Raw genomic sequence first — 55,524 nt, forward strand, 5'->3', positions numbered from 1 at the left:
GCGGGGCCGGGCCTGTGGGGGTGGGGTGCGCGGCCGGGGGCGCCGGCGGGGGAGTGGAGGGCCGGGGGGAGGCGGCCGGGTGCTTCGGGTCGTCCGGGGGCGGCCCCATCCGCGCCAGGGCCTCCCGGGCGGGCGCCTGTACGGGGCGGGGGGCTGCCGCCGTGCCCGCCGCCGGGCGGGGGGCGACGGGGGCCGGGCCATGCACGGTCACGCAGGCGGTGAGGGCCGAGACGGCCACGGTGACCCAGAGCGCTGCGGTGGTCGTCGGTCGATGCACTCGGGCCACTTTGCTGGCCGGGCCGCCGCCTTGGCACCGGGTAACCACGGGTGGTCCACTCGCAGGAGTGATCCCGTCGCCCGCAGGGAGGACGCGGACGTACCGAGGGTGACGCTCACTCGCCGGTGCGGCCGTCGATCCGTTCGCGCAGCAGGTCGGCGTGGCCGTTGTGGCGGGCGTACTCCTCGATCATGTGGGTGTAGATCCAGCGGAGGCTGTAGCGCCGCTCGTCGGTGGGGCGGCGCCTGCCCAGCGAGAGGTCGTCCAGCTCGAAGCGGGCCGCGTTGCTCCGGGCGGTCTCGATCTCGGCCTGCCAGGCGGCGTACGCGTCCTTCCAGGTGTCCGCCCCGGTGAGGTGGAGGTCGCCGTCCGGGTCCTCGTCGGTCCAGTAGATGTACCCCTGGTCGTCGGCGGCCAGCACCTTGCGGAACCAGGACCGCTCCACGTCGGCCATGTGCCGCACCAGGCCCATCAGCGACAGATCGGACGGCGGCACGGACGCGGTGCGCAGCTGCTCGTCGGTCAGGTCCTCGCACTTCCAGGCGAGGGTCCGGCGGTGGTACTCCAGCCAGCCCTCCAGCATGGCGCGTTCACCGGCGTCCAGGGCGGGGGAGGGGCGGTCGGCGGGGGCGGGAGCCTCGACGCGGGTCTGGCTTTCGGCGGAGGCCTGGCTCTCAGCAGTCATGATCGGCATCCTCGCAGCCGGTCCGCGACGGCGACAGCGGATTTACGGGGTCCTCTCGCGGGCCTCAGCCGCGCAGCATCCCCGCCAGCAACTCCCGCAGATCCGCCCGGACTTCCTCAAGGCCCGGCACCTCGCGGCTGAACGAGCCCGCCGTGCACGCGAACATCAGGCCGTCCATCCAGGCCAGCAGCGACAGCACATGCCGGGCCGGGTCGGGCGAGCCCGCGGCGGTGAGCAGCGCGGCCAGCTGGTCCTTGAAGACGGCGCCCGTCGCGTCGTAGAAGGCGCGCAGCTCGGGGCGGCGGGTGGCCTCCAGGGCGAGTTCGTAGCGGGCGACCAGCAGGTCGCGGCCCTCGGTGAGCAGACGGTGGACCGCCAGCGCGAGGCTGTCGGCCAGGGCCCGCGCGCCACCGGCCGGGTCCGGCAGCTCGCCCTCCGCCAGCACCGCCGCCTCGCGCTCGGCGTGCCGCCGTACGGCGAGTTCCAGGAGCGCCTGGCGGGTGCGCGCCACGTTCGACGTGGAGCCCTGCGGCAGGCCGGCCGCCTCGTCCACGGCCCGGTGGGTCAGCCCGCGCATCCCGCGCTCGGCGAGCAGGGCGATGGCGGTGTCGGCGACCAGGGCGGCGCGGTTCGGGGTGCTGACGGGCATGGGGTCGACCCTACCGGCGCCCCGCCGTGCTACTACGGGTGTAGTAAGGTCGGCCACGCACTACAGATGTAGTCGAACGTCGAACGGAGGAGTCATGGCGGAACGCACGCGCGCACTCGTCGTCGGCGGCGGGATCGGCGGTCTCGCCGCCGCGGCCGCCCTGCACCGGCGCGGCTGGGAGGTCACCGTCCTGGAGCGGGCCCCCTCGCTGGAGCCGGTCGGCGCCGCCCTCTCGGTCGCGCCCAACGGCCTGCGCGCCCTCGACGTCCTCGGCATCGGGGACGAGATCCGCGACCTGGCCGCCTGGCAGGGCGACGGCGGGCTGCGCGCGCCGAGCGGACGGTGGCTGTCCCGGTCCGACGCCGAGGCGATGGCCGCGCGGTTCGGCGGTCCGCTGGTCCTGCTGCCGCGCACCACGCTGGTCGACCGCCTGGCCGCGTTGCTGCCGTCCGGCGCGGTCCGAACGGGCGCCCCCGCCCGCCTCGTCGACCCCGGCGCAAGCGGCAGGCCCGCCCGAGTGGCCGTCGGGGACGAGGAGTTGGAGGCCGAGCTGGTCGTCGGTGCCGACGGCGTCAACTCCCGTGTCCGGCAAGCCCTGTTCCCCGAGCACCCCGGCGCCGAGTACACCGGCTTCACCACCTGGCGCCTGCTGATCCCGCTGCCCGGCGCGGAGTTCGCCTCCCACGAGACCTGGGGCCGGGGTTGTCTCTGGGGCACCCACCCGCTCAAGGACGGCCGGGTCTACGCGTACGCGGCCGCAGCGGCCCCACCCGGACGACACGCCCTGGACAATGAACTCAGCCACCTCCGGCGGGAGTTCGGAACCTGGCACCAGCCGGTCCCCGACGTGCTCGCCGCCGCCCGCCCCGAGGACGTGCTCCGGCACGACGTGCACCACATCGCCCGGCCCCTGCCCGCGTACCACCTCGGCCGCACCGCCCTCCTCGGCGACGCCGCGCACGCCATGCCGCCCATGCTGGGCCAGGGCGCCAACCAGGCCGTCGAGGACGCCGTGGTGCTCGCCCACCACGCCGCCCACCACACCCCCGGCCACGCCCCCGGCCTGGCCGCCCGCCACGCCCCCGACCTGGCCGCCTACACCGCCGCCCGGCTCCCGCGCACCACGGACATCGCCCGCCGTTCCGTCCAGGCGGCCCGGCTCAACCTGGCCGACGGCCGCATCACCTGCGCCCTGCGGGACAACACACTCGCCCTCGCCTCCAAGGCCGTCCCCACCCTGCTGCTGCGCGGCTTCGACACCGTCGCGGCCTGGCGGCCGCCGTATCCTTCCGCAGAGGAACACACGGAGTACCGCCACTAGGAGAGCATGTGAAGGTCGGCTGCATCGGACTCGGGGACATCGCGCGGAAGGCCTACCTTCCGGTGCTCGGCACGCTGCCCGGGATCGACCTCCACCTCCAGACCCGCACCCCCGCCACCCTGAAGGCCGTGGCGGACTCGCTGCACCTGCCCGAGGAGCGGCGGCACGAGAGCCTGGACTCCCTCCTGGACGCGGGTCTCGACGCCGCCTTCGTGCACGCGCCCACCGCCGTCCACCCCGAGATCGTCACCCGGCTCCTCGAAGCGGGCGTCCCCACCTACGTGGACAAGCCCCTCGCCTACGAACTCGCCGACGCCGAGCGGCTGGTGGCGCTCGCCGAGGAGCGGGGCGTGTCCCTGTTCGTCGGCTTCAACCGCCGGTACGCCCCCGCGTACGCGCAGTGTCTGGAGCACCCGCGCGAGCTGATCGTCCTCCAGAAGAACCGGGTCGGGCTGCCCGAGGAGCCCCGCTCGATGGTCCTGGACGACTTCATCCACGTCATCGACACCCTGCGCTTCCTCGTCCCGGGCCCGGTCGACGACATTACCGTGCGCTCCCGCTCCGTGGACGGGCTGCTGCACCACGTCGTCCTCCAGCTCGCCGGCGACGGCTTCACCGCGCTCGGCATCATGAACCGGCTCAGCGGCTCCGCCGAAGAGGTCCTGGAAGTCTCCGGGCAGGACACCAAGCGCCAGGTCGTCAACCTCGCCGAGGTCATCGACCACAAGGGCCAGCCGACCCTGCGCCGGCGCGGCGACTGGGTTCCGGTCTCCCGGCAGCGCGGCATCGAGCAGGCGGTCCTCACCTTCCTCGACGCCGTCCGTGCGGGCGAGCCGCTCAGCGCCAGGGACGCGCTGGCCACCCACGAGCTGTGCGAGCGGGTCGTACGAGCGGTTCAGGACCCGTCCGGCGCGGCCTGAGCGCCCGTACGCCCTCCGCCGCGCCCAGCGAGGCCAGCACCAGGAGCGCGCCGCGCACCGCCCAGTCGCCGTGGCGGACGTACGGGGTGACACCGCGCGCGAGCGGTACGTCGTAGACGCGGGCGGTGTCCGCGTCCGTGCCGAGCCAGGGGCCGAGGCGCCGGCCGTCCGGGCCGTAGACGGCGCTCACCCCGGTCAAGGTGGCGTGCACCATCGGGCGGCCGGTCTCGGCGGCGCGCAGCGCGGCCAGCGAGGCGTGCTGCTCCGGGGCCCAGCTGCCCTGGAAGGTCGAGGTGGAGGACTGGCCGAGCAGCACGCCCGCGCCGTCGTCCGCGAGGTGGCGGCTCATGTCCGGGAACGCCGTCTCGAAGCACACCAGCGGGCCGATCCGCAGCCCGTACCCGGCGTCCATCACGACCTGCTCGGTGCCCCGGTGCCGGTCCTCGCCGGCCGCCTTGCCCACGGAGGTGGCCCAGCCGAGGAGGGAGCGGGCCGGTATGTACTCCCCGAAGGGGACCAGCCGCATCTTGTCGTACCGCTCGCCGGTCGGGCCGTCCGGGCCTATGAGGACGGAACTCTTGTACACGCCCGGCCGGTCGGAGCGGCGCGCGTCCACGTTCACCAGGACGTCGGCGCCGGTCAGCCGGGACAGCGCGGCCAGCCGGCGGGCCAGGTCCGGGCGGGCGGCGAGATCGTGGCCGACGCTGCTCTCGCCCCACACCACCAGGTCCACGTCCTGCCCGGCCAGCCGCCGGGTCAGCCGCTCCTCGCGGTCGAAACGGTCGTCCACACTGCGCGGACCGTCCACGACACCGGGCTGTACGACGGCGATCCGGGCCGTCCCCTCCGTCGCCGGACGCGGCGCCCACGCCCAGGCGGCCGAGGTCGCGGCGGCGGTGGCCAGCAGCGAGGCGGCGGCGGGCAGCCGGGCCGCGCGCACCGCGATCAGCGCCGCGACCGCCACGTTCACGGCCACCACCAGCCAGCTCAGCAGCCACACCCCGCCCACGGAGGCGAGCCGCAGCGCGGGCTCCACCTCCCACTGACTCGCCCCGAGCATCCCCCACGGCCCGCCGAGCCCCTGCCACGACCTGACCAGCTCCACCACCAGCCACGCCGACGGCAGCACGGCCATGGCAGCCGCGCAGCGCCCCGGCGACGGCATCCCGCCCAGCAGCCTGCGCACGAGCCACCCCCAGGGCGCCCACAGGGCACCGAGCAGCGCGGCGATCAGGAAGATGAACACGTGCAGGCTCGGCAGCAGCCAGTTGTGCACCGCGAGCAGGAATCCGAACCCGCCGCACCAGCCGTCGTACGCCGCTCTGCGCGCGCTCGGCGCCGAGCGGGCCAGGAGGATCCACGGCACGAGACCGACGTAGGCCAGCCACCACCAGGCGGGCGCCGGAAACGCGAGCACGGGCAGCGCCCCCGCCGCCACGGCGACACCGGAGCGCCGCCACGGCCCCTCGATCCATCGCCCGCCGTCCCACGCACCGCTCATCCGGAGTCTCCCCACTCCTTCGGCCTGCTTCCAGTGTGCGCCGCGTGGGCGATCTACGACAGGGGCCCCCAGGGTCCGCCTCGGCGGGGGATGCCGATGCCGTCCAGGTACCGGTGCATGGCCTCGACGGGAAGAGCGGGGTTGCGGAGGGCGTGGCAGGCGGTCTCCGGATCCTGGACGCTCCGGAGGAGGAGGTCCACCGGCAGCGCGGGGTGCGCGGCCGCCATGCCGCGCACGTGCTCGTCGGGGTCGTTGAGCAACCGGGCCACTGTGCCGGCGGGTGCTTCGGGGTCGAGTCCCACCAGCCGTCGTCTGCCCGGGTCCGGGTCGTCGGCGAAGCGCTGTGCGTTGCCCGCGCGCGGGAAGTTCGGGTGTTTCAGGAGACCGCCCTTGGTGATGACCTCGCAGTCCAGGTAGGTCTGGAGCACCACCTCGCCGCCGACGGCCGGCTGGTTCTCGCACAGCAGGAGCCGTACGGCGTGGTCGTCGTCCCCGGACAGCAGGTCGATGGCATCGGCGGGCAGGTGCCTGCCGCAGGCGGCGCTGCGCCGCAGCAGGATGTTGGACGACCTGGCGCATCGGCGCAGGACGTCGGGATCGGCGCAGAGGCGGACCCATTCGACGGGGTACAGCCGGTCGGACGGCTCGATGGTGATGTCGATGGCAGCCCGTTCGGCCTCCGTGAGTTCGGGCCGTACCGATACCGCCAGCCGTACGCTGTGCGCGTCGTCGTTCGCCAGCGTTCTGACGAGGTCGATCGGAACGTTGAGGTTGGCCGCCAGGGACCTCCGGTCCGCCTCTTCCGCGCTCGCCGCGAGCCGTTCGGCGGTTGCCGCGCTCATGGCGCCGTACTCGATCACCTCGCGCCTGGTGAGGCTGCTGATTTCCGCGCCGAGGAGGAGGTCCGTGCGGGCGGCGTCGTCGCGGCAGGCCGCCAACTGGGCCGCCCGGCGTACGGTGTCGTACGGGTCGTCGAGCAGCTGGTTTCGCACGTCCTCGGAGAGCAGGGACCACTGGCCGCAGGCCGCTCGGCGTAGGTCCGATTCGGGGTGGGCGGCCAGTTCCGCGACCAGGCCGGGAGCCGTCAGGCGGCAGAAGGCCGCGCCGCGGCGGACCCCCGGCTCCGGATCGGCGAGCAGGCGCCGCTGGGCGGACAGGGGCAGGGGCGCCACGGAGACGCGGAACCCCTGGGGTCCGACGGCCAGAGCCTGGCGGACCCGCGGATCGGCGTCGTCCACGAGCCGGGCGCGTTGTCCCGGTGTCGCCGACGGGTTCTGGGCGAGACTCGTCCGCAGCCAGTCATGGGGATGCGCGACGATCGCATCCACCACCTCGTCCGGCAGAGCGCGCCAGGCGAGCGCGTACCAGGCCGCTTTGGCTTCCTCGGCCAGCATCCTGATCAGGACGTCGGGCGGCGCGGCGGGATTTCCCGCGAGTGCGGGGAGGGTCTCGTGGTGATCGTGTGTGCCCCGCATGTGCCCTCCCCGTCAGCCCGTCGGCGTCGCGGGCCTGCGGATTGTGTACGTGAGGGGGGTGGGGCGTCAAGGCCGGTGATCATGTGGTGGGCAGGACAGTACCGAGGGAAGATCACTACTCTGCAGGGGTGCTGTCCTACGACGAACTGACCTCGGCGGAGCGCGAGTTGTGGGATGCGTTTCCCGAGGGGTGCCGGGTCGATCTGCGTACGGGTGCGGACGAATCCGGCGCGGGCGATGCCCTCGCGGACGATTCCGTCGAGGGCGCTCACTGGCAGCCCGAACGCACGGTGCGTGCCGCTGTCGTGGCGATGCTGCTCCTCGGCGCGAACGGTGACCAGGCCGGGACCGTTGCCGCGCTGCGGCTCACCGGGGCCCGGATCACCGGCCGTCTCGATCTGTCCGGGGCGGAGGTCTGTCACACGGTCTCGCTGCGGTACTGCCGGCTGGACGAGGCCGTGAGCCTGCGCGGGGCCACGACCCGGACCGTCGAGCTCACCGACAGCTGGACACCCGGGATCGACGCCGAACTGGCCCGCGTAGAAGGGGACTTGGACCTGCGGAGGTCCACCGTCGAAGGCGGCATGCTCACCGTCGTCGGCGCCCATGTGGCAGGCAACCTCCTCCTCACGGAGGCCAGGATCGCGAGCGCCGGAGAGTGGGCCGTGCTCGCCGGCGGTCTGTCCGTGGAGGGCGGCCTCTTCGGCCGGCGGCTCACCACGCGGGGCGGGCTACGGCTGCCCGGCGCACAGCTTCGCAACGGCCTGTACCTGCCGGCCGCGCGGCTGGAGAACGCCGGTGGCGTCGCGCTCGCCGCGGGTGCCGTGACCGCCTCCGCCGTGGACTGCTCCGAGGGCTTCACCGCCGAGGGGGAGGTCCGGTTCCGCAGGACCCGGACAGAAGGTCCGCTGACTCTCGCCGGAGCGCGTCTGAACGGCACCGGCATCGCCCTCGACTGTGTCGCGATGCAGGTGGGAGAGCTCGACTACACGCCCGCCGCACCACCCGAGGGAACGGTGGACCTCCGCTCCGCTCGTGCCGCCTGGTGCCGGGACCGCGACGAGTGCTGGCCGGAGAAGGTGCTGCTCGACGGGTTCACGTACGACGCCCTCCGCTTCGAGGACAGCGCGGACGCCGGAGACGAGGGCGCCACTTCCGCCAGGGACGCTGTCGCCACTCCCGCCAGTGACGATGTGGCCCGCCGACTGGCCTGGCTCCGCAGGAACCCCGGCTACGCCCCGCAGCCGTACGAGCAGTTGGCGGCGTGGTACCGCCGGATCGGCCACGACGACCACGCCCGTCGCGTCCTGCTGGCCAAACAGCGCCACCGGCGCCGGACACTGCCCCTGCCCCAGCGGGCGTGGGGACACCTGCTCGACCTCACCGTCGGCTACGGCTACCGCCCCTGGCTCGCCGGTGTCTGGCTGCTCGTCCTGACCCTGCTGGGCACGGAGTCCTTCGCGACGCGCTCCCCGACTCCGAGCAACCCCGGTGAGGGAGCGCCCTTCCACCCGCTCGTCTACACGCTCGACCTCCTGATCCCCATCGGCGGCCTGGGGCAGCGCACGGCCTGGTACTGGCCGGACGGCGCCCTCCAGTGGCTGGCGTATCTGCTCATCGCCATGGGATGGGTGCTGACAACCGCCGTGGTCGCGGGAGTTACGCGGACCCTCCAGAAGAGCTAGGCCCTGGCCCCCGCCGGGTTCGTGTCCTCGCCGAGGTAGGTGCCGTGTCCCTCGGTGACGAGCGGGCCGTCGAAGAGCAGTACCTCGTTGACCAGACCGCCCTTCTGGTTGCGGTAGTTGATGACCAGGGAGTCCACTCCGACGTAGCTGCCGACCACCTCGAACCGCAGGCCGGGGATGCGCCGCAGCCCCTCCTCCCAGTAGGCGCGCAGCGCGTCCTTGCCACGGATGACACCGTCACCGCCGAGGAGTTGCGCGGCCACCGGGGACCGGAACGTCACGTCGTCGGCGAAGTGGGCCAGCAGGGTGTCCAGGTCGTGCGCGTTCCACGCCGTCACCCAGGAGTCGACGAACGTCCGCGCGGTCACGTGATCCATGGGGCGCATTATGTCGTCGCGCCCAGGCCGGGGGCGGCCGTTCGGCCCGGGACGCGGGATGACCCGGTCCGGGGGGAATTCCGTACCGCTCTCCTGTGCGAGCTGGCTAGGATCCGCGGCATGGCGACAAGACTCGTGCAGATCAACATGAAGGCCCACGACGACTCCGCGCTCGGCCGGTTCTGGGCGGAGGCACTCGGCTGGGGCGTCGACAGCGAGGGTCCCGGCGTCACCAACCTCGAACCCGTGGGTTTCTCCTACCCGGACCCCGCGGCCGTCTGCATCGACATCATCGCCCGCCCGGAACCCAAGACGGTGAAGAACCGGGTGCACCTCGATCTGGCCACCACCTCGGCCGCCCACCAGAAGGAACTGGTCGAGCGCCTGACGAAGCTCGGCGCGACGCTTGCCGACGTGGGCCAGGGTGACGTCCCCTGGACGGTCATGGCCGACCCGGAGGGCAACGAGTTCTGCGTCCTGGAGCCCCGCCCGGTCTACCAGGACACCGGGCCGATCGCCGCGGTGGTGGTCGACTGCGCCGACCCACGGGAGATGGCCCGGTTCTGGGACGAGGCGACGGACTGGACGCTGCACGAGGTCGCCGACGACCACGCGACCCTGCGGTCCGCCCAAGGCGTCGGCCCCTACCTGGAGTTCGTCCGCACCCCCGACACCAAGAGCGGATGGAACCGCGTCCACCTCGACGTCAGCCCCTACCCCGGCGACGACCGGAAAGCGGAAGAAGCCAGACTGCGCGCCCTGGGTGCCACCGACCCCGGCATCGACCAGTCCGCGATCTCCTGGACGGTTCTGGCCGACCCGGAGGGCAACGAGTTCTGCCTGCTGAGCCCTCGCTGACCTGGAGCAGCGGCGCCGGAGATCAAGTCCGGCGCTCAGCCTGCCGATTCGGCCGCGTGGGGGCTCAGCACACCGGTGCTGACCAGCACAATCAGCGCCACGCCGAGGGCGATGCGGTACCAGACGAACGGCATGAAGCTCTTGTTGGAGATCCACTTCATGAACCATGCGATTACCGCATATCCCGAGCCGAACGCGATCACCGTCGCGAACAGGGTCGGTCCCCACGACACGTCCCCGCTCTCGCCCAGTGAGTGCTTGACCTCGAAGACGCCGGAGGCGAGGACCGCGGGGATGGCGAGCAGGAAGGAGTAGCGGGCGGCGGCCTCGCGGCGGTAGCCCATGAAGAGGCCGCCGCTGATGGTCGCGCCGGAACGGGAGACGCCCGGGATGAGGGCGCACGCCTGGCAGAGGCCGAAGATCAGGCCGTCGCGGACGCTCAGGTTCTCCAGGGACTTGCGCTGCTTGGGGGTGCGGTGGCGGGCGCCGGACTCGTCGCGGGCCGCGAGCCGGTCGGCGACGCCTATCAGCACGCCGACGACGATCAGCATCGTCGCCGTGATCCGCAGATCACGGAACGGCCCCTCGATCTGGTCCTTCAGCGTCAGCCCGAGCACACCGATCGGGATCGAGCCGACGATCACCAGCCAGCCCATCCGCGCGTCGTGCGTCCCCCGCGCCGCCTTGTCGAACAGCGAGCGGAACCACGCCGTCACGATCCGCCCGATGTCCTTGCGGAAGTAGATCAGCACCGCCGCCTCCGTGCCGATCTGGGTGATGGCCGTGAAGGCCGCGCCGGGGTCCTTCCAGCCCGAGAAGGCCGCGGTCAGCCGCAGATGGGCGCTGGAGGACACGGGCAGGAACTCGGTGAGCCCCTGGACGAGTCCGAGGACGAGGGATTCGAACCAAGACATGGCGGCAGGAGGTCCAAGCGCTCGGAAAGACGGGCGTGATCATGTGACGGGGGCAGCGTAGCGGGCCCCGATGGCAAAGTAATCATCGGGGGTTGGTCATGGGATGGTCATCCAGGCCGCTCGTCCGTCGTGGATCGAGTAGAGCGTCCTGCCGCGTCAACTGGCGTTCAGCTGATGCCTCTTGCGCCACGCCACCCACGTCCCGGCCAGTGCCGGTACGGCGATGCAGGCCATCGCGATCAGGAAGGCCGGCGAGGTCGGCGCCGAGGCGCGGGCGCCCGCGACGGCGTACGCGGCCGTGTTCGGGACCGAGCCCAGCGCCGTGGCCAGCAGGAACGGCGTGAGCCGCATCCGGGAGACGGCGGCGCAGTAGTTCGCCGCCCAGAACGGCACGCCCGGGAAGAGCCGCGCCGCCAGCATCGAGCGGAACCCGTGCCGGCTCAACTGTCCGTCCGCCGCCCGCAGCCAGCGCCCCCGCAGCAGCGGGCGCAGCGCGTCCTGGCCGAGGGCCCGGCCCAGGACGAAGGCCAGCCCCGCGCCGAACACCGTGCCCGCGAGCGCCGAGGTCAGCCCCAGCGGGGAGCCGAACAGCGCGCCCGCGGCCAGGTTCAGCAGGGGGCGCGGTACGAACGCCACCGTGCACAGGCCGTACCCCACCGCGAACACCGTCGCCGCCGCCAACCCGCCTATCCCCGGCGGAAGTTGCCGCGTCAGCAGTTGCTGGGGCGCGAAGGCCAGCACGCATGCGGCGCCGGCCGCGAGGAGGAGCAGCAGCAACGACAGGCGCGCGTACGGCGACAGCAGGACGGCGACTCCGCGCGCGGCGAATCCAGGGCGGGCGCGGGCCGGTTCGGAGACGACGAGCGCCGATCCGGAGAGGGCGAGCGCCCGTTCGCAGACGATGAGCGTCGATTCCGTTCCGGCTGGCGCCTGTTCGGAGACGGCGGGCGCCGGTTCAGGGACGGTGGCCCGGGGAGTGGCCATGGCGGTGCCCCCAGAGCGGTTGGTGGCGGCGGGCATCCGGTGACCCTAACCGACGCAGGGGTGTGATCGGTGTACGGAGACCGGCCGCCGGTGGTACCCCGGCCGCGGAAAACCGTTCGACGTGGGGCGACACGTCCGCGATGATCTGTGTCATGTTCCGGTACGCCTTCCTTCTCGCAGCATCCGCAGTCGCGGACGCACCGAAGGCTGCCGCCCCGTTCCTCGTGGCCGCTGTCGACGGCGCCCGAAGCTGACCCTCTCCGGATCGTCCGGCGGACCCCGCAGGGGGAGGGTCGGAGCGTCACCGGGGTCCCCGCGCGTTCGCGCGCCTCACGCATCACCAGCACGAGGACTTCCCATGCCCAAGACGGCATACGTGCGCACCAAGCCGCACCTCAACATCGGCACCATGGGCCACGTCGACCACGGCAAGACCACCCTGACCGCCGCCATCACCAAGGTGCTGGCCGAGCGCGGCACCGGCACCTTCGTGCCGTTCGACCGCATCGACCGGGCCCCGGAGGAGGCCGCGCGCGGCATCACCATCAACATCGCGCACGTCGAGTACGAGACCGACACCCGGCACTACGCCCACGTGGACATGCCGGGCCACGCGGACTACGTCAAGAACATGATCACCGGCGCCGCTCAGCTGGACGGCGCGATCCTCGTCGTCTCCGCGCTCGACGGGATCATGCCGCAGACCGCCGAACACGTGCTGCTCGCCCGGCAAGTGGGCGTCGACCACCTGGTGGTGGCGATGAACAAGGCCGACGTGGGCGACGAGGAGCTGGCCGACCTGGTCGAGCTGGAGGTCCGCGAGCTGCTCACCGCGCAGGGCTACGAGGGTGACGCCGTACCCGTCGTACGCGTCTCCGGGCTCAAGGCCCTGGAGGGCGACCCGCGTTGGACGGCCTCCATCGAGGCGCTGCTCGACGCGGTGGACACCTACGTGCCGATGCCCGAGCGGTACCTGGACGCGCCGTTCCTGCTTCCGGTGGAGAACGTGCTCACCATCACCGGGCGCGGCACCGTCGTCACGGGTGCCGTCGAGCGCGGGACCGTGCGGGTGGGGGACCGGGTGGAGGTGCTCGGCGCGGACGTGGAGAGCGTCGTCACCGGCCTGGAGACCTTCGGCAAGCCGATGGACGAGGCGCAGGCCGGGGACAATGTCGCGCTGCTGCTGCGCGGGGTGCCCCGGGACGCGGTCCGGCGCGGGCACGTGGTGGCGGCGCCGGGCAGCGTGACGCCCGGCCGGCGGTTCACGGCCCGGGTGTACGTCCTCTCGGCGCGCGAGGGTGGCCGTACGACCCCGGTCACGAGCGGCTACCGGCCGCAGTTCTACATCCGCACCGCCGACGTGGTCGGGGACGTCGATCTGGGCGAGACGGCGGTGGCCCGGCCCGGTGACACGGTGGAGATGACCGTGGAGCTGGGCCGCGAGGTCCCGCTGGAGCCGGGGCTCGGCTTCGCCGTCCGCGAGGGCGGGCGGACGGTCGGCGCCGGGACGGTGACCTCGGTGGAGTGAGCGCGGAGTGACCGCGTCGTGCGCGGGGACGGGCCGCCGCCCCCGCGCACACGGGTACGGCTTCGGCCGGGGGACAATGGTCCCGTGACCGAAGCCATCCCCGTGACCAGGACCGTCGACCACGGCACCGCCAAACTGATGCCCGACGTCGACCGGGAGCGGGCCTGGCTGCTCACCGTGGACGGGGCGCCCCAGTCGTACGTCGACCTGGACGACCCCGCGCACCTGGAGTTCGAGTACGCGCGACGGCTCGGGCACGCCCTCGACGTGGCCGGCGCGGAGGGCCGCCCGCTGGACGTGCTGCACCTCGGCGGCGGCGCGCTCACCCTGCCCCGGTACGTGTCCGTCACCCGCCCCGGCTCCCGGCAGGACGTCGTGGAGGCCGACCGGGGTCTGGCGGAGCTGGTCGCCGAGCACCTTCCGCTGCCGCCGGGCGCGGGGATCGCGGTGCACACCGCCGACGCCCGCACCTGGCTGGAGGGTGCCCCGGACGACAGCGCGGACGTCCTGGTCGCGGACGTCTTCGGCGGCTCCCGTGTCCCCGCCCACCTCACCTCGCTCGGCTACGCGGCCGAGGCCGAGCGGGTGCTGCGGCCCGGCGGTGTCTATCTGGCGAACCTCGCGGACGGAACGCCCTTCACCTTCCTCCGCTCCCAACTGGCCACCTTCGGCGCCCTGTTCGAGGAGCTGGCCCTGATTGCCGAGCCGGGTGTCCTGCGCGGCAGGCGGTTCGGCAACGCCGTACTCCTCGCCTCGCACCGCCCCCTGGACCTGCCCGCCCTGGCCCGCCGCACGGCAGCCGACGTCTTCCCGGCCCGCGTCGAACACGGCCCCGCGCTCCGGAAGTTCACCGGCACCGCACGCCCGGTCGCCGACGGCGAGGCCGTACCGTCCCCCGAGCCGCCGGACGGCGCGTTCGGCATCGGCTGACGCGCGGGCGGGGCGGCAGCGCACCTCGGTGGTTCAGGCCGTGTACGGGCGGACGCGCTTGGCGTCCCGCAAGGCGTGGGCCCACCAGGCCAGTTGGTCGAGCATCGACTTGACCGCGCCGTCGGCCGCCGGGTCGGTCGCGTTGCCGTCGGAGTCGAACTTGTCGCCGTAGTTGTGGAAGCTGACGGTGTTGCGGAGGGTGACCGCGTGCAACTCCGCCAGTACGACGCGGAGTTGTTCGACCGCGCGCAGACCGCCCGAGAGTCCGCCGTAGGACACGAACCCGACCGGCTTGGCGTGCCACTGCTGGTTGTGCCAGTCGATGGCGTTCTTCAGGGGCGCCGGGAAACTGTGGTTGTACTCCGGCGTGACGATCACGAAGGCGTCGGCCGCTTCGAGCCTCGGCGACACCCGCGCGAGCAGCTCCGCGGTGCCTTCGGCCGGCGCCCCGCCGAAGGACGGGAAGACCGTGGGCAGCGGGGTCTCGGCCAGGTCGACGAGATCGACGGTCATGTCCTCGCGCTCGGCGATGCGACCGAGCAGCCAGCCGGCCACGACCGGCCCGAACCGCCCGTCCCTGGTACTGCCCACGATGACCGCGACCCGCAGGCGGCTCTCCGTCGTTTCACCCATCGGCCGCCCCCCGAGCTTCTTGAGCTGATGCTCGATCACGTCTACGGCGAGCTGGCCCTTCCCGGTGATGTGGCGGGCTGGCGCGCGGTCATGCGGGCCGTCGCCCTGCGCAAGCGGGCCATGATGCTGAAGCACCCCTGGATGGTGCGGACACCGGTGCTCACGCTGACCCCCCATCAGCTGGCCGTGCCGGAGCAGGTGCTGGCCGCGCTCGACGGGCTGGGGATGGACGAGGACACGAAGATGGCCGTCTTCCGTACCGTCACCGCCTACGTGGACGGCGCCGTCGCCGCCGAGATCGACCTGTCCCGGCTGATGCGGGACCGCGGCTGGTCGGACACGCACGAGACCCGGGTGGGACTGGCGCCCCAGATGACATGGCTGATGAACACCGGTCGCTACCCAGCCTATCAGGGCTATCTGCGTGCGGCCACCCGTAAGGACGATCCCCGGTGGGAGTTCGAAACCGGGCTGGACTGCGTCCTCGACGGCATCGCCGCGCGCATGGGGATCTGAATCAGACCGCCTGGCGGTCGACGGCCTTCACCCCGGCCGGGCGGCGGGTCAGGGTGCGGACCTCCGGGACGAGGAGGACCAGGGCGGTGACGAGGACGATCAGGGCCGAGCTGCCCCACAGGGCGGCGGTCAGGCCGACGGCCGATTCGGCGGGACCCGCCAGGGCCGTGGCCAGCGGCATCAGGGCGACCGAGCCGAACCAGTCGTAGGCCGAGACGCGGGAGAGCTTGTCCTCGGGGATCTCCTGGTGCAGGGCGGTCATCCAGGAGACGCCGAACACCTCCACCGTCGCACCGGCGAAGAACATGACCGCGTACAGGACGCCGACCGGCACCGGGACGGCCAGTGCGGCCGACGGCAGCGCGAGCGGGAAGACGCACAGCGTGCCGGTGAACAGCAGCCGCCGGGGTTTCCAGCGGGTCATCAGCAGGGCGCCCACCGCCGTGCCCCCGCCGAAGGCGCCGAGCGCCAGGCCCCAGGGTCCCGCCCCGCCCAGGCTGTCCCGGGCGACGAGCGGGCCGTAGACCGCGTCGGCCGCGCCGACCACCGCGTTGGCGAGGGAGAACTGCGCGACCACGCCCCACAGCCAGGGCCGGCCGGAGAACTCCCGCCAGCCCTCCCGGAGATCGGCCAGCAGACCGCCGCCCCGGGCCCGGTCCGGGATGTGGCTCACGTCGAGGAACGCGCGCAGTGCCCCGGCGACCGCGAAGGCCGCCGCGTCCAGCGCCAGCACCCAGCCGGGGCCGACCGCGGCCACGAGCGCGCCGCCGAGTGCGGCACCGCCGAGCGCCGCGCCCTGGGTGGCCATGCGGAAGAGGGCGAACGCCCGCCCCGCGTGCTCGGCCTCCACCGAGGACATCAGCATCCCCTCGGCGGCCGGGCCGAAGAACGCCTGCCCGGTGCCGCCGAGCGCGGTGAGCAGCATCATCTGCCACAGCCGGGCCTCCCCGGTGAGGACGAGCAGCGCGAACGCGCCCTGGGAGAGGAAGTTGAGGACGTTGGCGGCGACCATCACCCGGTGCCGGGGCAGCCGGTCCGCGACGGCGCCGCCCACCAGCAGGAACACCACCAGCGGCAGGGTGCGCGAGGCGGCGACCAGCCCCACGTCCGAGCTGTCGCCGCCCGCGTCCAGCACGGCGAACGCGGCCGCGATGACCGAGCCGTTGGAGCCGAGCGCGGTGATGACGGCCGCCGCGGTCAGCAGCCGGTAGTTGCGACCCGTACGGGACGACCCCGAGCCCGGGTGCGGGGCGGCGGGCCGGCCGCCGGCTTCGGCGGCGGGCGATCCCTGGGCGGCGGGGTCCGGGCTGGAGGTCACCAGGTGACTATCGCCTCCGCCCGTCGCGACTGCCAAGCACATTCCCCGTCACCGGAGTTCGTCCGCGCCCGCGCCCGGCCGCCCGTCCGGCGCCCCGGTCAGTCTCGCGTCGGCTGCCCGTGCAGCCGCACCGAGCTGAGGATCTTCATGACCGTCGCGGTGTCGACCTCGCCCTTGACGCCCTTGGCGCCGTAGAAGTCGAACGAGACGATGTCGTCCGCCGCGTTCTTGAACGCGAACGAGACCGCCTTGCCGTCGCTGGTGCACTTGCCCTTCTGCGGGGTCTTGACCGACGCGGCCATGGCGTAGTCCCCCTCGACGCCCGACTTGGTGACGTAGTGCGTGGCCTTCTTGTCGAAGACGATGCTCTTCTTGTCGGGCTGGGTGTAGCCGCCGTAGATGTACCAGGGCACGCGCGCGAGCGCCGCCTGGGCCGTGGTCTTCGCGCCGTTCTCGCCCCGGGTGCCCGCGACCGCCAGCGAGGTGTCGTCGGTGCGGCCGTCGTGGTCGCTGTCGGAGGTGCACCACTTGGACTTGTAGACGGCCGGGGCGGACACCGAGGTGAGGAGCTTGTCGTCGTCGGCGTGGTCCTCCATGAAGTAGGAGGTGTCCACGGACTCCAGCTGCCAGTCCTGCGGCACGTCGAAGGCGGTGCCGAACTTGGGGTTCACGACGACCTTCCAGCCCGCGATCACCGGCTTCTCGGCGTTCCCGTCCCCGCGCGGGTTGTCGTCCGGCGTGGACGCGCCCGTGGACGGGGCGGGCGTGGTCGGCCGCGCGGTCGTGCGGCCGCCCTTGCCGTCGTGGGCCTCGTCCTTGCCCGAATCGCCGAGGACCAGAAAGCCGGTCACGCCCGCCGCGACGACCACGGCGGTGGCCGCGACGATGGCGACGACCTTGGTCCGGTTCCCGCCGCCCTTCGGCGGCTGCGGCGGCGGGGGAGCCCCCCACTGCGGCTGCTGCCCGTAGGGAGCGCCCTGCGGGTACTGCTGGTAGCCGGGCTGCTGGTACGGATTCGGCTGCTGGTAACCCGGCTGCTGGTACGGGTTGTGCTGCGGGTTCTGCGCGCCCCCTGGCGGCTGCTCTCCTGGCCACATGGGCAGCAACCCTAATGCGCCATGGACATGATTCGGACTGGTCAGGGTCGCTACCCGTCGGTAACATCACGGACATGACAGTTGAGAGCGCCTCCATGGGCGACATGCTGGCCGCCGCGGTGCCGATGGTGCGGACCCTGAACCTGGAGTTCATCGAGGTCACCCCCGAGCGCGCGGTGCTCCGGCTGCCGGACCAGGCCGAGTACCACAACCACCTCGGCGGACCGCACGCCGGCGCCATGTTCACGCTGGCCGAGTCCGCGAGCGGCGCCATCGTGCTGACCGCCTTCGGCGAGCAGCTCTCGCGCGCGGTGCCGCTCGCGGTGCGCGCCGAGATCGACTACAAGAAGCTGGCCCTCGGCCCGGTCACCGCCACCGCCACCCTGGGCCGTCCGGCGGCCGAGGTCGTCGCGGACCTCGACGCGGGCAGGCGGCCGGAGTTCCCGGTGGCCATCACCATCGAGCGCGAGGACGGTTCCGTCTCCGGCGAGATGACCGTCGTCTGGACCCTGCGGCCGAACGGCTGACGGGTCAGGGATGATCTCGGGGGCGCGGGGCCGAACAGGCACGCGCCCCCGAGCCGCGCACCGCGCCCCCGGGGTCCGGATCACGCCCCCGAGTCACGGGTCACGCCCCCGAGCGGGTGGAGGCAGGCCGTCCGCCGTCCCCGACCGGGTAGCCTTCCCGAGGGGCCCCTGAAGCAGGCGTGGCCTCCGCGATCAGGGACAGCGACTGGGAGGAACCGGCGGTGCACGTCCAGGAATGGCTCGACTCAGTGCCCCCGCTCGCCGTCTACGCCGTGGTGGCCCTGGTGATCGGGCTGGAGAGCCTGGGCATCCCGCTGCCCGGCGAGATCGTCCTCGTCTCGGCCGCGCTCATGTCCTCCAGCCACTCCGGCATCGACCCGTTCGTGCTCGGCGCGTGCGCCACGGCCGGTGCCGTCATCGGCGACTCCATCGGCTACGCGATCGGCCGCAAGGGGGGCCGCCCCCTGCTGGCGTGGCTCGCCAAGAAGCTGCCGAAACACTTCAGCGAGGCCCATGTGGCCACCGCCGAGCGGTCCTTCGAGAAGTGGGGCATGTGGGCCGTCTTCTTCGGCCGCTTCGTCGCCCTGCTGCGCATCTTCGCCGGCCCCCTCGCGGGCGTCCTCCAGATGCCCTACTGGAAGTTCCTGATCGCCAACGTCCTCGGCGGCATCGTCTGGGCGGGCGGCACCACCGCCGTCGTCCACTACGTCGGCATCGTCGCCGAGGACTGGCTCAAGCGCTTCTCGTACGTGGGCCTCGCGGTGGCCCTCGCTCTCGGCATCGGTTCGATGCTGATCGTCAAGCGCCGGGCGAAGCGGAACGAGGCCGCCGCCGAGAAGGCCCCGGAGGCGGAGCCGGTGGGCGCGGGGGACTGACCCCGGCGCGCTCCGCCCCGTACGACCCGGTGTGCCACCCGCACACCGGTCCGTTTCTCACCGGTGTCTCACTCGTGCACGGCCCGGTGCGTCTTCGCCAGCTCCGCGTACAGCGTGCCGTTCAGCGTGACGCCCTGACGCTCCTCCTCCGACAGTTCCCGGCGGACCTTCGCCGGGACGCCCGCCACCAGCGAGCCCGGCGGTACGACCATGCCCTGCGGGACCAGCGCCTGGGCCGCCACCAGGGAACCCGCGCCGATCACCGCGCCGTTCAGGACCGTCGCGCCCATGCCGATCAGACAGTCGTCCTCGACGGTCGCGCCGTGCACCACCGCGTTGTGGCCGATGGAGACGCGCTCCCCGACCGTCAGCGGGAAGCCGGGGTCGGCGTGCAGGGTGACGTTGTCCTGGACGTTGGCGTCCGCGCCGACGGCGATCCGCTCCACGTCGCCGCGCACGACCGCGCCGTACCAGACGCTCGCTCCCGCGCCGAGTGTCACGTCACCGATCACCGAGGCCGTGGGGGCCACGAAGGCGTCCGGGTCGATCTTCGGCTCCCTGCCGCCGATGCCCACGATCAAGGCCTGGTGCGTCATCCGGTCCACCGTCTCTTCTTCGAGTCGTCGAGGTCACCGCAGCCGTCGCGTCGGCGAGGTCACGTACCCGCGCACGCTAGTGCACGACTCCTCCGGTCGTATGGGGTGAAGATCACAGCGGTACGGCCCCTCGCCGGAGGCGACCGGTGAGTAACGTGAGCGCGTGCCGAAGCCCAAGAACACCTTCTCGTCCTGGCGGAAGGGCCTTGCCCAGCGGGCCGTCCACGCGGTCTGGGAGTGGGCGCGGCGCACCGGTTCCGTGAGCGCCGAGCACCCCGGCCGCCTCCGCTTCGGCGCGATCGGCGAGGGCACCCGGCTGGCCTTCCCGCTCGGCACGGTCTTCGGGGAGCCCTGGATCAGGCTCGGCGCCTACTGCATCATCGCCGAGCAGGTCACCCTCACCGCCGGGCTCATGCCCGACCTCGACCTCGGACCCGAGCCGATCCTGAACATCGGGGACGGCGTGGTCCTCGGCCGGGGCAGCCACGTCATCGCGGACACCTCCGTCACCATCGGCCGCGACTGCTACTTCGGCCCGTACGTCTACGTCACCTCCACCAACCACTCCTACGACGATCCGCACGAGCCCATCGGCCGGCAGTGGCCCCGCATGGAGCCCGTGGAGATCGGCCCCGGCTGCTGGATCGGCACCAACGCGGTGATCCTGCCGGGCGCGCGGATCGGCCGGAACGTGGTCGTCGCCGCCGGTGCGGTGGTACGCGGCACGGTTCCCGACCACGCCGTGGTCGCGGGCGCCCCCGCCCGGGTCGTGCGCCGCTGGACCCCGGAGGAGGGCTGGCAGCCCCCGCTGCGCACCCCCGCCCCCGTGCCGCCCCCGGACGGATCGACCCCGGCGCAGTTCCGGGCGCTGGCCGAGCTGGACGAGGAGCAGATCGAGCGGCTGGCCCGGCTGGACGCGGAGGGCTGACCCCCCTTCCCGGCGCCGTATCCCGCTGCTGCGCGCCGCCCGCCCGCAGTACAGTGCGGTGTACGACGGGGTGCAGCGCACCGGCCCCCGCACCTGCCGAAACCCGCTGGACCCGATGGACGTGATGTGTCGGACCTCGACCTGCTGACCCAGTCCCTGGCGCGCAACGTCAGACGCTGGCGCACCGAGCGCGGCTTCACCCTGGACGCGCTGGCCGCCCGCTCCGGGGTCAGCCGGGGCATGCTGATCCAGATCGAGCAGGCCCGCACCAACCCCAGCATCGGCACGGTCGTCAAGATCGGGGACGCGCTCGGGGTGAGCGTGCCCACGCTGCTCGACTACGAGCGCGGGCCCCGGGTCCGGGTCGTCCCCGCCGAACAGGCGGTCCGCCTCTGGCACACCGACGCGGGCAGCTACAGCCGCCTGCTCACCGGCACCGAGGCGCCGGGGCCGCTGGAGCTGTGGGACTGGCGGCTGATGCCCGGCGAGAGCAGCCCCTCCGACCCGCACCCCACCGGCACGGTCGAACTGGTCCACGTCACCTCCGGCGAGCTGACCCTCACCGTGGACGGCACACCCCACCGGGTACCGGCCGGGGCGAGCGCCACCTTCGAGGCCAACACCCCGCACATCTACGGCAACGAGGGCGACGTACCCATGGAGATGGTCATGACCGTCTCCGTGCCGCCCGTGGGCCGGCAGGGCTGTTAGCGTGCCGTCATGCGCGCCCCCATCGGAGACTTCGACACCGTCCTTCCCGCCCCGGACGCCCTCGACCGGCTGACCGCGCCCGTCGCCGCCGCCCTGCGCGACTGGCAGGGCAAGACCCCGGCCGACCGGATCGTCTACGTGGACACCGACCCGCGCTGGGCGGACACCGCCGTCTTCGTGGAGCACTACGGCGCGGAGCTGATGGACTGCTCGGCCAACTGCGTGGTGGTCGCGGGCAAGCGGGGCGGCGAGACCACGCTCGCCGCGTGTCTGGTGCTCTCCACCACCAAGGCCGACGTCAACGGCGTGGTGCGCCGCCAACTCGGCGCCCGCAAGGCGTCGTTCGCCCCCATGGACACGGCGACCGGCGAGAGCGGCATGGAGTACGGCGGCATCACGCCCATCGGACTGCCGGACAGCTGGCCGCTGTTGGTGGACTCCGCCGTCGTGGAGCTGCCGTACGTGCTCGTCGGCAGCGGGCGCAGGCAGGGCAAACTCCTGGTGCCCGGTGAGGTGTTCGCGCAGCTGCCCGGGGCCGTGGTGATCGAAGGACTCGGTATCGGCTGAGTCAGACCGGTGCGTGGTGGGCCAGCGGCAGATGCGGGTCGCTCTCACCCGGAACCGGCTCCGGATCGGCGTGCACCAGGGCGGCGGTGAGCCCGGGTACGGCGTGCAGCAGGGCGTGTTCGGCCGCCACCGCCACCGCGTGCGCCTCGCGCGCGGTGGCCTCCCCGTCCACCAGGACGGCCAGTTCGGCCCGCAGCCGGTGCCCGATCCAGCGCATCCGCAGCTCGCCCACCCCGCGCACGCCCGGCACCTCCCGTGCCGCCCGCTCGGCCCGGTCCACCAGCTCCGGATCGACCGCGTCCAGCATCCGCCGCAGCACCTCGCGGGCCGCGTCCCGCAGGACGAGGACGATCGCCGCCGTGATGGCGAGCCCCACCAGCGGGTCCGCCGCGCTCCAGCCGAGCGCGGAGCCCCCGGCACCCAGCAGTACGGCCAGCGAGGCGAAGCCGTCGGTGCGGGCGTGCAGCCCGTCCGCCACCAGCGCGGTCGAGCCGATCTCCCGGCCGACCCGCACCCGGTACCGCGCCACCCACTCGTTGCCCAGGAAACCCACCAGCGCGGCCCCCGCGACGGCGGGCAGGTGCGCCACCGGGCGCGGATCGAGCAGCCGGTCCACGGCCGCCCAGGCGGTGAACACGGCCGAGGCGGCGATGGTCAGCACGATCACCAGTCCGGCCAGGTCCTCGGCGCGCCCGTAGCCATAGGTGAACCGCCGGGTCGCCGCCCTGCGCCCGAGCAGGAACGCGATGCCGAGCGGCAGGGCCGTCAGCGCGTCCGCCGCGTTGTGCACGGTGTCCCCGAGCAGCGCCACCGATCCCGAGACGGTCACCACCACCGCCTGCGCCAGCGCGGTCGCCCCCAGCACGGCCAGCGACACCCACAGCGCCCGCAGCCCGCGCGCGGAGGACTCCAGCGCGGCGTCGGTCCGGTCGGCGGTGGCGTGCGAGTGCGGGGTGAGGAGATGGCCGAGCCGGTGGAGCGGGCCCGCGTGGTGGGAGTGACGGTGGCTCACTTCGGTCCCCTTCCGCCGGGCGGCGCCTGGACGTGCCGCGCCCACGGGGACATTGTGGACGCGAACGGCCAAACATGCACCTGTCACCTGCATGGAATGCGCAGGTGAGAGGCCCGCGCCGGGGTCACGGGGCGGCCCGCCGGGTTCAGCGCCCCAGCCGGGGGATCTCGATCGCCGGGCACGCGTCCATGACCATCCGCAGCCCCGCCGCCCGCGTCCGCTCGTACGCCGCCTCGTCCACGACCCCCAGCTGGAACCACACCGCCCGCGCGCCCTTGGCCACCGCCTCGTCCGCGACCGCTCCGGCCAGCTCGCTGTTGACGAACACGTCCACCACGTCCACCGCGAAGGGGATGTCCGCGAGCGAGGCGTACCCCTGCTCGCCGTGCACCGTCTCGGCCTTCGGATGCACCGGCACGATCCGCTTGCCGAACCGCTGGAGGACCCGCGCCACGCCGTACGCGGCCCGGTTCCGGTTGCCGGACAGGCCGACCACCGCCCAGGTGTCGCCCAGCTCGGTCAGGATGCTGCGGATCGTCGCCTCGTCGCCGTACACGGCGGCCTCCTCGGTTCACGGCGGGAACGGTGCCGTGGGCTCGAACAACGCCCCGCGCGCGCCGATTCCCCCGCCCGGGACACGAAATGGCCGCTCATCGGATACCGACGTGCCCCAAATCGGCGCAAGGTGCTGCGTTCGGGCGTTCGCACGCCTACGCTCGCTGCGTGCTGCGCATCCTCGACGCCCGGACCGGCGAGTTCGTCACCCCCACCCCCGCCCGTCGCGGGCTGACCCGTGTCGAGGCCCATGTGCCCGGCCTGGACCTGACCGCGCTACGGGTCCTGCTCGCCGCCGACCTCCTCGTGCGCGCCCTGGAACTGGCGGGCACCCCGCTGTGGACCCTGCTCAGCGCGCCCCGCGAACAGGCCGAGCTGCGCACCGCCGGGACCACCCTCGGCATCCGCCCCTTCGAGGACAGCCGTGATCTGGCCTCCGGGCTCGGCGAGGCGCAGACCGTGCACGTGCTGCGGGCGGACGCGTCCGCGCCCGGCACCGGGCCCGTGCTCGCGGTGGCCCCGGTGGAGTGGACGGGGCCGGAGGAGGAGCCGCTTCCCGCACTGCTCGACGACCCCGACGCGCTCCGCCTCGCCCTGCTCTCCGTCCCGCGCACCGAACCCGTCCGCCTGGACCGCGCGACGCTGGACGAGGCCGCGCGGACCGTCGCCGGGTGGCGCTCGGGCGTGGCCGGCTGGGCACGGCAGCCCTCGCGCCCCGTGCCGGACGAGGTACGGACCCGGCTGCGCGCGGCCTGGGAGGACGACCTCGACCTGCCCGGCGTGCTGACCGTGCTGCGCGAGGCCGCCCAGGCGCCCGGACTGCCGGACGGCGCCCGTTTCGAGACGTACATGTACGCCGACCGGCTCCTCGCCCTCGACCTCGCGAGCGGCCTGGGCGGCACGGCATGAGCGGACCGGCGCGCCGGCTCGTCGTGCTGCGGCACGCCAAGTCCGCGTGGCCGGAGGGGGTTTCGGACCACGACCGCCCGCTCGGACCGCGCGGCCTGCGGGACGCCCCGGCCGCCGGACGGGCGCTGGACCCGCCCGACCTCGTCCTGTGCTCCACGGCCGTACGGGCCCGCCGCACCTGGGAGCTGGCCGCCGCCGAGTGGGCCGTACCGCCGCCGGTGCGGTTCGACCGGCGGATCTACGAGGCGGTGCCGGCCCGGCTCCTCGAGGTCGTGCGCGAGACACCGCCCGAGGTGCGGACGCTGCTGCTCATCGGGCACAGCCCCGGACTCGAAGGGCTGATCGCGGGGCTCGCGGGGGAGGCGGAGGGGGACACCCTGGAGCGGGTGCGGGCCAAGTTCCCGACGTCGGCGGTCGCGGTGCTCGACTGGGAGGGGCCGGACTGGGCGGCGCTCGCCCCCGGCGCGGCCCGGCTGACGTCGGTCACGGTGCCGCGCGGGGAGAAGACGCCGGGCGGGGAGAGGACGCCGGGCGGGGCAAAGCCGTAGCCCGGTTCAGCCCACGTGCACCCACGGCCTGCGCTCCTGGTCCGGCTCCGCGCGGCGCAGGACCTCGCGGGTGACCGGGGCCGACTCGCCGTTGCCGAAGACCAGGAAGCGGATCAGATGGCTGACCGGGTTGCCCTCGGTCCAGTTGAAGTAGACGTGCGGGGGTTTCCCGGTGCGGTCGCGCAGCGCGAGCAGGACGGCGGCGATGGTGTTGGGCACCGTGGGCCCGTCCGCGCGCAGCCGTCGTACCCCGTGCTTCTCGTCGCCGTGCACCGTGATCTCGGCGGTGAAGTCGGAGGAGTCGCGCACGAACACCTCCAGGAAGATCACGTCGGCGCCCTTGGGCAGCCGGGTGTGCTCGCGCTGGTCCTGCTCCTTGGCGCGGTAGGCCCGCTTGCTGTGCTCGTCCGGCTCGTTGGCGATCAGTTGGAGGGGGCCGTGTTCGGCGGCCGCGTCGACGATCCGCAGCGCGGCCTCGTCGAAGACCACGTCGGTGGCGCGCAGCTCGAAGGCGCGGTGCACGCGCGAGCCGAAGGAGGTGAGCATGATCGCCACGATGAAGATGGACGCGATCTTGATGCCGTCGGGCCGCTCGATCACATTGAGGACCAGCGTGTACACGAACACGGCGGTGATCAGCCCGAAGCCGACGGTGGCGGCCCGGTGGTGGCGCCGGTGCACCGCGACCGTGGAGGCGAACGCCGCCGACAGCATCAGGACCAGCACGCCGGTGGCGTAGGCGCCGCTCTGCTCGTCCACGCTCGCGTGGAACCAGAGGGTGATCAGCACGGCCGCGACCAGGAAGACCAGCACCAGCGGGCGTACGGCACGGGTCCACTCGGGGGCCATGCCGTAGCGGGGGAGATAGCGCGGGACGAGGTTGAGCAGGCCCGCCATGGCGGAGGCGCCCGCGAACCACAGGATGGTGATGGTGGAGAGGTCGTAGACCGTCCCGAAGATCTCGCCCAGGTAGCGGTGGGCCAGATAGGCGAGGGCGCGGCCGTTGGCGGGGCCGCCCGACTTGAAGTCCTCCTGAGGGATGAGGATCGTCGTCGCCAGGCTGGACAGGAGCAGCAGACAGCTCATGATCAGCGCGGCGGTGGTCAGCAGCTTGCGCGCGCCCCGGATGCGGCCCGCCGGGTTCTCCCAGGTGTCCGTCGGGGCGCCCTTGATCTGCGGCATCACCGCGACACCGGTCTCGAAGCCGGACATGCCGAGCGCGAGCTTGGGGAACACCAGCAGCGCGACGCCCACCATGGCGAGCGGCGAGGAGTGCGCGGTGGTCATCGCGTGCGTCCAGTCGGAGATCTGGACGGGGCGGCTGAGGACCTCGTAGGCGCAGGTCGCGAGCACCACCACGTTGAGCGTGAGATAGGTGGCCACCAGGGTGACCGCGATCCCGATGGCCTCCTTGAAGCCCTTGAGGAAGACCGCGCCGAGAAGACCGATCAGGACGAGCGTGATCCAGGTGTTCGCACCCTCGATCCAGTGCGGGGCGAACGGGTTCTCCAGCACGTGCGCGGCCGCGTCCGCCGAGGACAGCGTGATCGTGATCATGAAGTCGGTCGCCGCGAACCCCAGCAGCACGAGCACCAGGATCTTTCCCGACCACCAGGACAGCAGCCGCTCCAGCATGGCGATGGAGCCCTCGCCGTGCGGACTCTCCCGCGCGACCCGGCGGTAGACCGGCAGCGCGCCGAACAGCGTCAGCGCGATCAGCACCAGGGTGGCCAGCGGCGAGAGCGTCCCGGCCGCGAGGGCGGCGATGCCCGGCTGATAGCCGAGCGTGGAGAAGTAGTCGACGCCGGTCAGGCACATCACCCGCCACCATGGGTGACCCTTCTGCTCCGGGCGCGGGGTGCGGTGCGGCCCCGGATGCCGCGCGGTCTGCTCGCTCAGCCCCTCCAGGAGCCACGCCCGGCACCGGCCGCGCACGCCGTGCCGCCCGGGCGCTCCGGTGGTGTCGGGGTGGACGGGGACGCGGGTCATGCGGTGCCGGCGTCGGGACGGACGGGGACGCGGTTCATACGGTGCTGCCTCCTCGTACGGTGACCGGGACCCCGGCCGCCTGATCGCTCGGCGCGTATGCCCCGCATCCTCACCCGCACACCGGGGCGCGGGCCAGTGCGGCGCTCCGCATAGGCTGGCCGGATGCAGGACGAGTACCGCACCGTCGCCCGCGCGGGCACGCACGAGACCGAGATCAACCGTTCCCGCTTCCTGTGCGCGCTCGCCCCGGCCGCCACCGAGCGCGAGGCGCAGGAGTTCGTCGCGGCCGTCCGCAAGGAGCACGCGGACGCCACGCACAACTGCTGGGCGTACGTCATCGGCGCCGACGCCTCCGTGCAGAAGGCCAGCGACGACGGCGAGCCGGGCGGCACCGCCGGGCTGCCCATGCTCCAGATGCTGCTGCGCCGCGACATGCGGTACGTCGTCGCCGTCGTCACCCGCTACTACGGCGGCGTGAAGCTCGGCGCGGGCGGTCTGATCCGCGCCTACGGCGGAGCGGTCGGCGAGGCGCTGGACACGGTCGGCACCCGTACCCGGCGCCGCTACCGGCTCGCCACGGTGACCGTCGACCACCAGCGCGCGGGCAAGGTGCAGAACGACCTGCGCTCCACCGGCCGCGAGGTGCGGGACGTGCGCTACGGCGAGACGGTCGCCATCGAGATCGCCCTGCCGGACGCCGACGTGGCCGCCTTCCGGGGCTGGCTGGCGGACGCGACGGCGGGGACGGCCGGCTTCGAGCTGGGCGGCGAGGCCTACGGCGACGTCTGAGGAGGGGAACCTCTGGAGAGGGGACCTCTGAGGAGGGGAAGCGTGCGACAGTGCCCGGCAATTGGGATGAAACGGGCATAACGGTCAAGGGTGGGGCGGTCGGTACTCAAGCGACGGGGCTCGTTGTCAGACCCTCCCGTTAGTCTCGGGAATCATGAGACTCCTGCACACCTCCGACTGGCACCTCGGCCGGTCCTTCCACCGGGTGAACATGCTCGGTGCGCAGGCCGAGTTCATCGGCCACCTCGTCGACGCCGTGCGCGAGCACGCTGTGGACGCCGTGGTCGTGTCGGGAGATGTGTACGACCGCGCGGTGCCACCGCTCGCCGCCGTCGAGCTGTTCGACGACGCCCTGCACCGCCTCGCCGGCCTCGGCGTGCCCACGGTGATGATCTCCGGCAACCACGACTCCGCCCGCCGCCTCGGCGTCGGCGCCGGACTCATCGACCGCGCGGGCATCCACCTGCGCACCGACCCCTCCGCCGCGGGCACCCCGGTCGTCCTCGCGGACGCCCACGGCGAGGTCGCCTTCTACGGCCTGCCCTACCTCGAACCCGCCCTCGTCAAGGACGAGTTCGGGGTCACCAAGGCCGGGCACGAGGCCGTCCTCGCCGCCGCCATGGACCGGGTCCGCGCCGACCTCGCCGCCCGCCCGCCGGGCACCCGCTCCGTCGTCCTCGCCCACGCCTTCGTCACCGGCGGCCAGGCCAGCGACAGTGAGCGGGACATCACCGTCGGGGGAGTGGCGGCCGTGCCCGCCGGGGTCTTCGACGGCGTGGACTACGTCGCCCTCGGCCATCTGCACGGCTGCCAGACCCTCACCGAGCGCGTCCGCTACTCCGGCTCACCGCTCGCCTACTCCTTCTCCGAGGCCGAGCACCGCAAGAGCATGTGGCTGATCGACCTCGGCGCCGACGGCTCGGTCACCGCCGAACGCCTCGACTGCCCGGTGCCGCGCCCGCTCGCCCGCATCCGGGGCACCCTGGACGACCTGCTGGCCGACCCCCTCCTCGACCGTCACGAGGGCGCCTGGGTCGAGGCCACCCTCACCGACGCGATCCGCCCCGCCGACCCCATGGCCCGGATCGCCGCCCGCTTCCCGCACACCCTCAGCCTCGTCTTCGACCCCGAGCGCGCCCCCGACGACCCCGCCGTCTCCTACGCCCGCCGCCTCGCCGGACGCGACGACCAGCAGATCGCCGAGGACTTCGTCGCCCATGTGCGCGGCGCCGGACCCGACCCGCGCGAGGCGGCCGTCCTGCGCGACGCCTTCGACGCCGTACGCGCCGACGACACCGTGCGGGAGGTGGCCCGGTGAGGCTGCACCGACTCGACATCACCGCCTTCGGCCCCTTCGGCGCCACCCAGAGTGTCGACTTCGACGCCCTCTCCGCCGCCGGACTCTTCCTGCTGCACGGCCCGACCGGCGCCGGGAAGACCTCCGTCCTGGACGCCGTCTGCTACGCCCTCTACGGCTCCGTCCCCGGCGCCCGCCAGAACGGCCAGGGCACCCACCTGCGCAGCGACCACGCCGAGCCGGGCACGCGCACCGAGGTCCGCCTCGAACTCACCGTCTCGGGGCGCCGGCTGGAGATCACCCGGCAGCCTCCGTGGGAGCGGGCCAAGAAGGGCAACCGGCCGGGCACCACTGTCGACAAGGCCCAGACGTGGCTGCGCGAGTACGACTCCTCAGCGGGTGCCTGGAAGGACCTCAGCCGCTCCCATCAGGAGATCGGCGAGGAGATCACCCAGCTGCTCGGCATGAGCCGCGAGCAGTTCTGCCAGGTCGTCCTGCTGCCCCAGGGCGACTTCGCCCGCTTCCTGCGCGCGGATGCCGAGGCACGCGGCAAACTGCTCGGGCGCCTCTTCGACACCCGGCGCTTCGCGGAGGTGGAGAAGCGGCTCGCGGAACGCCGCCGGGCCACCGAGGCACGGGTGCGCGAGGCCGACACCGCGCTGCTCGCGGACGCCCACCGGATGCAGCAGGCGGCGGGTGACGCCATGGAGCTGCCCGAGCTCGCGCCCGGTGACCCCGGGCTCGCGTCGGCCGTCCTCGCGGCCGCCGCCGTCGCGCGCAGTTCCGCCCGTGAGCGCCTCACGATCGCCCACTGCCGGCTGACCGCCGCCGAGTCCGGCCATGCCGAGGCTCAGCGGGAGCTGGGTGAGGCGCGTGAACTCGCCCGCGCGCAGGCCCGGTTCACCGAAGCCCGGCAGCGGGCCGCGCGTCTGGAGGAGCGCTCCGGCGACCACCGCGCGGCCCAGCAGCGCATGGAGCGCGGCCGCAAGGCCGAAACCGTCGCCCCCGCTCTCGACCTGCGCCGGGAGGCCGAGACCGCCCATCTGCGGGCGACCCGCGCCGAGGAACACGCCCGGCGGCCGCTGCCCGGGGAACACGCCAGCGCCGACGCGACAGGGCTCGCGGCAGCCGCGCGCCGCGCCGCCGAGGAACTGGGCGGGCTCGGCTCCGCCCGGCGCGCCGAGGAACGGCTCACCCGTGTGCTCGCCGAGCGGACCGGACTCGACCGCGAGGAGCGGGCGGACGAGCACGCGCTGCGCGAGGCGGACGCCTGGCTGAGTGGCTGGGAGGCCTTGCGGAGCGGACTCCAGGCGCGGATCGACGCCGCCGGGGAGGCGGCCGTACGGGCGGAACAGCTCGGCGCTCGGCGCGAGCCCGTACGGCGACGGCTGGACGCGGCGCGGCGGCGGGACGCCCTGACGCAGGAGCTGGAGGCCGCCCGCCGCAGCGCGCTGGACTCGGGACAGCGCGCGGGTGAGCTGCGGGAGGGCTGGCTCGACCTCAAGGAACAGCGCCTGAACGGCATCGCCGCCGAACTGGCCGCCCACCTCACCGACGGCGAGCCCTGTGCCGTCTGCGGAGCCACCGAGCACCCCGCCCCGGCCCGCAAGGACGCCGGGCACGTGGACCGGGAGGCCGAGCAGAACGCCCTCGACGCGTACCAGGCCGCGCAGCGGCGGCACACCGAGAGCGAGAACCGGGCCGCCCAGCTGGACACCGCGCTGTCCGCCGCGACCGCCGAGGCCGGCGACACCCCCGCCGACCGTCTCGCCGCCGAACTCCACGACCTGGAGCGCGAGTTCGAGCAGGCCCGCCGCGAAACCTCCGCCCTGCACGCCGCCCAGGAGGAGCTGCGTCAGGCCGAGCGGGAACGCGAACAGCGCCTTGAGGCCCGGCAGGGCGCCGCCGTACGCACCGCCTCCCGCGTCACCCGGCGCGAGACCCTGGAGCGCGAACAGGCCACCCTTGAGGAGGAGTTGGCCCAGGCGCGCGGGGATGCCGCAAGCGTGGCCGACCGGGCCGCCCAACTGGAGCGCCGGGCCGCCCTGTTGACCGGCGCCGCCAACGCCGCCCGCGCCGCCGACGAGGCCGCCACCCGCCTGAAGGAGGCCGACGCCCGCCTGGCCGACGCCGCCTACCGCGCGGGCTTCGACACCCCGGCCACCGCTGCCGAGGCCCTGCTCGACCCCGGCGCCCACCGCGAACTCCAACACCGCCTGGACGCTTGGCAGTCGGAGGAGGCCGCCGTACGCGTCGCGCTCGCCGAACCCGAGACGGCACGGGCCGCTCAACAGCCGCCCGCCGACACGGTCGCCGCCGAACAGCGCGCCGCCGGGGCGGAACGCCGGATGCGCGAAGCGGTCTCCGCCCGCGACGCCGCCCGGCGGGCCGCCGCCGAGCTGGACCGCCTCTCCGCCCGGGCCGAGGACGGCGCCCGTGGCCTCGCCCCGCTGCGCGAGGAGTACGACCGGGTGGCCCGGCTCGCCGGCCTCACCGCGGGCACCTCCGCCGACAACGAGCGCAAGATGCGCCTGGAGTCGTACGTCCTGGCCGCCCGCCTCGAACAGGTCGCCGCCGCCGCGACCGCCCGGCTGCGGATGATGTCCTCGGGCCGCTACACCCTCGTCCACTCCGACGACCGCAGCGGACGCGGGCGCAGCGGGCTCGGGCTGCACGTCGTGGACGCCTGGACCGGCCGCGAGCGGGACACCGCCACCCTGTCCGGCGGCGAGACCTTCTTCGCCTCCCTCGCCCTCGCCCTCGGCCTCGCCGACGTGGTCACCGACGAGGCGGGCGGCGTCCGCCTGGACACCCTCTTCATCGACGAGGGCTTCGGCAGCCTCGACGACCAGACCCTGGACGAGGTCCTCGACGTCCTCGACTCCCTCCGCGAACGCGACCGCAGCGTAGGCATCGTCAGCCACGTCGCCGACCTGCGTCGCCGCGTCCACGCCCAACTGGAGGTGGTGAAGGGGAGAACGGGGTCGACGCTGCGGCAGCGGGGAGTGTAGAGCCTCGGTTCCTCAGGGCCGTACGCCCTCGAAGGCGATGGGCAGATGGCGGGGGCCGCGCAGTACCGCGTTCGGGCGGTACGGCGGGGGGTCCTCCACCAGTCGGGGGTCCTCCAGGCGCCGGGCCAGTTCGGCCAGCGCGATCTGGGTTTCCAGGCGGGCCAGGGGGGCGCCGAAGCAGCTGTGGATGCCGCTGCCGAAGCCGAGGTGCTGGAGGTCGTCGCGGTCGGGGTCGAAGCGCTCCGGGTCCTTGAAGCGCTCGGGGTCGCGGTTGCCCGCCGCCAGCATCAGCCAGATCCGGGAGCCCGCCGGGATCGTCACCCCGCGCACCTCGATGTCGGTGATGCAGGTGCGCTGGGGGACGAGCTGGACGGGCGGCTCGTAGCGCAGCAGTTCCTCCACGATGTTGGGGGCGAGGTCCGGGTCCTCGCGCAGCCGGTGCAGGAACTCGGGGTGGCGCAGCAGGGTCAGCATGCCGTTGGTGATGAGGTTGACCGTGGTCTCGTGGCCGGCGATCAGCAGCAGTACGGCGGTGCTGAGGATTTCCATCATCGTCATCGAGCCGTCCGGGCCCTTGCCGGCGGCCAGGTCGGAGAGCATGTCATCGCGCGGCTCCTTCGTCCGCTCCTCCACCAGCCCGGCCAGATACATGCCGAGCTGCATCCGCGCCTCCTGCGCGGTCTTCACGAACTCCGGGTCCGCTCCCTGCCGGGTGTCGGGGTCCAGGCTGGCCACCAGCGGGTCCACCCACGCCCGGAAGCGCGGCTCGTCCTCGCGGGGCACCCCGAGCAGCCGGCAGATCACCGTCACCGGGAAGGGGTACGCGAACTGGTCCACCAGGTCGACCTCCCGGGCGTCCCCGAACCCGTCGATCAACTCGTTCACGATCTGGTGCAGTTCGGGCCGCATGTCGTCGACGCGGCGCGGCTTGTGCGGTGGCCCGAAGGCGCTGTTGGCGATGCGCCGCAGCCGGTCGTGTTCCGGCGGGTCGAGGCGGATGAAGGAGGGCGGCAGGCCCGTGTTCTCCCCCAGCTCGTCCGCCCCCGCCTCCGTCAGATTGGTCGCGTCCGAGCTGATCCGGGGATCGTGCAGCAGGCCCTCGATGTCCCAGTAGGAGCTGATGACGTAGGGGTCGCCCGCCTCCTCGTGCAGCACCGGCGTGCGGCGCAGCTCCGCGTAGAGGGGGTACGGATTCGCGCGGTTGGCGAAGTCGGTGATCTGGCGCACCAGCGAGGCTCGCGTCATGACAGGTCCTTGGGGCGTCGTCGTGCGGCGGTCAGTGGTGGCCGGGGGTGAAGACCAGGCGGCGGTCGGCCGGGGAGTAGCCGCTCAGGGTCACGGTCGGGCCGTGGGTCGGCAGGGAGGGGTCGGGGAAGTCGGAGGACACCGCCCGCCGCCCCTCGGGACGCCGGTCCATCGTCGGATAATCGGCCGGGAAGGGGGCGCCCTGCTCGATCTGCCGCTGGTAGTACTCCAGCCAGCGCGCGTTGTCGAAGGACACGGCGGCCACGATGCGGCCCTTGTAGCCGTAGACACCGACGAATCTGCGTTCCCCCGTCGAGCCCTGCGTGATCATCAGCTCGTCGCCCATGGGCGGCACGCCCACCGACTTGATGTTCACCCCGAACTGCGAGGACCAGAAGGCGGGCATCCACATGTGGGGCCGACGGTCATAAGGCGGGCAGATCATGTTGTGCGCCGCCGTCTCCGCCTGCGCGACCGCGTTGCCCCAGTGTTCCAGCGACAGGAACTGGTAGCCGAACAGCGGATGCGGGGAGCGCGCCACGTCGCCGGCCACGAACACGTCGTCGGTGACGATGCCCCGGAAGTCGAAGGCACGGCACCCCGCGTCGCTCGCGATCCCGCGCGGCCCCGCGCCGATGCCGGACCCGGTCAGCCACTCGGTGTTGCGCAGCGAGCCCAGCGAGACGACCACCACGTCCGCCTCGACCACGCTCTCGTCCGACAGATGCACCGCCCGCACCCGGCCGACCGAGTCGCCCTCCAGCGCGGTCACGGTGACATGGGTGCGCAGGTCCACGCCGTTCTCCTCGTGGAGCTCGGCCGCCACCGCCCCGATCACCCCGCCGAGCGCGCCCACCAGCGGCGCGCCCGCGCGTTCGGCGACGGTCACCTCAAGTCCCATCTCCCGGCAGGCGGAGGCGACTTCGGACCCGGCGAACCCGGCGCCGATCACCATCACCCGCCGGGCCCCGGCGCGCAGCCGGTGGTACAGCGCGGTCGCGTCGTCCCGGGTGCGCAGCACGAAGACGCCGTCCAGCTCGGCCTCGTCCTCCTTGGGCCAGGGCCGGGCGCGCACGCCGGTCGCGATGAGCAGCCGGTCGTACTCGACCTCCTCGCCGTCGGCGAGCAGCACCCGCTTGCCGGTCAGGTCCAGCCCGGACGCCGGGACGCCGAGCCGCCACTCGGCGTCCACGTCCCGCCGCCGGGGCAGCTCGGTGTGCTCCGGGGACGCCTTGCCGAGCAGCACCGACTTCGACAGCGGCGGCCGGTCGTAGGGCTCGTACGGCTCGTCGCCGATCAGGGTCAGCGCGCCGGTGAAGCCCTCCGCGCGCAGCGTCTCGGCCGCGCGCAGCCCGGCCAGCGAGGCGCCGACGATCACGATCCGGCCCTCGCGGCGCAGCCAGTCCACGTAGTCAGCGGCCATCGGACAGCTCCCAGGCGGCTACGACGGCCACCGGCTCGTCCTCGGCGGGAGCGCCCTCGCACAGGCCCTCCACGGTGATCGCCTGGACCGGGCAGGCGGCGGCAGCCCGGGCGACCGCGTCCCGTTCCTCGTCGGCGGCGCGCGGGTTGTAGAGCAGCGCCTCGTCACCGTGCATGGTGAAGACGTCGGGGGCCAGGAACGCGCACTGGGCGTATCCCTGGCACTTGTTGAGATCGACGACGATCCTCATCGACGCTCCGCTCTTTCCGGTGGCCAGGTCCGGTGTGCCCCGCGCCCTCGCGCGACGGGCGGCCCCGGACGGCGGTCGTCCCCCGCCCGCCAGCATGGAAGCGGAGGGCATCCCGCCGCGCGGCGGGAGCCGCCGAACGGGTGAGCGAACCCTTACGGGGTGTTCCCTACGATTCGGCCCTTACGGGGTGGTCGCGCCCCGCCGCCGCCCGCTCGCCACCAGGATGTGCGCGCTCAGCACCAGCGACCAGGCGGGGAAGACCAGCTCCGCCCAGGGCACGTTCGAGGAGACGAAGAGCAGCACCAGCGCGGTGAGCGAACTCAGCACCGTCAGCCAGCGCGGCAGTACGCCCAGCCGCTTGCCGATCACGGACATGGACGACACGAAGACGGCCGCCATCCGCATCGCGTACTCGGTCATCAGCCCGTACGCGAAGTGCCGGCCGAAGTCCCAGGTCTCCGGCGACGGCGTGCTGCCCGCCGGGTGCGAGACCGCCAGCACGGCGGAGGCCGCCGCGGCCGCGCCGAACAGGGTCGCGGTGAAGACCAGACCGCTGCCGAGCAGCACGGTCGCGAGGAACCGGTCCTCGACCTCACCCACATGGGCGCGCACGGCGCCCAGGAACCACAGGAAGAAGATGCCCGCGAACGGGATCAGCGCCAGCGCCGTCTGCACCGCGCTGCGCCGCGCCGGGTCCGTGAACCCCCGCGCGGCGGCCGCGTCGGCGCCCTCGGGGATGCCCAGCCGCATCAGCACGATCGTCGCCGCAAGGAGCAGCGCGAACACCACCCCGGCCAGACCGGCCGCGCGCGGGGTCTCCAGCGCCTCCCGGCCCGGCCCCTTGTGCGCCTTGACCCGCATGAGCGGCCCACCTCCCGAGCGACGGCCCCCGCACCAGCAAGCAGCCGGTGCGCGGGACCGCGCCAGCGGGAGGGGGCCGTACGGCCGAGCACGAGGCGTGCCCCTTACGGGCACGAGGCCCGCCCCCTACGGGTGCGACGCCCGCCCCCTACGGGTGCGACGCCCGAGAGGTCAGAGCTGCGACAGCTCGTCCAGCAGGTCGTCCAGCCCGAGCGAGCCCAGCGACAGCGCCGCCATGTGCCACGCCTTCAGGTCGAAGGCGTCGCCGTGCCGCTCCCGCGCCCGTTCCCGGCCGAGCAGCCACATCCGCTCGCCGAGCTTGTAGCCGATCGCCTGGCCCGGCATGGTCAGATAGCGGGTCAGCTCGCTCGCCACGAAGTCCGCCGGACGGCTGCTGTGCGCGCGGAAGAACTCCTCGGCCAGCTCCGGCGTCCACCGCTCACCGGGGTGGAACGGCGAGTCCGCCGGGATCTCCAGCTCCAGATGCATGCCGATGTCGATGATGACCCGCACCGCGCGCATCATCTGCGCGTCCAGATAGCCGAGCCGCTCCTCCGCGTCCGCGAGGTAGCCCAGCTCGTCCATCAGCCGCTCCGCGTACAGCGCCCAGCCCTCGGCGTTGGCGCTCACCATGCCGACGGTGGCCTGGTAGCGCGAGAGGCGGTCCGCCACGTACGCCCACTGCGCCAGCTGGAGATGATGGCCGGGCACGCCCTCGTGGTACCAGGTGGACACCAGGTCGTAGACCGGGAAGCGGGTCGCGCCCATGGTCGGCAGCCAGGTCCGGCCCGGACGGGAGAAGTCCTCCGAGGGCTCGGTGTAGTAGGGGGCCGCAGCGCTGCCGGGCGGGGCGATGCGCGACTCCACCTCCCGTACCGGCTCGGCGAGTTCGAAGTGCGTGCCGTCCAGTTCCGTGATCGCCCGGTCCATCAGGTCCTGGAGCCACTGCCGGGTCTCCTCGACCCCCTCGATGTGCCGGCCGTGCTCGTCCAGGTGCGCGAGCGCCACCCAGGGCGTCGCCGCGCCCGGCAGGATCTTCTCCGCCTCCTCGGCCATCTCGGCACGCAGCCGGTGGAACTCCGCCCAGCCGTAGGCGTACGCCTCGTCCAGGTCGAGGTCGGTGCCGTTGAAGGAGCGGGACATGCGGGCGTAGCGCTCCCGGCCGACCACGTCGGGGGCGCCCTCGACCGCCGGGGCGTACACGTCCCGTACCCAGTCGCGCAGTGCGGCCACCGAGGCGGTCGCCGCGCGGGCCGCCTCGTCCAGCTCGGTGCGCAGCGCGTCGGGTCCGGCGGCGGCGAAGTCCTCGAACCAGCCCCTGCCCTCACCCGTGTCCGCCCACTCGGTGAGCTGCTCGACGAAGGTGGCCGTGGGCCGGGGCGCCGCGAACAGCTTGCGTTCCAGGCCCAGTTCGAGCGAGGCGCGGTAGCCGGCGTAGGCGGCCGGGACGGCGCGCAGCCGCTTTGCGATCGCCGCCCAGTCCTCCTCGGTGTCGGCCGGGGTCACCGTGAAGATGGACCGCACCGAGTGGCCCGGCGTGTGCATGTTGCCGACCGCGCGCAGGTGTTCCTCCGCGTCGTGCATGGCGAGCTGGGCGGTCAGCCGCTCGCGCAGCAGCCGGGCGCAGCGGCGCTCGGCGTCGCTGTCCGCGCCGGGCGTGCGCTCGGCCTCGTCCAGGCGCGCGAGGGTGGTGCGCGCCAGCTCCGCCAGGGCCTCCTGGCCGGCGGGGGAGTAGTCGGGAAGCCTGCCGGAGCTCTCCGCGACACCGAGGTAGGTGCCGGTGACCGGGTCGAGGGCGACCAGGTCGTCGACGTACGCGTCGGCGACCTGACGGGGCAGTGCGCTCTTCGTCTCAGACATGGCGCCCATCCTCGTCTGCACGGTGTGCCCACGTCACCCCGTTTCGGATCACGGCGTGCCGGGCGGCAGCAGCGGGCCGCAGTCCCACTGCTGGAAGATCAACCGCGTCTCCACCCGCGCCACTTCACGCCGCGACGTGAACTCGTCCAGCACCAGCCGCTGAAGATCGGCCATGTCCGCCACGGCCACGTGCACCAGGTAGTCGTCCGGGCCTGTCAGATGGAACACCGTCCGCGACTCCGGCAGCGCGCGCACCCGTTCCACGAAGGGGCCCACCAACTCCCTGCGGTGCGGCCGTACTTGCACCGACAGCAGCGCCTGGAGACCGCGCCCCAGCTTCGCCGGGTCCAGGCGCAGCTCGTGTCCGAGGATCACCCCCGAACGGCGCAGCCGCGCCACCCGGTCCAGACACGTCGAGGGCGCCACGCCGATCTGCGCGGCGAGGTCGCGGTACGTGGTCCGGGCGTCGTTCTGCAGCAGCCGCAGCAGAAGCAGGTCCACCGGGTCCAGTGCGACGGAATCGGCCATGTGCCGAACGTAACACGGCCATCGGACTCCTGAACCCGGCCGGTGTTCACCCTGACGCCCATGGACTCAGCGAGCAACGGCGCTTCTGACAACGCCCCTTCCCGTGCTCTGGCCACCGAGGCCGTGCACGCCGGCCGCGACGACCTCGCCGGCCAGGGCCTGCACTCCCCGCCCATCGACCTGTCCACCACCTATCCGTCGTACGACAGCCGGGGCGAGGCGGCGCGCATCGACGCGTTCGCCGCCGACGGCGCCGAACCGGTGGGGCCGCCGGTCTACGGCCGCCTCGGCAACCCGACCACGGCCCGCTTCGAGACCGCGCTCGCCCGGCTCGAAGGCACCGAGTCCGCCGTGGCGTTCGCCAGCGGCATGGCCGCCCTCAGCGCGGTCCTGCTCGCCCGCTCGGCGGCCGGCCTGCGCCATGTCGTCGCGGTACGGCCGCTGTACGGCTGCAGCGACCATCTGCTGACCGCCGGACTGCTCGGCACCGAGGTCACCTGGACCGACCCGGCGGGCATCGCCGACGCGCTGCGCCCCGACACCGGCCTGGTGATGGTCGAGTCGCCGGCCAACCCCACGCTCGCGGAAACCGACTTGAGGGCCGTCGCCCACTCCTGCGGCTCGGTCCCGCTGCTCGCCGACAACACCTTCGCGACCCCCGTGCTGCAACGCCCCGCCGAACTCGGTGCCCGTCTGGTGCTGCACAGCGCCACCAAGTACCTCGGCGGCCACGGGGACGTGCTCGCCGGGGTGGTGGCCTGCGACGAGGAGTTCGCCGGACAGCTGCGCCGCATCCGCTTCGCGACCGGCGGGGTGCTGCATCCGCTCGCCGGATATCTGCTGCTCAGGGGCCTGGCCACGCTGCCGGTACGGGTACGGGCCGCCTCCGCGAGCGCCGCCGAACTCGCCCGCAGGCTCGCCGCCGACCCGCGGGTGGCCCGCGTCCGCTATCCGCGTCTGGGCGGCGCGATGATCGCCTTCGAGACGCACGGCGACCCGCACGAGGTGATCTCCCGCGTCCGGCTGATCACCCCGGCCGTCAGCCTGGGCAGCGTGGACACCCTCATCCAGCACCCCGCGTCCATCAGCCACCGCATCGTCGACGCCGAGGACCGGCGCGGCGCCGGGGTGAGCGACCGGCTGCTGCGGCTCTCGGTCGGCCTGGAGGACGTGGACGACCTGTGGGCGGATCTGGACGGCGCGCTGGGGACGGCCGCCCGTACGCCGGTGCCGCTGAGCGAGGCGGTGGGGTGAACGCCGTACGGCCCGAACAGCGCTGTATCCAGGCGCTGTTCGGGCCGTACGTTCGTATCGGTTGTGATCAGCCGTGCTCGGCCGCGCCGCCGAGCCGTACCCGCCCGTCCTCCTGCGAGGCCGGCACCGGCACCGGGACCGCGTCCAGCCGGGCCGTGATGACGAGGGTGCCCTCCTCCACCTGGTAGTCCAGCGGGAGTCCGAGACCGCGCATCGCGGCGACCATGCCGGTGTTGGAGGAGCGGGTCACGGCGTAGACGCTCTCGCAGCCCGCCTCGACCGCCATCGCCACCAGGCGGCCGAGGAGTTCGGCGCCGATGCCGCGCCGCTGCCAGTCGTCCTCGACCAGCAGGGCGACCTCGGTCTCGTCGCCGTCCCACAGCAGATGGCCGAGACCGACGACGCGGCCCGAGGTGGTCTGTGCGGCCAGGGTGCGGCCGAAGCGGGGGCTGAGCAGATGGTTGAGGTAGCGGTCCGCGTCGGTGACCGGGCCGTGGTAGCGCAGCGCGAGGGTGGCGGGGGAGCACCGCTCGTGCATCGCGCGGGCGGCCTCCAGGTCCCCGGTGTCCACCCGGCGCACGGTGATGTCGTTGCCCTCCGGCAGGGTGAGCACGTCACGGCCGCGCGGAATGCGCGGGCCCAGCCTGCCGTCCAGCTCGACCAGCGCCCGCGCCCGCGCGAACTCGGTGGGTGTGAACGGCAGATACGGCCGCTCCACGCTCAACACCCCGCCGCCCGGGGCTCGTAGCCGCATCACCGTGTCCTCAAGGACACCCTCGACGGGCACGGCGTCCTTGTCCGCCGGCCGGCCCGGCAGCGAACGCACCGTGCACCGCCCCAGCAACTGCCGCAGCGCGAGCGGCAGTTCGGCGGTGTCGAGGGCCGTGCGGGTGGCCAGGCCGAGGACGCGGGTGGGGGCGTCCACCAGGTCGTGGGCGTCGGCCCGCTCCACCCAGGTGGAGGCGCCGCCCGCCTGGGCCACGGTCCGGGTCAGCTCGGTCGCCGTCAGCGCCTCCGGTGCCCGCAGCAGGAACTCGTCCACGGTGCCGTCGGCCAGCGGGTGCGTCTGGAGGCTCAGGATGTCGACCCGCGCCCCGGCCAGCGCGGTGCACAGCACGGCCAGCGAGCCGGGTTCGTCCCGCACGGTCGTCCGCATCCGCCACAGCGCGCCCGGGCCTTCCACCGCGGTGCCCTCGTCGTCGGACCGCCCGGCCGGCCGCGCCTCGGCGGCGGACCGGGCGCCGGTATCGCCGCCGGGGACCGGGGGTGCGTGTCCGTGCCGTCGGGACCACCAGGTGTGGAACCCCGCGGTCGCGGCCAGTGCGACCGCCGAGGCCACCAGCAGCGCGGGACCGTCGGGGCCGTGCCCGATCAGGTTCGCCACCGCGTCCGCGACGGCGACCGCCGTGAACAGCGCGGCCAGCTCCACGAGATCGCGTCGCCAGTGGTGCACCGGACGCCCGTGCCGGGCGCGCATCGTCTGGGTTGTCTCTGGTGTCATGCGGCCACTGTGACGCAGTGGTGTTGCGTGATCACGAACGCTCTGTGACCGATGGGTAAAGGCTGATTGGGCCGATTTCCTTGCATTTTCCACGATCCTGCCGTGCCGCGACGCCGTGCACGGCGTCCCATCAGCCACGGAACGTGCTCACCCTACAGGCGAGTTGACCCGAACGAGGGGTGCCGCGCTCCGGGGGATGACGCCGGTGCGCGGCACCTACCGAGGGTACGGGACGCCGGCGGTCAGCGGCTGCCGTCCAGCAGGACGCGGGCCACGAGCGCCGGGTCGTCGTTCATCGGGACGTGCCCGCAGCCGGGCAGCCGCACCAGGCGGGCGTGCGGGATCGTCTGCTTCGCGCGCACGCCCTGCCGGCGCAGCAGCAGCCGGTCCCGGGTGCCCCACGCGACCGTGACGGGCGTACCGGGCACGGTGTCGGTGAACCGCACGGTGGCGCCGGTGCGCAGGGTCGCGTCGAAGCCGGTCGCCCCGGCCAGCGCCAGCGTCTCGGCGACCACGGCCTCGGGCGAACGGCGCGCCGGGCGGGCATAGATGGTGCTGGTCAGCGCCGTACGCCCCACCGCGTTGCCCGCCAGCCGCTCCACCAGCGGCAGCGGAAGGCGCTGTGCGATGCCGCGCATGGCGAGCAGCACCGCGAAGGCGTACCGCCGCTCGGCCTCGGTCCAGAACCCGGCCGGGGACAGCGCCGTGACCGAGCGCACCAGCCGGGCGCTGCCCAGCTCCAGGGCGAGCAGCCCGCCCAGCGAGTTGCCGGCCACGTGCGGCCGGTCCAGGCCCAGTTCGCGGAAGAACGCGCCGAGCACGGCGTTCGTCGTCGGCAGGTCGTAGTCCAGCCCGGCCGGCAGCCCCGGGGAGGCGCCGAAGCCCGGCAGGTCCACGGCGACGACCTCGCGCTCGGTGGCCAGGATGTCCGCCACCGGACCCCACGCCTGCCGGTGGTGTCCGATGCCGTGCAGCAGGACCAGCGGCTCACCGCGTCCCACGCGCTCGTAGGAGACGGTCACATCCCCCGTGCCGTGCGGGCCGGTGACCGGGAAGGAGGCGGTGGCGGACATGAAGTGCTCCTCGGGTGGACTGCGGACGGACGCGGTGGACAGCTTGTCAGCAATGGCTACCGGCGGGTAGTACCCGCGCCGGGCGGCGAACGCACCCGCCCCCGGTACCGGACCGGCCGATTCCGTACGGGCCTCGGGGCGTGTCGGGCGATACCGTCTGGACACCGGCGGACGGGTCGGCTGGGATGAGGCGGTGACCACCGACACCGCGACCGACGTCTTCGAAGAGAACCGCCCCCTCCTCATGGGCGTCGCCTACCGGATGCTCGGCCGCGTCGCCGACGCCGAGGACGTGGTCCAGGACGCCTGGCTGCGCTGGGCGGGCGCCGACCGCGGCAAGGTCCGCGAACCGCGCGCCTACCTGGTGCGCGTCACCACCCGCCTCGCCATCGACCGGCTGCGCCAGGTCAAGGCGCGCGACGAGGCGTACGTCGGCCCCTGGCTGCCCGAGCCGTACGTCACCGACTTCGGCGACACGGTCCCCGACACCGCCGACCGCGCCCTGCTCGCCGACTCCGTCTCCCTCGCCGTCCTCGTCGTCCTGGAGTCGCTCTCCCCGCTGGAGCGCGCGGTGTTCGTGCTGCGCGAGGCGTTCGGCTACCCGTACGCCGAGATCGCCGAACTCCTCGACCGCGGCGAGGCGGCGGTACGCCAGCTCGCCGGACGCGCCCGCCGCCATGTCGAGGAGCGGCGCCCGCGCTACGACGTCGACCCCGCCCAGCGCCGCGACCTCACCCGGCGCTTCCTCGCCGCCGCGACCGAGGGCGACCTCGAAGGGCTGATGTCGCTCCTCGCGCCCGAGGCCCGGCTCGTCGGCGACAGCGGCGGCAAGGCGAAGGCACCGGTGCGCGAGCTGCACACCGCCGACAAGGTCGGCCGCTTCCTCGCGGGCGCCGTCGGCAAGGGCGTCGTACCCGGCATGTCGTACGAGTTCATCGAGGTCAACGGCGCGGTCGCGGTGCTCGTCCTGCTCGACGGCAAGCCCGACTCCGTCTTCCAGGTGGACATCGTGGACGGCCTCGTCAGCACGGTCTACATCGTTCGCAACCCGGACAAGCTGCGCTCCCTCGCGAACACCGTGTGAACGCCCGGGTGTCCGGGGCCCGCCGATATGGGCCCTGGAGGGAGGATTGGTCTTGACCAAGGGTCAAGCCCGTTTTATGGTCACTGATAACTGCAACAACCTTTAATAAACAAGGGCGCCAAAACCGCCGGACAACGGCTTGCGGAGGACAGGGTGGGGACCACGCAACTGGAATCGGTGCCGGAACCGAAGTACTGGCATCTCAAGACCGTGCTCACCGAGGCACTCGACTCGGAGTTCTCGGTCGGCGAGATCCTGCCGAACGAACGCGACCTCGCGGCCCGTTACGGCGTCGCCCGCGCCACGCTGCGCCAGGCCCTGGAGCAGCTGGAGCTGGAGGGCCGCCTGCAGCGCCGCCGGGGCGTCGGCACCACCGTCGCGCCGCCGCGCGTGGGCGTCGCCGTCGGCACCTCGCGGCACACCTGGCCGGGGGCCGGGGACGACGCGTGGCAGCCCGTGGACTGTGTACGGTCCGTGCCGCCCGCCTCCGTCGCGGCCGCGCTGGAGACCGGCGGGGAAGAGGTGCACATCGTGCGCCGCTCCCGTACCTCGCACGGACGCAGCGTCGCCACCGAGCTGCTCTACGTCCCGGCGTCCTCGGTGCCCGACCTCACCGCGATCGACGCGCCCTCGGGGCCGTCCCGCGCGCGTGCGGTGCTGCGCGAGCTGCACCGGCTGGAGCTGGACGGGCAGGACCGCGCCGTCGAACTCGGTTCCGCCGGGGCGGACGACGCCCGTCAACTCGACCGGCTGCCGGGCTCCCCGGTCCTGGTCCTGACGACCCGCTTCCACGCGGCGGGCCGCACCGCGGCGCTCTCCGTGGCGACGTACCGCGCGGACACGTGCCGGCTGACCTTCGGGGACTCCCCGGACGTCGAGATACACGACGATCCGGCGCGCCGGGCGTCCTGACATCGGCTTGAACCGACCGCACGCCCCGCCGGCTTGGCGGGGCGTGCGGTGTTTTCCGGGCGGGGCGGCTCGGCGTTCGACGGCCCGGGCGGCTCAGTCGCCCGCCCCCACCGCCCCCTCCACCGCGAACAGTTGCCGTTCCACATGCGCCAGCGCCAGCCGCAGCGCCCCCATGGCGACGACCGCCTCCCCCAGGAGGGAGAGGACGACACCCGGGGGCCGCAGACAGTAGCGGGAGAGCTCCCCGCGCAGGGGGTCCAGGACGCCGTCCAGACCGGCCGCCCAGCCGCCTATGACGACGAGTTCGGGGTCGAGGGCCAGCACCAGCGCGGCCACGTCGTGCACCAGCCGCTGGATGAAGCGCTCCACGGCCGCCTGCGCCGCCCGGTCGCCCTCACGGGCCAGCGCGAACACCTCCGTGACCGCCTGCTCGTCCAGCGGGGGCAGCGGCTCGCCCGTGGTCGACAGCAGTGTCTCCGGGGTGGCCTCGCGGCCCAGCAGATGCAGCGCCCCGATCTCGCCGGCCGCGCCGCCGAACCCCCGGTGCAGCCGCCCGCCGATCAGCGCGCCCGCGCCCGGGCTGAGTCCGGCCAGCACGAACACCACGTCGTCGCTCTTCGCCGCCGCGCCCTTCCAGCGCTCGGCGACGACGGCCGCGTTGGCGTCGTTCTCCACCAGCACCGGGCACTTGAAGGAACGGCTCAGCCGGTCACCGAGCCGCAGCCCGGTCCAGCCGGGCAGCGCCGTACCCAGGCGAACCGTTCCGTCGGCCTCCACGATGCCCGGCGTGCCCACCCCGACCGCGCGCAGCGAGCCACGGGCGACCCCGGCCCGGCGCAGCAGCTCGGCGACCGTGCCGCGCAGCCGCTCCAGGCGCTCGTCGGCCGGCGCCTTCTCGTCGACGGGTCTGGTCTGGGTGCCGAGCACCCGCCCGTCCAGGTCGGACAGGGTCGCCACCACCCGGTGCGCCCCTATCTCCAGGCCCAGCAGATGCCCCGCCTCGGCCCGGAACCGGAACCGCCGCGCCGGGCGCCCCTGCCGCCGGGCCGTGCCCTCCTCGGCCGCCGTCTCCACCACGAGCCCCGCCTCGGCCAGCCCCTCCACGACCCCCTCCACGGTGGGCCGGGACAGCCCGGTCACCCGGGTGATCTCGGTGAGCGTCGCACACTCCGCATCGCGCAGCGCGCGCAGCACCACCGCGGAGTTGATCCTCCGCAGCAGCGAGGGATCGCCACCGGTCAGCTGCCCCACGGTCCGTCCTCCCAGCTCGCGGGCGTCGTGGGGCGGATCGTACTCGGGCCCGCCGGTCCCGGCGAGGGGCGGGCGGGGGTCAGCCCGGCGCGACGAACCCCGACTCGTACGCGGCGATGACCGCCTGGGTGCGGTCGCGCGCCCCGAGCTTGGCCAGCACCGCGCTCACATGCGACTTCACCGTCTCGGCGCCGACCACCAGCCGGGCGGCGATCTCCGCGTTCGTCAGACCCCGCGCCATCAGCCGCAGCACCTCCGCCTCCCGCTCGGTCAGCCGGGCCGCCGACAGGGGAGCGGAGGCCGACCGCTCACCGCCGAAACGGGCGGCCAACTGCCGTACGGACGCCGGGAACAGCAGCGAGTCGCCCGCCGCCACCAGCCGTATCGCGTGCGCGATCTCCTCCGGGCGGGCCCGCTTCAGCAGGAAGCCGTCCGCGCCCGCGCGCAGCGCCTCGTACACGTACTCGTCCTCCTCGAAGGTCGTCACCACGACGATCTTGGGCGGATCGGGCACCGTGCGCAGCACCGCGCGCGTGGCCTCGATGCCGTCCAGAAGGGGCATCCGCACGTCCATCGCCACGACGTCCGGGCGGAGTTGGCGCACCAGCGGGATGACGGCCGCTCCGTCGGCGGCCTCGCCGACCACCTCGATGTCGGGCTGGGCGTCGAGCACGGCCCGCAGACCGGCGCGGACCAGGGGTTCGTCGTCGACGAGCAGTACGGTGACGGGCATCCGGCCAGCGTAGATCAGTACGGACCGCCGTCGTCACCGCCGCCGTCAATAGACCTCAGCCGAGCGGGAGTTCCGCCCGCACCCGCCACTCCTCCTTGTCCGGACCGGTCAGGGCGCTGCCGCCGAGCAGCGCCGCCCGCTCGCGGATGCCGCGCAGTCCGCTGCCGCCACGGCTCTCGGCGAGTCCGGCCGGGAGCGGATTGCGTATCTCCAGCGTGAGCCGTGGCCCGGCCACGGTCACCCGTACCCGCACGGGGACCGGGCCCGCGTGCCGCAGGACGTTGGTCAGCGCCTCCTGGAGGATGCGGTAGCCCTCGCGGGACACCGGCCCTGGCACGGCCTCCACCGGGCCCGTCACCTCGGAGTCCACCTTGGCGCCCGAGGCCCGCGCCGACTCCAGCAGCCGTCCCGCGTCCGCCAGCGTGGGCCGCGCGCCCACCGGCCGTTCCCTCTCGCGCAGCACCCCGAGCACCCGCTCCAGGTCTTCGAGGGCGGCCCGGCCGGTCTCCTCGATGGCGGTCAGCGCGCGCCCGGTGAACTCCGCGTCGCCCGCCGCCCGCGCGGCACCCGCCTGGATCACGGCCACGGTCAGCGCGTGCCCGATCGAGTCGTGCAACTCCCGTGCGATCCGGGTCCGTTCGAGCAGCAGCTCGGTGCGCTCCTCCAGCGCGGCCAGGCGTTCGGCGGCCGAAGGACCGAGCAACCGCCGTGCGCACGCCGTGATGAGAGCGCCGAGCCCGACCACCGCACCGTACAGGGCGAGCAGCGGAAGCGGGGCCAGCAGCGCGAACGCCGGGTGGGGTGGCAGCCGGTCCAGCAGAGGGACGTTCGAAGAGGGCTTCCCCCAGGCGTACTTGGCGAGGTCGAAGGTGAGCGTCGGCAGCCACACACAGGCGAACGCCGCGGCCATCCCGAGGACCATACGGACCTCCAGCCACAGCACGGTGCGCCACCGGTCCCGCCAGGAGGCCGCCGGGACCGCGGAGATGCCCGGCTCCTTCTCGCCGGGCGTCAGCAGCAGCCGCGCCTGCACGCCCTCGCCCATCCGCACCCCGGCCACGAGACCGGCCGGCGCGATCAGGACCGCGGGCATCCAGGGCGTACGGAAGTCGATGAAGAGCCAGACGCTGACGATCAGCACCGGCACCCACAGATGCAGCAGGCGGGTGTACGTCGTCCCGCGCAGCAGCGGGCGCAGGAAGCGGACCATGGAGCCATCGTCGCAGGCCGCGACGGTGACGGACCTCCCCCGTGCGGGGGAGGCGATCCCCACGCCAGGGGGAGGCGCGGGCGCGCGCATCCGGCGAGGCTCGTCGCCATGACCAGCATCGAACTGCGCGACCTCACCAAGGAGTACGGCGGCAGACGCGCCGTCGACGGCCTGACCCTCACCGTCCGCCCCGGCCGCGTCACCGGCTTCCTCGGCCCCAACGGCGCGGGCAAGTCCACCACCATGCGGCTCGTCCTCGGCCTCGACCGGCCCACCTCCGGCACCGCCACCCTCGACGGCACTCCCTACGCCCAACTCACCGATCCGCTCAGGCGGGTGGGCTCCCTGCTGGACGCCCGCGCGGCCCACGGCTCCCGTACCGCCCACGACCACCTCAGGGTGCTGGCGGCGGCCGGCCGCATCCCCCTGGCACGGGTCGGCACCGTCCTGGAGCGGACCGGGCTCGCCTCCGTGGCCCGGCGCCGGGTGCGGACCTTCTCCCTCGGCATGCGCCAGCGGCTCGGCATCGCCGCCGCACTGCTCGGCGACCCTGAGGTCATCCTGCTCGACGAACCCGCCAACGGCCTCGACCCCGAGGGCATCGTCTGGGTCCGCTCGCTGCTGCGCGAACTGGCCGCCGAGGGGCGTACGGTCCTGGTGTCCAGCCATCTCATGGGCGAGACGGCCGCGTTCGCGGACCAGCTGGTGATCCTCGGCCGGGGCCGGCTCCTTGCGGACACCCCGGTACGGGAGTTCATCGACGCCCGGGTCCGCCCCCGGGTACGGGTGCGCGCGGCCGACACCGACGCCCTCGGCGCGCTGCTCCTGCGGCACGGCCACGAGGCCGAGCGGGACGCGGACGGCGCGTGGACCGTACGGGACGCCCGGGCCAAGGAGTTGGGGCGGCTGATGTCCGAGGCGGGGCTGCCCGTCCTCGAACTCGCCGCCCAGGAAGCCAGCTTGGAAGAGGCGTACCTCGACCTCACGGTCGCCGAGGCCGAGTTCACCGCACAGCCCCAGGAGGTCTGACCATGCCGTTCGTCCCCGTCCTGCACGCCGAGTGGCTCAAGATCCGCACCCTGCGGTCGCTGGTCGGCGCCCTGGCCGCCATCCTCCTTGTCACCGTGGGCTTTTCGGCGGTCGCGGCGGCCGACCCCGATCACTCCGACGCGCTGTTCTCGGCGTTCTTCGGCGTCAGCCTCGGCCAGATCGCGGCGGTTTCCTTCGGCGCCATGGCGGTGGCGGGGGAGTACCGGGGCGGTGCGCTGCGGCTGACGCTGGCCGCCGTACCGGACCGCACGCGCTGGTTCGCCGCCAAGGCCACCGCCGTCGCGCTGCCGGTGCTCGCGGCCGGCCTGCTCACCGGACTGCTGACCCTCGCGCTGGGCCGAGTCACCCTCGGTGCGGACGCGCCCACTTGGGGCGAGGGGCTGCGTGGCGCCGTCGGCTGCGCGCTGTACCTCACGCTGATGGCGCTCCTGGCCGCCGGACTCGCGGCCGTCCTGCGCAGCGGCGTCACCACGCTCGCCCTGCTGATCCCCTTCCTGCTGATCGTGTCCTTCGTCATCGGGGACCTCTCGGCCGGCGCCGCCGACTACCTCCCCGACCGGGCCGGCCAGATCGCCCTGCACAGCACCTGGGACGGCGCCCTCGGCCCCTGGTCGGGGCTCGCGGTCACCGCGCTGTGGACGGCGGCGGCCCTTCTCGCGGGGGCGTGGTGCGTGCGGCGACGGGACGCCTGAGCGACCGGTATCCGTCCGGAACCGGCACCCGTCCGGAACCGGCGCCTCCGCTGACACCCCGCCAATTGTCAGTGCCCCCCGCTTTACTGGATCCATGGACGTCGTCGCACGGCATCTCGCCGCCATCGACCGGCTCCGCGCCCCGGACCTGCCGGAGGGCGGGGCCGGGTACCGCACCGTGGTTCTGGAGACCGGCCGGGGGACCGGGCCGGAGACGCGGGAGCGTGTCGCCGGGGATCTCCACGCGCTGCGGGAGGCGATAGCCGCCCGGCTCGACGAGCGGTGGGGCGGCGGGCCCGCCTGGGGGCTGCTCACCCTCCGGGTCCGGCTCGCGCGGGGCGAGTCCATACCCGAGCCCTGGGCCACCCTCTGTCTGCGCACCGATGAACTGGACGTGTGGCAGGTGGGGGAGCGCGGGATGTGGGTGGCGGTGGGGGTCGCCGACCGGGACGCGGAGGACGAGGCCGAGCTGCTGGCGACGGTGACGTGGACGCCTCCGCCGTAGCGCGTGCTACGCCTCGGCCGCCGCCTCCCGCAGCCGCGCGAACTCCTGAGCCATCGTCTCCAGGGTCCAATGGGCGTTCAGGCCACTCGGGTTGGGCAGCGCCCAGATCCGGGTGTTCCCGATGGTCCGTTCCTGCGGGCCGATTTGGGCGCCGCGGTCCGCGAAGGCCGAGCGGTAGGCCGTCACGCCGACCACGGCCAGCCAGCGCGGCGCGTACCGCTCGACCTTGGCGGCCAGCAGCCGGCCGCCCTCGCGGTACTCCTCGGGCTCCAGCTCGTCGGCGCGGGCGGTGGCACGGGCCACGACGTTGGTGATGCCGAGGCCGTAGGAGAGCAGGTCGCGCTCCTCGGCGGGCCTGAGCTGCCGGGGGGTGAAGCCCGAGCGGTGGAGGACGGGCCAGAAGCGGTTGCCGGGGCGGGCGAAGTGGTGGCCCGTCGCGGCGGACATCAGACCGGGGTTGATGCCGCAGAACAGCACGTGGAGGCCGTCCGCGATGACATCGGGGACGAGACGGTCGCGGGCGGCCTCCAGTTCCGCCTGGGTGAGGCTCAGAGGATCGCCCCGGGGGTGTAGCGGGCGGCCTCCGGGTGCTTGGCGGCGATCTCGTCGATGCGGCGGACCAGGACGCCGACCTGGTCGGCGGCGGCACCGGTGAAGGACAGCTTGTCGGCCATCAGGGCCGCGAGCTGCTCGCGGCCCAGCGGCAGGCGCTCGTCGGCGGCGAGCTTGTCCAGCAGGTCGTTGCGGTCGGCGCCCTGCTCCCGCATGGCGAGCGCGGTGGCCACCGCGTTCTCCTTGATCGCCTCGTGGGCGACCTCGCGGCCGACCCCGGCCCGCACCGCGGCCATGAGCACCTTGGTGGTGGCCAGGAACGGCAGGTAGCGGTCCAGCTCGCGGGCGACGACCGCCGGGAAGGCGCCGAACTCGTCGAGCACGGTCAGGAACGTCTCCAGGAGGCCGTCCAGCGCGAAGAACGCGTCCGGCAGCGCGACCCGGCGCACCACCGAGCAGGACACGTCGCCCTCGTTCCACTGGTCGCCCGCCAGCTCGCCGGTCATCGAGGCGTAGCCGCGCAGGATCACCATCAGGCCGTTGACGCGCTCGCAGGAGCGGGTGTTCATCTTGTGCGGCATCGCGGAGGAGCCGACCTGGCCCGGCTTGAAGCCCTCGGTGACCAGCTCGTGCCCGGCCATCAGCCGGATCGTCTTCGCGACCGAGGACGGCGCCGCCGCCAGCTGCACCAGCGTGGTGACGACCTCGTAGTCCAGCGAGCGCGGATAGACCTGGCCGACCGAGGTGAACGCCCGCGAGAAGCCCAGGTGGGCGGCGGTCCGCTGCTCCAGCTCGGCCAGCTTGGCGGTGTCCCCGCCGAGCAGGTCCAGCATGTCCTGGGCGGTGCCGACCGGGCCCTTGACGCCGCGCAGCGGGTAACGGCCGAGCAGCTCCTCGACGCGCTCGTACGCCACCAGCAGCTCGTCGGCCGCCGTCGCGAAGCGCTTGCCGAGGGTGGTGGCCTGGGCGGCCACGTTGTGCGAGCGGCCGGCCATGACCAGCTCGCCGTACTCCGCCGCGAGCTTGCCCAGCCGGGCGAGGACGGCCACCGCGCGGTCGCGCATCAGCTCAAGGGAGACGCGGATCTGGAGCTGCTCGACGTTCTCCGTCAGGTCGCGCGAGGTCATGCCCTTGTGCACGTGCTCGTGTCCGGCGAGGGCGTTGAACTCCTCGATCCGGGCCTTCACATCGTGCCGGGTGACCTTCTCGCGCTCGGCGATCGAGTTCAGGTCCACGGTGTCGAGCACACGCTCGTAGTCGGCGATCGCCTCGTCGGGCACCTCGATGCCGAGGTCCTTCTGCGCCCGCAGCACGGCGAGCCAGAGCTGCCGCTCCATCCTCACCTTCTGCTCGGGCGACCAGAGCGAGGCGAGCTCGGTGGAGGCGTAGCGTCCGGCGAGGACGTTCGGGATGCGGGGCTTGGCGGGCGCTGAAGTCACGTGCACCGAGTTTACTGGCAATTCGTGCAGGCCAGCGCCTCGGGGTTGTTCGGAGGAAGCTACAAGGGCGCCGTGGCTCGCCAGGGGGGTGCCGTCCTGGACGGCCGTCCAGCTTCTCATGGACCTCGCGTCCCGGCTTCGGCAAGGCACCGGCAACGCACCGGCAAGGCGCCGGCAGCGCCACCGAACCGGAGCGCGGGTTCCCGTGCTCACTCATCCGCGTGAACCAGCCCCGTGGGCTCCCGGCGCGTGGCCCTGCCGTACGGGACACTCCTGACGGACCGATCGAGTCGGGACGGCCAAGAGCCTCACGCCTCCCCCGACCGCCCACGATCTCCCCACCGCAGGAGGGAACGGTGCGAGTGCGTCATGCCGGACAGGCGGCCGCAGCCGCCACGGCAGCGTTTGTCGCCCTCACCGGAGCGGCTCCCGCGCCCCTCCCGGACCATCGCGAGACGAACGGGTTCGGCTACTTCGCTTACGAACCGGCGGGGACGACCAGGCCCGTGAGGTATTTCTCCGACCGGCCCCTGGCGACGGACAGGGTCACGCCTGTCGCCGAGCTGCCGGAAGCGGTCCGGCGGCTGCTGAACGGCGAGCACGCGGCCACGCGCTCGGCGGCTCCCACGCCCACGGGGTACAAGCTCCGTCGCGGAGCGAAGACCACGGACTACATCTGCAGATCCAGTGATGTCTTCGCGATCGAGGCCAGTTGCGGTCCCAGCGAGTGCCGGCCGGTTCAGCAGGTCAAGCTCGGCATCAAGGAGTACGTCCGGGGCAGGACCTCGAAGAAGTGGGAGATCACGTTCCGCGCAAGCCCCTGGAGCGGTTCCTCGCACTTCGCAATGGACTACCGCTACCAGTGCGGGGTCAACATCAAGGGTGCGCGTGACGAGACCTGCGTGAGCCGGCGGAAGGACGCCGCGGACGGCGCTGCTTCGGGGGTCGCGGTCGACAAGCAGAAGATCGTGAAGGCCTTCGGCAACACCGCGGTGGTCACGAAGTTCCCGATGGTCAATCTGCTGGTCGACTTCGCTGACGGGTCCCACGCCACGGGCGACGGCAGTTGACCCCCGAGCCGCGGAGACGCCGTGATGAACTGGAGCGAGCTCAAAGAGCTGCTCGACGGGACACCCACGCCCGCTGTGGAGGGGCGGCACACCTCGGTCCAGCCGCGACGCCAGGACCTTCGAGGGTGGCCGCCTGCCAGCCCCGTCCGCCTCGGGACGCGTTTCGTGTACCGGCCGCCGGGCGACTGGCTCCTGGAACACGACACCGGTGACGTCTCGGTCGAGTTCGCGGAGCCCGGCGGGGAATCCTCACCCGAGGCCGTTCGCGCCGACCGGCTCGAGTTCACCGACGACTTCCCCTGGGACCTCGCTCCGCTGCCTCACCGGCTCATCGACTGCGCGGGTCTGGACTCTCTCGCCGGGGCCACCGCCATCGCGGGGCCGACCCGCGTCGTACACGACGGCCGGGACGCCTGGGATGTCACACTCGGCACCCGGGCGCCGGCCCCTCCCCTGAGGCTGGTCGTGGACGCGGCCCTCGGCATCATCCTCCTGGCCGAAGTGGCGGAGGCCGGCTACCGCGAGGAGCTGTCCGGCCTGTCGTTCCCCGGCGAGGTTCCGGACAGCCGGTTCCAGCTCACCCATGCCGCCGAGTCGGCGAAGCGGGCCCGCGAGGACGCGCGCGAACGGGCCGCCACGTACTACCGGCACCATCCGCTGCCCCTGCCCGGCTGGTGGCCCGGCGGGACCGCACACTTCGAACCCGTCCTGTTCGAGGGTGACCTCGGCACCGGCGTCCTCGCGATCGACCTGTACGACGACGACGCGCCCGAGAGCACCCCGAGCATGGCGGTCCTCATCCGCCGGCCGCTGAATTCCCCGCCCTTCGAACCCGGGTGGGTTTCCGACCCCTCGGCCTACGTGCACCACTGGGCGGACGCCCGATGGTCGTGGACGGTGGCGCTCTGGGGGCGCGCTCTCACCGAGGCGGAGTTCTCGCGTGTCGTCGCCTCCATGCCGGCGGAGTGACGGACGGCGCGGGGGAGCCGGGCTGGACCGCTGCTCAGAGTTCCACCTGGCGCCAGCCCGTCACCGGGCCCGGCTCCATGTGGTCCGCGGGGGTGATCCAGAAGGGCTTGCCGAGTTCGGCGCTGAACTGGGCGCCCGTCCGGCCGTCGCCCGAGGAGCGGCCGGTCAGGCGGCGGCCTATCCAGGGCAGCAGATACGTCCGCGCGAAGCGGGCGTCCTCCACGCGGCGGTCCAGCCAGCCCGGCAGCGGGGTGGGCGGGACCGGGGTGTGCCACTCGGTGTCCTCGGGCTCGTAGCCGAGCGACTGCCACACCGCCTCCGCGACCCGGCGGTGGCCCTCGTGGGTCAGGTGGAGCCGGTCCACGTCCCACAGGCGGGGGTCGGCCAGCGAGGGCGCGCTGTACAGGTCGACGACGACCGCGCCGTGCTTCTCCGCCAGCCCGTCCACGCAGTCGAACAGCTCCTCCATGCGCGGCCGGAACCGTTCGAGCACCGGGCCCTGCCGGCCGGGGCTGCGCATCAGCACGAGCTGCCCGCAGTGCGGCGCCAGCCGCTCGACCGCCTCGGTGAGCAGGCCCTTGACCCGGCCCATGTCGCACTTGGGCCGCAGGGTGTCGTTCAGGCCGCCGACCAGCGTGACCACGTCCGGCCGCATCGCCGCCGCGACGTCCACCTGCTCGTCGACGATTTGCCCGATCAGCTTCCCCCGCACCGCGAGGTTGGCGTACCGGAAGCCGGGCGTACGCGCCGCCATCCGCGTGGCGAGCAGGTCGGCCCAGCCCCGGTAGGAACCGTCGGGCAACCGGTCCGACATCCCCTCGGTGAAGGAGTCGCCGAGGGCGACGAGGCTGGCGTGGGCGGGAGGCGTGGAGTTCGTGTGCATGGCGACAGAGATGGTATCCCCGCCGCCATACCCACCGGTCGGTGCCCCCACCCGGCCCGGTGCGGCTAGCCGATCAGGCGGCGGCGCCAGTCCAGGGGGGTGACGGTGATGGCCCGGCCAGGGTCGTGATCCCACTCCGTGGGGAGACCGGCCGCTTCGACAGCGGCCACGACCTCGTGGCCGATGGCCGCGGTGGTCTCGGCCGAGCCGTCGAAGCCGCCGTAGAGCAGCGTCAGTCCCTGGCCGGCCGCGGCGGAGTCCGTGCACTGGGTGTGGAAGTAGACGAAGCCCCGGGCGTCGGGCTCGCCTTCGGCGCCGATCTCGGCCTGGCCGCAGCCACGGCAGCAGGTGACGTTCTCACGGGCGGTGACACCGGCCTCCCGCAGGGCGGCGAACGCGCGGGTGAGCCGCTCGGGATCGGTCTCGCCCCGCCACGCGGCCTGCTCCGCGACCCGCTCCAGCCACAGCCGGTCGGCCGGCGCCTGCGCCTGCTCGCGTGAGACGGGCCGGTGGTCCCCGTCGACCAGGTACTCCTCCGCGAGCTCGGCCAGTTCGGCGCGGGAGGAATAGCCGCCGACGAGCACCTCGCGGACGCGCCTCTCCAGCTCCGTGCGGTCGTCTTCGGCGAGGTCGAGCGGCGGCACCTCGGGGACGGGGCCCATGTCCAGCGGCGACCAGGCCAGAGGCGCGTCCCATCCGGCCTCCTGGCGGGCCCAGCCGGTCAGCGCCGCGATCACGGCCCCGGGCTCGTCGGCCCTCGCCTGGAAGTGCCGGTCGGCGGCACCGGCGCGGTGCTCCACCGTGTAGTCACCGCCGTCCTTGTGCCAGACCTGGGCGAAGACGTCGGGCAGGTCGGGTATGCGCTGGACCACCAGGAACCGGTCACCCTCCCCACCGATCCGCCGGACCAGCCCACCCAGCTCCCCGGCGGACACCCGCTCGTACCGCTCCCAGCCCTCCGTCGTCACCACGATCTCAAGCATGCGCAGACTCCGACACACCTTCTGACCGCGGCGAACCGGCTCCGGGGGCAGGCCGCGCCGCCCACCGCCGGAGGCGTCACGCCGTCTGGCCGAACAGCTCCCGCAGTACGTCCTCCATGGTCACCAGCCCGGCCAGCCGGCCGTCCTCGCCGATCACCGCCGCCACATGCGTCCGGCTTCCGCGCATCGCGGTGAGCACGTCGTCCAGGGGGCC

General features: G+C 73.5%; 56 protein-coding genes (2 of these 56 running past the window's edge). 25 read left to right on the top strand and 31 right to left on the bottom strand.

Features of this window, described 5'->3' with window-relative positions; all coding sequences use genetic code 11:
• From AB0898_RS13295 to AB0898_RS13305, 3 genes are all read right to left on the bottom strand, one after another.
• Positions 1–277 carry the 5' portion of a hypothetical protein gene (locus AB0898_RS13295; RefSeq protein WP_366803006.1) on the bottom strand. It extends 143 nt beyond the left edge of the window, so only the first 277 of its 420 coding nucleotides appear in the window; it begins with the start codon at positions 275–277; its stop codon lies beyond the left edge, outside the window.
• Positions 278–392: 115 nt separating this feature from the next.
• A complete protein-coding gene (locus tag AB0898_RS13300; protein WP_366803198.1) occupies positions 393–860 on the bottom strand; it encodes a DinB family protein in 468 nt (155 codons plus the stop codon).
• A 166-nt stretch (positions 861–1,026) separates the two neighbouring features.
• Entirely contained in the window at positions 1,027–1,611 is a 585-nt protein-coding gene (locus tag AB0898_RS13305; RefSeq protein WP_366803007.1) for a TetR/AcrR family transcriptional regulator, read from the bottom strand.
• Between the two features lie 94 nt (positions 1,612–1,705).
• Here AB0898_RS13305 and AB0898_RS13310 point away from each other — a divergent pair, with 94 nt between their 5' ends.
• Complete coding sequence (locus AB0898_RS13310) at positions 1,706–2,932, top strand: FAD-dependent monooxygenase (protein WP_366803008.1); 1,227 nt, start codon at positions 1,706–1,708, stop codon at positions 2,930–2,932.
• Positions 2,933–2,940: 8 nt separating this feature from the next.
• The gene (locus AB0898_RS13315; protein WP_366803009.1) at positions 2,941–3,852 is read left to right on the top strand and encodes a Gfo/Idh/MocA family oxidoreductase; all 912 of its coding nucleotides are present in this window, start codon (positions 2,941–2,943) and stop codon (positions 3,850–3,852) included.
• Here the strand turns inward: AB0898_RS13315 and lnt are convergent.
• Positions 3,770–5,353, bottom strand: coding sequence for an apolipoprotein N-acyltransferase (lnt, locus tag AB0898_RS13320; protein ID WP_366803010.1), 1,584 nt, complete (start codon positions 5,351–5,353; stop codon positions 3,770–3,772). The genes AB0898_RS13315 and lnt overlap by 83 nt on opposite strands.
• Before the next feature lie 53 nt (positions 5,354–5,406).
• Positions 5,407–6,828 (bottom strand): hypothetical protein, encoded by a 1,422-nt coding sequence (locus AB0898_RS13325; RefSeq protein ID WP_366803011.1) that lies wholly within the window; start codon positions 6,826–6,828, stop codon positions 5,407–5,409.
• 128 nt (positions 6,829–6,956) lie between these two features.
• Between AB0898_RS13325 and AB0898_RS13330 the strand changes: the two genes are divergently transcribed.
• The gene (locus AB0898_RS13330) at positions 6,957–8,513 is read left to right on the top strand and encodes an oxidoreductase (protein WP_366803012.1); all 1,557 of its coding nucleotides are present in this window, start codon (positions 6,957–6,959) and stop codon (positions 8,511–8,513) included.
• Here AB0898_RS13330 and AB0898_RS13335 read toward each other — a convergent pair.
• On the bottom strand, positions 8,510–8,890 hold the full coding sequence (locus tag AB0898_RS13335; RefSeq protein WP_366803013.1) for a nuclear transport factor 2 family protein: 381 nt from the start codon (positions 8,888–8,890) through the stop codon (positions 8,510–8,512). The two genes, AB0898_RS13330 and AB0898_RS13335, sit on opposite strands and share 4 nt — an antisense overlap.
• A 120-nt stretch (positions 8,891–9,010) precedes the next feature.
• Here AB0898_RS13335 and AB0898_RS13340 point away from each other — a divergent pair, with 120 nt between their 5' ends.
• The gene (locus tag AB0898_RS13340; protein WP_366803014.1) at positions 9,011–9,748 is read left to right on the top strand and encodes a VOC family protein; all 738 of its coding nucleotides are present in this window, start codon (positions 9,011–9,013) and stop codon (positions 9,746–9,748) included.
• A gap of 35 nt (positions 9,749–9,783) precedes the next feature.
• Here AB0898_RS13340 and AB0898_RS13345 read toward each other — a convergent pair whose 3' ends face one another.
• The gene (locus tag AB0898_RS13345) at positions 9,784–10,662 is read right to left on the bottom strand and encodes an undecaprenyl-diphosphate phosphatase (protein WP_366803015.1); all 879 of its coding nucleotides are present in this window, start codon (positions 10,660–10,662) and stop codon (positions 9,784–9,786) included.
• A gap of 156 nt (positions 10,663–10,818) precedes the next feature.
• Positions 10,819–11,682 (bottom strand): VTT domain-containing protein, encoded by an 864-nt coding sequence (locus tag AB0898_RS13350; RefSeq protein ID WP_366803016.1) that lies wholly within the window; start codon positions 11,680–11,682, stop codon positions 10,819–10,821.
• A gap of 322 nt (positions 11,683–12,004) precedes the next feature.
• Between AB0898_RS13350 and tuf the strand changes: the two genes are divergently transcribed.
• Positions 12,005–13,174, top strand: a complete 1,170-nt coding sequence (tuf, locus tag AB0898_RS13355) for an elongation factor Tu (protein ID WP_366803017.1) — start codon at positions 12,005–12,007, stop codon at positions 13,172–13,174.
• A gap of 84 nt (positions 13,175–13,258) precedes the next feature.
• On the top strand, positions 13,259–14,104 hold the full coding sequence (locus AB0898_RS13360) for a fused MFS/spermidine synthase (protein ID WP_366803018.1): 846 nt from the start codon (positions 13,259–13,261) through the stop codon (positions 14,102–14,104).
• Between the two features lie 33 nt (positions 14,105–14,137).
• Here AB0898_RS13360 and AB0898_RS13365 read toward each other — a convergent pair whose 3' ends face one another.
• Positions 14,138–14,737: an NAD(P)H-dependent oxidoreductase gene (locus tag AB0898_RS13365; RefSeq protein WP_366803019.1), complete on the bottom strand. Its 600-nt coding sequence runs from the start codon at positions 14,735–14,737 to the stop codon at positions 14,138–14,140.
• A 27-nt stretch (positions 14,738–14,764) separates the two neighbouring features.
• Between AB0898_RS13365 and AB0898_RS13370 the strand changes: the two genes are divergently transcribed.
• Positions 14,765–15,253 carry a TetR/AcrR family transcriptional regulator C-terminal domain-containing protein gene (locus AB0898_RS13370; protein ID WP_366803020.1) on the top strand — a complete coding sequence of 163 codons (489 nt, stop codon included), beginning with the start codon at positions 14,765–14,767 and terminating at the stop codon, positions 15,251–15,253.
• 1 nt (position 15,254) lies between these two features.
• Here the strand turns inward: AB0898_RS13370 and AB0898_RS13375 are convergent, their stop codons facing one another.
• Entirely contained in the window at positions 15,255–16,613 is a 1,359-nt protein-coding gene (locus AB0898_RS13375; RefSeq protein WP_407078338.1) for an MFS transporter, read from the bottom strand.
• A gap of 56 nt (positions 16,614–16,669) precedes the next feature.
• Positions 16,670–17,668 carry a hypothetical protein gene (locus tag AB0898_RS13380; protein WP_366803022.1) on the bottom strand — a complete coding sequence of 333 codons (999 nt, stop codon included), beginning with the start codon at positions 17,666–17,668 and terminating at the stop codon, positions 16,670–16,672.
• 74 nt (positions 17,669–17,742) lie between these two features.
• On the opposite strand from AB0898_RS13380, the gene AB0898_RS13385 reads away from it, so the two are divergent.
• Both AB0898_RS13385 and AB0898_RS13390 read left to right on the top strand, forming a co-directional pair.
• A complete protein-coding gene (locus AB0898_RS13385) occupies positions 17,743–18,195 on the top strand; it encodes a DUF4442 domain-containing protein (RefSeq protein WP_366803023.1) in 453 nt (150 codons plus the stop codon).
• 221 nt (positions 18,196–18,416) lie between these two features.
• Positions 18,417–19,070, top strand: a complete 654-nt coding sequence (locus tag AB0898_RS13390; protein WP_366803199.1) for a DedA family protein — start codon at positions 18,417–18,419, stop codon at positions 19,068–19,070.
• Between the two features lie 68 nt (positions 19,071–19,138).
• Here the strand turns inward: AB0898_RS13390 and AB0898_RS13395 are convergent, their stop codons facing one another.
• Positions 19,139–19,666 (bottom strand): gamma carbonic anhydrase family protein, encoded by a 528-nt coding sequence (locus AB0898_RS13395; protein ID WP_366803024.1) that lies wholly within the window; start codon positions 19,664–19,666, stop codon positions 19,139–19,141.
• A gap of 163 nt (positions 19,667–19,829) precedes the next feature.
• Here AB0898_RS13395 and AB0898_RS13400 point away from each other — a divergent pair, with 163 nt between their 5' ends.
• The 3 genes from AB0898_RS13400 (at position 19,830) to AB0898_RS13410 (ending at position 21,872) form a co-directional block, all read left to right on the top strand.
• Entirely contained in the window at positions 19,830–20,594 is a 765-nt protein-coding gene (locus AB0898_RS13400) for an acyltransferase (protein WP_366803025.1), read from the top strand.
• 126 nt (positions 20,595–20,720) lie between these two features.
• Positions 20,721–21,305 (top strand): XRE family transcriptional regulator, encoded by a 585-nt coding sequence (locus AB0898_RS13405; protein ID WP_366803026.1) that lies wholly within the window; start codon positions 20,721–20,723, stop codon positions 21,303–21,305.
• 9 nt (positions 21,306–21,314) lie between these two features.
• Positions 21,315–21,872, top strand: coding sequence for a YbaK/EbsC family protein (locus AB0898_RS13410; protein WP_366803027.1), 558 nt, complete (start codon positions 21,315–21,317; stop codon positions 21,870–21,872).
• Position 21,873: 1 nt separating this feature from the next.
• Here the strand turns inward: AB0898_RS13410 and AB0898_RS13415 are convergent, their stop codons facing one another.
• The gene (locus AB0898_RS13415) at positions 21,874–22,884 is read right to left on the bottom strand and encodes a cation diffusion facilitator family transporter (protein WP_366803028.1); all 1,011 of its coding nucleotides are present in this window, start codon (positions 22,882–22,884) and stop codon (positions 21,874–21,876) included.
• A 145-nt stretch (positions 22,885–23,029) separates the two neighbouring features.
• Positions 23,030–23,440, bottom strand: a complete 411-nt coding sequence (locus AB0898_RS13420) for a CoA-binding protein (RefSeq protein ID WP_366803029.1) — start codon at positions 23,438–23,440, stop codon at positions 23,030–23,032.
• Positions 23,441–23,607: 167 nt separating this feature from the next.
• On the opposite strand from AB0898_RS13420, the gene AB0898_RS13425 reads away from it, so the two are divergent.
• Positions 23,608–24,348, top strand: coding sequence for a hypothetical protein (locus AB0898_RS13425; RefSeq protein WP_366803030.1), 741 nt, complete (start codon positions 23,608–23,610; stop codon positions 24,346–24,348).
• The gene (locus AB0898_RS13430; protein ID WP_366803031.1) at positions 24,345–24,896 is read left to right on the top strand and encodes a histidine phosphatase family protein; all 552 of its coding nucleotides are present in this window, start codon (positions 24,345–24,347) and stop codon (positions 24,894–24,896) included. The genes AB0898_RS13425 and AB0898_RS13430 overlap by 4 nt, the downstream gene beginning before the upstream one ends.
• A gap of 6 nt (positions 24,897–24,902) precedes the next feature.
• Here AB0898_RS13430 and AB0898_RS13435 read toward each other — a convergent pair whose 3' ends face one another.
• Positions 24,903–26,885 carry an amino acid transporter gene (locus AB0898_RS13435; RefSeq protein ID WP_366803032.1) on the bottom strand — a complete coding sequence of 661 codons (1,983 nt, stop codon included), beginning with the start codon at positions 26,883–26,885 and terminating at the stop codon, positions 24,903–24,905.
• A 162-nt stretch (positions 26,886–27,047) separates the two neighbouring features.
• Here AB0898_RS13435 and AB0898_RS13440 point away from each other — a divergent pair, with 162 nt between their 5' ends.
• From AB0898_RS13440 to AB0898_RS13450, 3 genes are all read left to right on the top strand, one after another.
• Positions 27,048–27,674: a YigZ family protein gene (locus tag AB0898_RS13440; RefSeq protein WP_366803033.1), complete on the top strand. Its 627-nt coding sequence runs from the start codon at positions 27,048–27,050 to the stop codon at positions 27,672–27,674.
• A 154-nt stretch (positions 27,675–27,828) separates the two neighbouring features.
• Complete coding sequence (locus AB0898_RS13445; RefSeq protein WP_366803034.1) at positions 27,829–28,992, top strand: exonuclease SbcCD subunit D; 1,164 nt, start codon at positions 27,829–27,831, stop codon at positions 28,990–28,992.
• Positions 28,989–31,982, top strand: a complete 2,994-nt coding sequence (locus tag AB0898_RS13450) for an SMC family ATPase (RefSeq protein ID WP_366803035.1) — start codon at positions 28,989–28,991, stop codon at positions 31,980–31,982. Before AB0898_RS13445 ends, AB0898_RS13450 begins: the two co-directional genes overlap by 4 nt.
• Positions 31,983–31,994: 12 nt before the next feature.
• Here AB0898_RS13450 and AB0898_RS13455 read toward each other — a convergent pair whose 3' ends face one another.
• The 6 genes from AB0898_RS13455 to AB0898_RS13480 all read right to left on the bottom strand — a co-directional run bounded on the left by AB0898_RS13455 (position 31,995) and on the right by AB0898_RS13480 (position 38,149).
• Positions 31,995–33,227: a cytochrome P450 gene (locus tag AB0898_RS13455; protein WP_366803036.1), complete on the bottom strand. Its 1,233-nt coding sequence runs from the start codon at positions 33,225–33,227 to the stop codon at positions 31,995–31,997.
• Positions 33,228–33,258: 31 nt separating this feature from the next.
• The gene (locus AB0898_RS13460; protein WP_366803037.1) at positions 33,259–34,650 is read right to left on the bottom strand and encodes an FAD-dependent oxidoreductase; all 1,392 of its coding nucleotides are present in this window, start codon (positions 34,648–34,650) and stop codon (positions 33,259–33,261) included.
• Positions 34,640–34,900, bottom strand: a complete 261-nt coding sequence (locus tag AB0898_RS13465) for a ferredoxin (RefSeq protein ID WP_366803038.1) — start codon at positions 34,898–34,900, stop codon at positions 34,640–34,642. Before AB0898_RS13465 ends, AB0898_RS13460 begins: the two co-directional genes overlap by 11 nt.
• A gap of 180 nt (positions 34,901–35,080) precedes the next feature.
• Complete coding sequence (locus AB0898_RS13470) at positions 35,081–35,761, bottom strand: hypothetical protein (protein WP_366803039.1); 681 nt, start codon at positions 35,759–35,761, stop codon at positions 35,081–35,083.
• A gap of 171 nt (positions 35,762–35,932) precedes the next feature.
• Complete coding sequence (locus tag AB0898_RS13475; RefSeq protein ID WP_366803040.1) at positions 35,933–37,621, bottom strand: DUF885 domain-containing protein; 1,689 nt, start codon at positions 37,619–37,621, stop codon at positions 35,933–35,935.
• Between the two features lie 48 nt (positions 37,622–37,669).
• Positions 37,670–38,149 carry an Lrp/AsnC family transcriptional regulator gene (locus AB0898_RS13480; RefSeq protein ID WP_366803041.1) on the bottom strand — a complete coding sequence of 160 codons (480 nt, stop codon included), beginning with the start codon at positions 38,147–38,149 and terminating at the stop codon, positions 37,670–37,672.
• Between the two features lie 60 nt (positions 38,150–38,209).
• Here AB0898_RS13480 and AB0898_RS13485 point away from each other — a divergent pair, with 60 nt between their 5' ends.
• Positions 38,210–39,403, top strand: coding sequence for a PLP-dependent transferase (locus AB0898_RS13485; RefSeq protein ID WP_366803042.1), 1,194 nt, complete (start codon positions 38,210–38,212; stop codon positions 39,401–39,403).
• Positions 39,404–39,470: 67 nt separating this feature from the next.
• Here the strand turns inward: AB0898_RS13485 and AB0898_RS13490 are convergent, their stop codons facing one another.
• Entirely contained in the window at positions 39,471–40,904 is a 1,434-nt protein-coding gene (locus AB0898_RS13490) for a GNAT family N-acetyltransferase (protein ID WP_366803043.1), read from the bottom strand.
• 242 nt (positions 40,905–41,146) lie between these two features.
• Entirely contained in the window at positions 41,147–41,977 is an 831-nt protein-coding gene (locus AB0898_RS13495; protein ID WP_366803044.1) for an alpha/beta hydrolase, read from the bottom strand.
• 193 nt (positions 41,978–42,170) lie between these two features.
• On the opposite strand from AB0898_RS13495, the gene AB0898_RS13500 reads away from it, so the two are divergent.
• Positions 42,171–43,061, top strand: a complete 891-nt coding sequence (locus tag AB0898_RS13500; protein ID WP_366803045.1) for an RNA polymerase sigma-70 factor — start codon at positions 42,171–42,173, stop codon at positions 43,059–43,061.
• Between the two features lie 153 nt (positions 43,062–43,214).
• Complete coding sequence (locus tag AB0898_RS13505; protein WP_366803046.1) at positions 43,215–43,973, top strand: GntR family transcriptional regulator; 759 nt, start codon at positions 43,215–43,217, stop codon at positions 43,971–43,973.
• Between the two features lie 93 nt (positions 43,974–44,066).
• Here AB0898_RS13505 and AB0898_RS13510 read toward each other — a convergent pair whose 3' ends face one another.
• The 3 genes from AB0898_RS13510 to AB0898_RS13520 all read right to left on the bottom strand — a co-directional run bounded on the left by AB0898_RS13510 (position 44,067) and on the right by AB0898_RS13520 (position 47,167).
• Positions 44,067–45,224 carry an ROK family transcriptional regulator gene (locus AB0898_RS13510; protein WP_366803048.1) on the bottom strand — a complete coding sequence of 386 codons (1,158 nt, stop codon included), beginning with the start codon at positions 45,222–45,224 and terminating at the stop codon, positions 44,067–44,069.
• A gap of 79 nt (positions 45,225–45,303) precedes the next feature.
• The gene (locus AB0898_RS13515) at positions 45,304–45,957 is read right to left on the bottom strand and encodes a response regulator transcription factor (protein ID WP_366803049.1); all 654 of its coding nucleotides are present in this window, start codon (positions 45,955–45,957) and stop codon (positions 45,304–45,306) included.
• 55 nt (positions 45,958–46,012) lie between these two features.
• On the bottom strand, positions 46,013–47,167 hold the full coding sequence (locus AB0898_RS13520; protein ID WP_366803050.1) for a histidine kinase: 1,155 nt from the start codon (positions 47,165–47,167) through the stop codon (positions 46,013–46,015).
• Between the two features lie 108 nt (positions 47,168–47,275).
• Here AB0898_RS13520 and AB0898_RS13525 point away from each other — a divergent pair, with 108 nt between their 5' ends.
• From AB0898_RS13525 to AB0898_RS13535, 3 genes are all read left to right on the top strand, one after another.
• Positions 47,276–48,196, top strand: coding sequence for an ATP-binding cassette domain-containing protein (locus AB0898_RS13525; protein WP_366803051.1), 921 nt, complete (start codon positions 47,276–47,278; stop codon positions 48,194–48,196).
• Positions 48,197–48,198: 2 nt separating this feature from the next.
• A complete protein-coding gene (locus AB0898_RS13530; protein WP_366803052.1) occupies positions 48,199–48,909 on the top strand; it encodes an ABC transporter permease in 711 nt (236 codons plus the stop codon).
• A gap of 94 nt (positions 48,910–49,003) precedes the next feature.
• A complete protein-coding gene (locus AB0898_RS13535; protein ID WP_366803053.1) occupies positions 49,004–49,414 on the top strand; it encodes a hypothetical protein in 411 nt (136 codons plus the stop codon).
• A 6-nt stretch (positions 49,415–49,420) separates the two neighbouring features.
• Here the strand turns inward: AB0898_RS13535 and mug are convergent, their stop codons facing one another.
• On the bottom strand, positions 49,421–49,966 hold the full coding sequence (gene mug, locus AB0898_RS13540) for a G/U mismatch-specific DNA glycosylase (protein ID WP_366803200.1): 546 nt from the start codon (positions 49,964–49,966) through the stop codon (positions 49,421–49,423).
• On the bottom strand, positions 49,963–51,405 hold the full coding sequence (gene purB, locus AB0898_RS13545) for an adenylosuccinate lyase (RefSeq protein ID WP_366803054.1): 1,443 nt from the start codon (positions 51,403–51,405) through the stop codon (positions 49,963–49,965). The genes mug and purB overlap by 4 nt, the downstream gene beginning before the upstream one ends.
• Positions 51,406–51,911: 506 nt before the next feature.
• Between purB and AB0898_RS13550 the strand changes: the two genes are divergently transcribed.
• The gene (locus AB0898_RS13550; RefSeq protein ID WP_366803055.1) at positions 51,912–52,475 is read left to right on the top strand and encodes a hypothetical protein; all 564 of its coding nucleotides are present in this window, start codon (positions 51,912–51,914) and stop codon (positions 52,473–52,475) included.
• A gap of 165 nt (positions 52,476–52,640) precedes the next feature.
• Entirely contained in the window at positions 52,641–53,444 is an 804-nt protein-coding gene (locus AB0898_RS13555; RefSeq protein ID WP_366803056.1) for a hypothetical protein, read from the top strand.
• Positions 53,445–53,478: 34 nt separating this feature from the next.
• On the opposite strand, the gene AB0898_RS13560 is transcribed toward AB0898_RS13555, so the two are convergent.
• The 3 genes from AB0898_RS13560 to AB0898_RS13570 all read right to left on the bottom strand — a co-directional run.
• Complete coding sequence (locus tag AB0898_RS13560) at positions 53,479–54,327, bottom strand: SGNH/GDSL hydrolase family protein (protein ID WP_366803057.1); 849 nt, start codon at positions 54,325–54,327, stop codon at positions 53,479–53,481.
• Positions 54,328–54,392: 65 nt separating this feature from the next.
• Entirely contained in the window at positions 54,393–55,310 is a 918-nt protein-coding gene (locus tag AB0898_RS13565) for a DUF6891 domain-containing protein (protein WP_366803058.1), read from the bottom strand.
• A gap of 76 nt (positions 55,311–55,386) precedes the next feature.
• On the bottom strand, positions 55,387–55,524 hold the end of the coding sequence (locus AB0898_RS13570; RefSeq protein ID WP_366803059.1) for a hemolysin family protein. The gene runs 876 nt beyond the window's last position; 138 of the gene's 1,014 nt are visible here — the last part of the coding sequence; its start codon lies off the right edge, out of view — the gene reads right to left on this strand; it ends in the stop codon at positions 55,387–55,389.

This window comes from Streptomyces sp. NPDC005435 (genome assembly GCF_040703155.1).
GTDB lineage: Bacteria > Actinomycetota > Actinomycetes > Streptomycetales > Streptomycetaceae > Streptomyces.

What these genes read in the sequence shown, in the direction of transcription:
- AB0898_RS13525 (WP_366803051.1), top strand. Translation starts at nt 47,276, where the DNA reads ATGACCAGCATCGAACTGCGCGACCTCACCAAGGAGTACGGCGGCAGA.
- AB0898_RS13325 (WP_366803011.1), bottom strand. Translation starts at nt 6,828, where the DNA reads ATGCGGGGCACACACGATCACCACGAGACCCTCCCCGCACTCGCGGGA.
- AB0898_RS13310 (WP_366803008.1), top strand. Translation starts at nt 1,706, where the DNA reads ATGGCGGAACGCACGCGCGCACTCGTCGTCGGCGGCGGGATCGGCGGT.
- AB0898_RS13515 (WP_366803049.1), bottom strand. Translation starts at nt 45,957, where the DNA reads ATGCCCGTCACCGTACTGCTCGTCGACGACGAACCCCTGGTCCGCGCC.
- tuf (WP_366803017.1), top strand. Translation starts at nt 12,005, where the DNA reads ATGCCCAAGACGGCATACGTGCGCACCAAGCCGCACCTCAACATCGGC.
- AB0898_RS13565 (WP_366803058.1), bottom strand. Translation starts at nt 55,310, where the DNA reads ATGCTTGAGATCGTGGTGACGACGGAGGGCTGGGAGCGGTACGAGCGG.
- AB0898_RS13530 (WP_366803052.1), top strand. Translation starts at nt 48,199, where the DNA reads ATGCCGTTCGTCCCCGTCCTGCACGCCGAGTGGCTCAAGATCCGCACC.
- AB0898_RS13350 (WP_366803016.1), bottom strand. Translation starts at nt 11,682, where the DNA reads ATGCCCGCCGCCACCAACCGCTCTGGGGGCACCGCCATGGCCACTCCC.
- AB0898_RS13475 (WP_366803040.1), bottom strand. Translation starts at nt 37,621, where the DNA reads ATGTCTGAGACGAAGAGCGCACTGCCCCGTCAGGTCGCCGACGCGTAC.
- AB0898_RS13370 (WP_366803020.1), top strand. Translation starts at nt 14,765, where the DNA reads ATGCTCGATCACGTCTACGGCGAGCTGGCCCTTCCCGGTGATGTGGCG.
- AB0898_RS13535 (WP_366803053.1), top strand. Translation starts at nt 49,004, where the DNA reads ATGGACGTCGTCGCACGGCATCTCGCCGCCATCGACCGGCTCCGCGCC.
- lnt (WP_366803010.1), bottom strand. Translation starts at nt 5,353, where the DNA reads ATGAGCGGTGCGTGGGACGGCGGGCGATGGATCGAGGGGCCGTGGCGG.
- AB0898_RS13455 (WP_366803036.1), bottom strand. Translation starts at nt 33,227, where the DNA reads ATGACGCGAGCCTCGCTGGTGCGCCAGATCACCGACTTCGCCAACCGC.
- AB0898_RS13460 (WP_366803037.1), bottom strand. Translation starts at nt 34,650, where the DNA reads ATGGCCGCTGACTACGTGGACTGGCTGCGCCGCGAGGGCCGGATCGTG.
- AB0898_RS13485 (WP_366803042.1), top strand. Translation starts at nt 38,210, where the DNA reads ATGGACTCAGCGAGCAACGGCGCTTCTGACAACGCCCCTTCCCGTGCT.
- AB0898_RS13490 (WP_366803043.1), bottom strand. Translation starts at nt 40,904, where the DNA reads ATGACACCAGAGACAACCCAGACGATGCGCGCCCGGCACGGGCGTCCG.
- AB0898_RS13440 (WP_366803033.1), top strand. Translation starts at nt 27,048, where the DNA reads ATGCAGGACGAGTACCGCACCGTCGCCCGCGCGGGCACGCACGAGACC.
- AB0898_RS13345 (WP_366803015.1), bottom strand. Translation starts at nt 10,662, where the DNA reads ATGTCTTGGTTCGAATCCCTCGTCCTCGGACTCGTCCAGGGGCTCACC.
- AB0898_RS13430 (WP_366803031.1), top strand. Translation starts at nt 24,345, where the DNA reads ATGAGCGGACCGGCGCGCCGGCTCGTCGTGCTGCGGCACGCCAAGTCC.
- AB0898_RS13560 (WP_366803057.1), bottom strand. Translation starts at nt 54,327, where the DNA reads ATGCACACGAACTCCACGCCTCCCGCCCACGCCAGCCTCGTCGCCCTC.
- AB0898_RS13465 (WP_366803038.1), bottom strand. Translation starts at nt 34,900, where the DNA reads ATGAGGATCGTCGTCGATCTCAACAAGTGCCAGGGATACGCCCAGTGC.
- AB0898_RS13435 (WP_366803032.1), bottom strand. Translation starts at nt 26,885, where the DNA reads ATGACCCGCGTCCCCGTCCACCCCGACACCACCGGAGCGCCCGGGCGG.
- AB0898_RS13385 (WP_366803023.1), top strand. Translation starts at nt 17,743, where the DNA reads ATGACAGTTGAGAGCGCCTCCATGGGCGACATGCTGGCCGCCGCGGTG.
- AB0898_RS13470 (WP_366803039.1), bottom strand. Translation starts at nt 35,761, where the DNA reads ATGCGGGTCAAGGCGCACAAGGGGCCGGGCCGGGAGGCGCTGGAGACC.
- AB0898_RS13300 (WP_366803198.1), bottom strand. Translation starts at nt 860, where the DNA reads ATGCTGGAGGGCTGGCTGGAGTACCACCGCCGGACCCTCGCCTGGAAG.
- AB0898_RS13480 (WP_366803041.1), bottom strand. Translation starts at nt 38,149, where the DNA reads ATGGCCGATTCCGTCGCACTGGACCCGGTGGACCTGCTTCTGCTGCGG.
- AB0898_RS13305 (WP_366803007.1), bottom strand. Translation starts at nt 1,611, where the DNA reads ATGCCCGTCAGCACCCCGAACCGCGCCGCCCTGGTCGCCGACACCGCC.
- AB0898_RS13495 (WP_366803044.1), bottom strand. Translation starts at nt 41,977, where the DNA reads ATGTCCGCCACCGCCTCCTTCCCGGTCACCGGCCCGCACGGCACGGGG.
- AB0898_RS13375 (WP_407078338.1), bottom strand. Translation starts at nt 16,613, where the DNA reads ATGTGCTTGGCAGTCGCGACGGGCGGAGGCGATAGTCACCTGGTGACC.
- AB0898_RS13335 (WP_366803013.1), bottom strand. Translation starts at nt 8,890, where the DNA reads ATGGATCACGTGACCGCGCGGACGTTCGTCGACTCCTGGGTGACGGCG.
- AB0898_RS13340 (WP_366803014.1), top strand. Translation starts at nt 9,011, where the DNA reads ATGGCGACAAGACTCGTGCAGATCAACATGAAGGCCCACGACGACTCC.
- AB0898_RS13410 (WP_366803027.1), top strand. Translation starts at nt 21,315, where the DNA reads ATGCGCGCCCCCATCGGAGACTTCGACACCGTCCTTCCCGCCCCGGAC.
- AB0898_RS13380 (WP_366803022.1), bottom strand. Translation starts at nt 17,668, where the DNA reads ATGTGGCCAGGAGAGCAGCCGCCAGGGGGCGCGCAGAACCCGCAGCAC.
- AB0898_RS13365 (WP_366803019.1), bottom strand. Translation starts at nt 14,737, where the DNA reads ATGGGTGAAACGACGGAGAGCCGCCTGCGGGTCGCGGTCATCGTGGGC.
- AB0898_RS13445 (WP_366803034.1), top strand. Translation starts at nt 27,829, where the DNA reads ATGAGACTCCTGCACACCTCCGACTGGCACCTCGGCCGGTCCTTCCAC.
- AB0898_RS13395 (WP_366803024.1), bottom strand. Translation starts at nt 19,666, where the DNA reads ATGACGCACCAGGCCTTGATCGTGGGCATCGGCGGCAGGGAGCCGAAG.
- AB0898_RS13520 (WP_366803050.1), bottom strand. Translation starts at nt 47,167, where the DNA reads ATGGTCCGCTTCCTGCGCCCGCTGCTGCGCGGGACGACGTACACCCGC.